The sequence below is a fragment of the Streptomyces sp. NPDC037100 genome (genome assembly GCF_055606225.1).
On the sequence record NZ_JBVJSX010000002.1, the window covers coordinates 173,017 to 228,244 of the forward strand.

At 70.2% G+C, this 55,228-nt stretch carries 53 protein-coding genes, 2 tRNA genes and 1 riboswitch (1 of these 56 cut by a window edge); of the genes, 21 read left to right on the plus strand and 34 right to left on the minus strand.

Features of this window, described 5'->3' with window-relative positions:
• Positions 1-175: 175 nt before the first annotated feature.
• The gene (locus ACZ7EG_RS05920; RefSeq protein ID WP_016639615.1) at positions 176-433 is read left to right on the plus strand and encodes a WhiB family transcriptional regulator; all 258 of its coding nucleotides are present in this window, start codon (positions 176-178) and stop codon (positions 431-433) included.
• 187 nt (positions 434-620) lie between these two features.
• Here the strand turns inward: ACZ7EG_RS05920 and ACZ7EG_RS05925 are convergent, their stop codons facing one another.
• Both ACZ7EG_RS05925 and ACZ7EG_RS05930 read right to left on the minus strand, forming a co-directional pair.
• Positions 621-2,087: a sensor histidine kinase gene (locus ACZ7EG_RS05925; protein ID WP_471074820.1), complete on the minus strand. Its 1,467-nt coding sequence runs from the start codon at positions 2,085-2,087 to the stop codon at positions 621-623.
• A gap of 350 nt (positions 2,088-2,437) precedes the next feature.
• The gene (locus tag ACZ7EG_RS05930; RefSeq protein ID WP_471072910.1) at positions 2,438-3,127 is read right to left on the minus strand and encodes a TetR/AcrR family transcriptional regulator; all 690 of its coding nucleotides are present in this window, start codon (positions 3,125-3,127) and stop codon (positions 2,438-2,440) included.
• Between the two features lie 97 nt (positions 3,128-3,224).
• Here ACZ7EG_RS05930 and ACZ7EG_RS05935 point away from each other — a divergent pair, with 97 nt between their 5' ends.
• Positions 3,225-3,977, plus strand: coding sequence for an SDR family oxidoreductase (locus tag ACZ7EG_RS05935; protein ID WP_471072912.1), 753 nt, complete (start codon positions 3,225-3,227; stop codon positions 3,975-3,977).
• Between the two features lie 49 nt (positions 3,978-4,026).
• Here the strand turns inward: ACZ7EG_RS05935 and ACZ7EG_RS05940 are convergent, their stop codons facing one another.
• A complete protein-coding gene (locus ACZ7EG_RS05940) occupies positions 4,027-5,100 on the minus strand; it encodes an SIS domain-containing protein (protein WP_471072915.1) in 1,074 nt (357 codons plus the stop codon).
• Between the two features lie 278 nt (positions 5,101-5,378).
• Here ACZ7EG_RS05940 and nagB point away from each other — a divergent pair, with 278 nt between their 5' ends.
• Positions 5,379-6,164, plus strand: a complete 786-nt coding sequence (nagB, locus tag ACZ7EG_RS05945) for a glucosamine-6-phosphate deaminase (RefSeq protein WP_471072918.1) — start codon at positions 5,379-5,381, stop codon at positions 6,162-6,164.
• A 315-nt stretch (positions 6,165-6,479) separates the two neighbouring features.
• On the opposite strand, the gene ACZ7EG_RS05950 is transcribed toward nagB, so the two are convergent.
• From ACZ7EG_RS05950 to ACZ7EG_RS05965, 4 genes are all read right to left on the minus strand, one after another.
• The gene (locus ACZ7EG_RS05950) at positions 6,480-8,018 is read right to left on the minus strand and encodes a glycoside hydrolase family 3 protein (RefSeq protein ID WP_471072921.1); all 1,539 of its coding nucleotides are present in this window, start codon (positions 8,016-8,018) and stop codon (positions 6,480-6,482) included.
• Between the two features lie 9 nt (positions 8,019-8,027).
• Positions 8,028-8,870: a carbohydrate ABC transporter permease gene (locus ACZ7EG_RS05955; RefSeq protein WP_471072924.1), complete on the minus strand. Its 843-nt coding sequence runs from the start codon at positions 8,868-8,870 to the stop codon at positions 8,028-8,030.
• A complete protein-coding gene (locus ACZ7EG_RS05960) occupies positions 8,867-9,856 on the minus strand; it encodes a carbohydrate ABC transporter permease (RefSeq protein WP_471072927.1) in 990 nt (329 codons plus the stop codon). Before ACZ7EG_RS05960 ends, ACZ7EG_RS05955 begins: the two co-directional genes overlap by 4 nt.
• A gap of 87 nt (positions 9,857-9,943) precedes the next feature.
• Positions 9,944-11,224, minus strand: a complete 1,281-nt coding sequence (locus ACZ7EG_RS05965; protein ID WP_471072930.1) for an extracellular solute-binding protein — start codon at positions 11,222-11,224, stop codon at positions 9,944-9,946.
• 314 nt (positions 11,225-11,538) lie between these two features.
• On the opposite strand from ACZ7EG_RS05965, the gene ACZ7EG_RS05970 reads away from it, so the two are divergent.
• The 6 genes from ACZ7EG_RS05970 (at position 11,539) to ACZ7EG_RS05995 (ending at position 18,712) form a co-directional block, all read left to right on the plus strand.
• On the plus strand, positions 11,539-12,303 hold the full coding sequence (locus ACZ7EG_RS05970) for a GntR family transcriptional regulator (protein ID WP_053672402.1): 765 nt from the start codon (positions 11,539-11,541) through the stop codon (positions 12,301-12,303).
• Positions 12,304-12,442: 139 nt separating this feature from the next.
• Entirely contained in the window at positions 12,443-12,709 is a 267-nt protein-coding gene (locus tag ACZ7EG_RS05975) for a DUF3311 domain-containing protein (RefSeq protein WP_170320969.1), read from the plus strand.
• Positions 12,706-14,334, plus strand: a complete 1,629-nt coding sequence (mctP, locus tag ACZ7EG_RS05980) for a monocarboxylate uptake permease MctP (protein ID WP_471072933.1) — start codon at positions 12,706-12,708, stop codon at positions 14,332-14,334. The genes ACZ7EG_RS05975 and mctP overlap by 4 nt, the downstream gene beginning before the upstream one ends.
• 125 nt (positions 14,335-14,459) lie before the next feature.
• Positions 14,460-14,966 (plus strand): GNAT family N-acetyltransferase, encoded by a 507-nt coding sequence (locus tag ACZ7EG_RS05985; protein ID WP_471072936.1) that lies wholly within the window; start codon positions 14,460-14,462, stop codon positions 14,964-14,966.
• A 52-nt stretch (positions 14,967-15,018) separates the two neighbouring features.
• Positions 15,019-15,175, plus strand: a riboswitch (cobalamin riboswitch).
• A gap of 124 nt (positions 15,176-15,299) precedes the next feature.
• Complete coding sequence (locus ACZ7EG_RS05990) at positions 15,300-17,651, plus strand: ribonucleoside-diphosphate reductase subunit alpha (protein ID WP_471072940.1); 2,352 nt, start codon at positions 15,300-15,302, stop codon at positions 17,649-17,651.
• Between the two features lie 56 nt (positions 17,652-17,707).
• Positions 17,708-18,712, plus strand: coding sequence for a ribonucleotide-diphosphate reductase subunit beta (locus tag ACZ7EG_RS05995; RefSeq protein WP_471072943.1), 1,005 nt, complete (start codon positions 17,708-17,710; stop codon positions 18,710-18,712).
• Here the strand turns inward: ACZ7EG_RS05995 and ACZ7EG_RS06000 are convergent.
• Entirely contained in the window at positions 18,625-18,867 is a 243-nt protein-coding gene (locus ACZ7EG_RS06000) for a hypothetical protein (protein ID WP_471072946.1), read from the minus strand. The two genes, ACZ7EG_RS05995 and ACZ7EG_RS06000, sit on opposite strands and share 88 nt — an antisense overlap.
• A 93-nt stretch (positions 18,868-18,960) precedes the next feature.
• Here ACZ7EG_RS06000 and ACZ7EG_RS06005 point away from each other — a divergent pair, with 93 nt between their 5' ends.
• Positions 18,961-19,923 carry a GlxA family transcriptional regulator gene (locus ACZ7EG_RS06005; protein ID WP_471072949.1) on the plus strand — a complete coding sequence of 321 codons (963 nt, stop codon included), beginning with the start codon at positions 18,961-18,963 and terminating at the stop codon, positions 19,921-19,923.
• A 12-nt stretch (positions 19,924-19,935) separates the two neighbouring features.
• On the opposite strand, the gene ACZ7EG_RS06010 is transcribed toward ACZ7EG_RS06005, so the two are convergent.
• From ACZ7EG_RS06010 to ACZ7EG_RS06055, 10 genes are all read right to left on the minus strand, one after another.
• A complete protein-coding gene (locus ACZ7EG_RS06010; RefSeq protein ID WP_471072952.1) occupies positions 19,936-21,306 on the minus strand; it encodes a bifunctional albaflavenone monooxygenase/terpene synthase in 1,371 nt (456 codons plus the stop codon).
• The gene (gene cyc1 / locus ACZ7EG_RS06015; protein ID WP_471072955.1) at positions 21,303-22,388 is read right to left on the minus strand and encodes an epi-isozizaene synthase; all 1,086 of its coding nucleotides are present in this window, start codon (positions 22,386-22,388) and stop codon (positions 21,303-21,305) included. Before cyc1 ends, ACZ7EG_RS06010 begins: the two co-directional genes overlap by 4 nt.
• Before the next feature lie 294 nt (positions 22,389-22,682).
• Entirely contained in the window at positions 22,683-23,333 is a 651-nt protein-coding gene (gene def / locus ACZ7EG_RS06020; protein WP_471072958.1) for a peptide deformylase, read from the minus strand.
• Between the two features lie 137 nt (positions 23,334-23,470).
• Positions 23,471-24,451 carry a tetratricopeptide repeat protein gene (locus ACZ7EG_RS06025; RefSeq protein WP_053672437.1) on the minus strand — a complete coding sequence of 327 codons (981 nt, stop codon included), beginning with the start codon at positions 24,449-24,451 and terminating at the stop codon, positions 23,471-23,473.
• A 117-nt stretch (positions 24,452-24,568) separates the two neighbouring features.
• Entirely contained in the window at positions 24,569-25,816 is a 1,248-nt protein-coding gene (locus tag ACZ7EG_RS06030) for an HD domain-containing protein (RefSeq protein ID WP_471072961.1), read from the minus strand.
• On the minus strand, positions 25,813-27,150 hold the full coding sequence (locus ACZ7EG_RS06035) for an HD-GYP domain-containing protein (protein WP_471072964.1): 1,338 nt from the start codon (positions 27,148-27,150) through the stop codon (positions 25,813-25,815). Before ACZ7EG_RS06035 ends, ACZ7EG_RS06030 begins: the two co-directional genes overlap by 4 nt.
• A 153-nt stretch (positions 27,151-27,303) precedes the next feature.
• Positions 27,304-27,615, minus strand: coding sequence for a mycothiol system anti-sigma-R factor (gene rsrA, locus ACZ7EG_RS06040; RefSeq protein WP_234849268.1), 312 nt, complete (start codon positions 27,613-27,615; stop codon positions 27,304-27,306).
• Positions 27,612-28,298, minus strand: a complete 687-nt coding sequence (gene sigR / locus ACZ7EG_RS06045) for an RNA polymerase sigma factor SigR (RefSeq protein WP_142166727.1) — start codon at positions 28,296-28,298, stop codon at positions 27,612-27,614. Before sigR ends, rsrA begins: the two co-directional genes overlap by 4 nt.
• A gap of 256 nt (positions 28,299-28,554) precedes the next feature.
• Positions 28,555-29,184, minus strand: a complete 630-nt coding sequence (locus tag ACZ7EG_RS06050; RefSeq protein ID WP_471072969.1) for an alpha/beta hydrolase family protein — start codon at positions 29,182-29,184, stop codon at positions 28,555-28,557.
• Positions 29,185-29,265: 81 nt separating this feature from the next.
• A complete protein-coding gene (locus ACZ7EG_RS06055; protein WP_471072972.1) occupies positions 29,266-30,081 on the minus strand; it encodes an SOS response-associated peptidase in 816 nt (271 codons plus the stop codon).
• A 50-nt stretch (positions 30,082-30,131) separates the two neighbouring features.
• Here ACZ7EG_RS06055 and ACZ7EG_RS06060 point away from each other — a divergent pair, with 50 nt between their 5' ends.
• The 4 genes from ACZ7EG_RS06060 (at position 30,132) to ACZ7EG_RS06075 (ending at position 33,770) form a co-directional block, all read left to right on the plus strand.
• Complete coding sequence (locus ACZ7EG_RS06060) at positions 30,132-30,854, plus strand: M50 family metallopeptidase (protein ID WP_471072975.1); 723 nt, start codon at positions 30,132-30,134, stop codon at positions 30,852-30,854.
• A 109-nt stretch (positions 30,855-30,963) separates the two neighbouring features.
• On the plus strand, positions 30,964-32,280 hold the full coding sequence (aroA, locus tag ACZ7EG_RS06065) for a 3-phosphoshikimate 1-carboxyvinyltransferase (protein ID WP_471072978.1): 1,317 nt from the start codon (positions 30,964-30,966) through the stop codon (positions 32,278-32,280).
• Between the two features lie 17 nt (positions 32,281-32,297).
• A complete protein-coding gene (rsgA, locus tag ACZ7EG_RS06070; RefSeq protein ID WP_471072981.1) occupies positions 32,298-33,308 on the plus strand; it encodes a ribosome small subunit-dependent GTPase A in 1,011 nt (336 codons plus the stop codon).
• A 138-nt stretch (positions 33,309-33,446) separates the two neighbouring features.
• Positions 33,447-33,770 (plus strand): DMT family transporter, encoded by a 324-nt coding sequence (locus ACZ7EG_RS06075; protein ID WP_471072984.1) that lies wholly within the window; start codon positions 33,447-33,449, stop codon positions 33,768-33,770.
• Between the two features lie 7 nt (positions 33,771-33,777).
• On the opposite strand, the gene ACZ7EG_RS06080 is transcribed toward ACZ7EG_RS06075, so the two are convergent.
• The 4 genes from ACZ7EG_RS06080 to ACZ7EG_RS06095 all read right to left on the minus strand — a co-directional run bounded on the left by ACZ7EG_RS06080 (position 33,778) and on the right by ACZ7EG_RS06095 (position 37,071).
• Entirely contained in the window at positions 33,778-34,383 is a 606-nt protein-coding gene (locus ACZ7EG_RS06080; protein WP_471072986.1) for a TetR/AcrR family transcriptional regulator, read from the minus strand.
• Positions 34,384-34,619: 236 nt separating this feature from the next.
• Positions 34,620-35,411, minus strand: a complete 792-nt coding sequence (locus tag ACZ7EG_RS06085; protein ID WP_471072989.1) for an ABC transporter permease — start codon at positions 35,409-35,411, stop codon at positions 34,620-34,622.
• Positions 35,408-36,370, minus strand: coding sequence for an ATP-binding cassette domain-containing protein (locus ACZ7EG_RS06090; protein ID WP_471072992.1), 963 nt, complete (start codon positions 36,368-36,370; stop codon positions 35,408-35,410). Before ACZ7EG_RS06090 ends, ACZ7EG_RS06085 begins: the two co-directional genes overlap by 4 nt.
• A gap of 32 nt (positions 36,371-36,402) precedes the next feature.
• Positions 36,403-37,071 carry a DUF4097 family beta strand repeat-containing protein gene (locus tag ACZ7EG_RS06095; RefSeq protein WP_471072995.1) on the minus strand — a complete coding sequence of 223 codons (669 nt, stop codon included), beginning with the start codon at positions 37,069-37,071 and terminating at the stop codon, positions 36,403-36,405.
• 232 nt (positions 37,072-37,303) lie between these two features.
• Between ACZ7EG_RS06095 and ACZ7EG_RS06100 the strand changes: the two genes are divergently transcribed.
• The 3 genes from ACZ7EG_RS06100 to ACZ7EG_RS06110 all read left to right on the plus strand — a co-directional run bounded on the left by ACZ7EG_RS06100 (position 37,304) and on the right by ACZ7EG_RS06110 (position 39,468).
• Positions 37,304-38,053: a GbsR/MarR family transcriptional regulator gene (locus tag ACZ7EG_RS06100; protein ID WP_471072998.1), complete on the plus strand. Its 750-nt coding sequence runs from the start codon at positions 37,304-37,306 to the stop codon at positions 38,051-38,053.
• Between the two features lie 94 nt (positions 38,054-38,147).
• Positions 38,148-38,948, plus strand: a complete 801-nt coding sequence (gene hisN / locus ACZ7EG_RS06105; RefSeq protein WP_471073001.1) for a histidinol-phosphatase — start codon at positions 38,148-38,150, stop codon at positions 38,946-38,948.
• Between the two features lie 127 nt (positions 38,949-39,075).
• Entirely contained in the window at positions 39,076-39,468 is a 393-nt protein-coding gene (locus ACZ7EG_RS06110) for a CBS domain-containing protein (protein WP_471073003.1), read from the plus strand.
• A gap of 70 nt (positions 39,469-39,538) precedes the next feature.
• Here the strand turns inward: ACZ7EG_RS06110 and ACZ7EG_RS06115 are convergent, their stop codons facing one another.
• The gene (locus ACZ7EG_RS06115; protein WP_471073006.1) at positions 39,539-40,990 is read right to left on the minus strand and encodes a catalase; all 1,452 of its coding nucleotides are present in this window, start codon (positions 40,988-40,990) and stop codon (positions 39,539-39,541) included.
• Between the two features lie 145 nt (positions 40,991-41,135).
• Between ACZ7EG_RS06115 and ACZ7EG_RS06120 the strand changes: the two genes are divergently transcribed.
• Positions 41,136-41,552 (plus strand): Fur family transcriptional regulator, encoded by a 417-nt coding sequence (locus ACZ7EG_RS06120; RefSeq protein WP_062928973.1) that lies wholly within the window; start codon positions 41,136-41,138, stop codon positions 41,550-41,552.
• A 195-nt stretch (positions 41,553-41,747) separates the two neighbouring features.
• On the opposite strand, the gene ACZ7EG_RS06125 is transcribed toward ACZ7EG_RS06120, so the two are convergent.
• The 4 genes from ACZ7EG_RS06125 to ACZ7EG_RS06140 form a co-directional block, all read right to left on the minus strand.
• Positions 41,748-41,821, minus strand: a tRNA-Met gene (locus ACZ7EG_RS06125).
• Positions 41,822-41,907: 86 nt separating this feature from the next.
• The gene (locus ACZ7EG_RS06130; RefSeq protein WP_471073010.1) at positions 41,908-43,731 is read right to left on the minus strand and encodes a tetratricopeptide repeat protein; all 1,824 of its coding nucleotides are present in this window, start codon (positions 43,729-43,731) and stop codon (positions 41,908-41,910) included.
• A gap of 234 nt (positions 43,732-43,965) precedes the next feature.
• Positions 43,966-44,039: transfer RNA gene (locus ACZ7EG_RS06135), tRNA-Met, on the minus strand.
• 57 nt (positions 44,040-44,096) lie between these two features.
• On the minus strand, positions 44,097-47,048 hold the full coding sequence (locus ACZ7EG_RS06140; RefSeq protein ID WP_471074823.1) for a UPF0182 family membrane protein: 2,952 nt from the start codon (positions 47,046-47,048) through the stop codon (positions 44,097-44,099).
• A gap of 163 nt (positions 47,049-47,211) precedes the next feature.
• Between ACZ7EG_RS06140 and ACZ7EG_RS06145 the strand changes: the two genes are divergently transcribed.
• Entirely contained in the window at positions 47,212-47,754 is a 543-nt protein-coding gene (locus tag ACZ7EG_RS06145; protein WP_471073013.1) for a PPA1309 family protein, read from the plus strand.
• A gap of 81 nt (positions 47,755-47,835) precedes the next feature.
• Here the strand turns inward: ACZ7EG_RS06145 and ACZ7EG_RS06150 are convergent, their stop codons facing one another.
• The 4 genes from ACZ7EG_RS06150 to ACZ7EG_RS06165 form a co-directional block, all read right to left on the minus strand.
• Positions 47,836-48,927: a YlbL family protein gene (locus ACZ7EG_RS06150; protein ID WP_471073015.1), complete on the minus strand. Its 1,092-nt coding sequence runs from the start codon at positions 48,925-48,927 to the stop codon at positions 47,836-47,838.
• A gap of 102 nt (positions 48,928-49,029) precedes the next feature.
• Positions 49,030-49,161, minus strand: a complete 132-nt coding sequence (locus ACZ7EG_RS06155) for a hypothetical protein (protein WP_471074917.1) — start codon at positions 49,159-49,161, stop codon at positions 49,030-49,032.
• Between the two features lie 327 nt (positions 49,162-49,488).
• A complete protein-coding gene (locus ACZ7EG_RS06160; RefSeq protein ID WP_471073018.1) occupies positions 49,489-49,947 on the minus strand; it encodes a molybdenum cofactor biosynthesis protein MoaE in 459 nt (152 codons plus the stop codon).
• Between the two features lie 120 nt (positions 49,948-50,067).
• Positions 50,068-51,192 (minus strand): SDR family oxidoreductase, encoded by a 1,125-nt coding sequence (locus ACZ7EG_RS06165; protein WP_344458682.1) that lies wholly within the window; start codon positions 51,190-51,192, stop codon positions 50,068-50,070.
• 192 nt (positions 51,193-51,384) lie between these two features.
• Between ACZ7EG_RS06165 and ACZ7EG_RS06170 the strand changes: the two genes are divergently transcribed.
• Positions 51,385-52,842 (plus strand): zinc-dependent metalloprotease, encoded by a 1,458-nt coding sequence (locus tag ACZ7EG_RS06170; protein ID WP_471073022.1) that lies wholly within the window; start codon positions 51,385-51,387, stop codon positions 52,840-52,842.
• The gene (locus tag ACZ7EG_RS06175) at positions 52,839-53,366 is read left to right on the plus strand and encodes an NUDIX hydrolase (protein WP_471073025.1); all 528 of its coding nucleotides are present in this window, start codon (positions 52,839-52,841) and stop codon (positions 53,364-53,366) included. The genes ACZ7EG_RS06170 and ACZ7EG_RS06175 overlap by 4 nt, the downstream gene beginning before the upstream one ends.
• Before the next feature lie 166 nt (positions 53,367-53,532).
• Here the strand turns inward: ACZ7EG_RS06175 and ACZ7EG_RS06180 are convergent, their stop codons facing one another.
• The 3 genes in view from ACZ7EG_RS06180 to ACZ7EG_RS06190 are tightly spaced (at most 16 nt apart) and all read right to left on the minus strand, a layout consistent with a single transcriptional unit that may run on beyond the window.
• A complete protein-coding gene (locus ACZ7EG_RS06180; RefSeq protein ID WP_471073028.1) occupies positions 53,533-54,288 on the minus strand; it encodes an AIM24 family protein in 756 nt (251 codons plus the stop codon).
• A 16-nt stretch (positions 54,289-54,304) separates the two neighbouring features.
• The gene (locus ACZ7EG_RS06185; protein ID WP_031112077.1) at positions 54,305-54,985 is read right to left on the minus strand and encodes an AIM24 family protein; all 681 of its coding nucleotides are present in this window, start codon (positions 54,983-54,985) and stop codon (positions 54,305-54,307) included.
• 11 nt (positions 54,986-54,996) lie between these two features.
• Positions 54,997-55,228 carry the 3' portion of a TerD family protein gene (locus tag ACZ7EG_RS06190; protein WP_471073031.1) on the minus strand. It continues 1,505 nt past the right edge of the window, so the window shows 232 of its 1,737 coding nt (coding positions 1,506-1,737); the start codon falls outside the window, past its right edge; it ends in the stop codon at positions 54,997-54,999.

Consider the following 55,228-nt stretch of genomic DNA (forward strand, 5'->3'; position numbering starts at 1 on the left):
TGGCGATCGAGACGGCCCGCAACACCGGCCTCCACTGATCACCAGAACCCCTCTTCAACTCACAGGACCTTCGCCGGGGAACCTGGCAGTCGGCCCTTCACTTGTTGAGGGATTCGTGAAAGCGTTCACATTCACAAGCAAGCCCTGCACGTAATACCAAGGAGAGGTAGCAGCCATGGACTGGCGTCACAACGCCGTTTGCCGCGAGGAAGACCCCGAGCTCTTCTTCCCCATCGGCAACACCGGTCCTGCGCTGCTGCAGATCGAGGAAGCCAAGGCCGTCTGCCGTCGCTGCCCGGTTATGGAGCAGTGCCTGCAGTGGGCGCTCGAGTCCGGCCAGGACTCCGGCGTCTGGGGTGGTCTCAGCGAGGACGAGCGTCGCGCCATGAAGCGCCGCGCCGCCCGCAACCGGGCCCGTCAGGCCTCCGCCTGACAACCCACCCCTGCTGACAGCCTGAGCTTGGCGGCGCGTACAGCGAGTACGCATCTCCCGCCCCCGAGCCGCAGCGCGCAGTTCCCCCGATGCGCTTAGTTAAGCAGCAACGAGCTTTAGCCCCGGGCCACTTGGTGGCCCGGGGCTCATTGCTTTTCCGGGCCCTTTCCAAGGTTGTCGGATGGCGCTACTTCTGGGACCGCACCGGGATGTCGAGGATCACGCGGGTGCCGCGCTGCGGGGCCGGGACCATGTCGAACGTGCCGCCCAACTCGCCCTCCACCAGAGTCCGCACGATCTGCAGGCCGAGATTGCCGGCGGTCTGCGGATCGAAGCCCTGCGGCAGGCCGACCCCGTCGTCCTGGACCGTGACCAGCAGTCGGGCCTCCTTGGCGGTGCCCCCTCGGACCGCCGACACCTCGACCGTGCCGGTGTCGCCCTCGCGGAAACCGTGCTCCAGCGCGTTCTGCAACACCTCGGTCAGCACCATCGACAGCGGCGTGGCGACCTCGGCGTCGAGAATGCCGAAGCGGCCGGTGCGCCGGCCCGCCACCTTGCCCGGGGAGATCTCCGCGACCATCGCCAGGACGCGGTCGGCGATGTCGTCGAACTCCACGCGCTCGTCCAGGTTCTGGGAAAGCGTCTCGTGCACGATCGCAATCGATCCGACGCGCCGCACCGCTTCTTCGAGGGCCTCGCGCCCGCGGTCGGACTCGATGCGCCGGGCCTGGAGGCGCAGCAGCGCCGCCACCGTCTGGAGGTTGTTCTTGACGCGGTGGTGGATCTCCCGGATCGTCGCGTCCTTGGTGATCAACTCGCGCTCGCGCCGACGCAGTTCGGTGACGTCCCGGAGCAGGACGAGGGAACCGATGCGGGTGCCCTTCGGCTTGAGCGGGATCGCACGGAACTGGATGACCCCGTCACTGGCCTCGATCTCGAACTCGCGCGGCGCCCAGCCGCTGGCGACCTTGGCGAGCGCCTCGTCCACCGGCCCCCTCGTCGGGGCGAGTTCGGCGGTGGTCCTGCCCAGGTGCTGGCCGACGAGGTCGGAGGCGAGGCCGAGCCGGTGGTAGGCGGACAGGGCGTTCGGGGAGGCGTACTGGACGATGGCGTCGGCGTCGAGCCGGATCAGGCCGTCGCCCACGCGGGGCGAGGCGTCCATGTCGAGCTGCTGGTTGGCGAACGGGAAGGATCCGGCCGCGATCATCTGCGCCAGGTCGGAGGCGCTCTGCAGGTAGGTGAGTTCCAGGCGGCTGGGGGTGCGCACGGTGAGGAGGTTGGTGTTGCGCGCGATGACTCCGAGGACACGCCCCTCCCGCCGTACAGGGATCGACTCGACCCGGACGGGCACCTCCTCGCGCCACTCGGGGTCGCCCTCGCGGACGATGCGGCCCTCGTCGAGGGCGGCGTCCAGCATCGGGCGGCGGCCGCGCGGGACGAGGTGGCCCACCATGTCGTCCTGGTACGAGGTCGGACCGGTGTTGGGCCGCATCTGGGCGACCGAGACGTATCGGGTGCCGTCGCTGGTGGGGACCCACAGGACCAGGTCGGCGAAGGAGAGGTCGGAGAGCAGCTGCCACTCCGACACCAGCAGGTGCAGCCACTCGAGATCGGTGTCGTCGAGGGCGGTGTGCTGGCGTACGAGTTCGTTCATGGAGGGCACGTGTGCGAGCGTACCCGGGGGCTTGTACGGCCCTGAAACACCCGCGGGCCGCGGCGCCTGAGAGGGACCCTCAACCCTCCCGGCACCGCAGCCCGGAGCAGCATCGGCCGTGGGGTGTGCGGTCCCGGTCGGCCGAAGGATGAGGAGCCGTGGCAGTCAGGGCAGAGAGCCTCGGTTCCTCGGTCCGCCTTCCTGTGCGGGGAAGACGGAGGCTGGTGCGCGTTGCACACGCGCTCGTTACGCATTGTGGACTAGACCACTTACGGGTGTCCATGCGTTGGAGGCTGTTCGTTGTTGTCATTTCCGCGACGTGTCGGACGCACCGGCGTCCAGCAGGCAGCCTAACCCGTGTGGGTTCCTGTGCGGGGCCAGATGGACAGGGCAATTTCCGCGACCGCCTCCAGTTCCTCCCGACTCGCCCCGTCGCGCGCCTGTTGTGACATGCCCTGGATCATCGCCCCGGTATGACGGGCCAGGGCGGCGGCGTCCGTGGCTGGCGGCAGCACGCCGGCGGCGACATCGGCCCTGATGCGGCTTTCGAACGCGGCGATGTTGGCGTTGCGGCGGTCCCGCAGCGACTGCTCCACCTCCGGGTTCGAGCAGTTCGCGGCTGCGTGGACGACTAGGCAGCCGTGCGGGTGGCCCGGTTCGGTGTAGGCGATGGCGGCTTCGCGCAGGGTGCGCTCCACGGCGGCCCGCGCGGTGGGCTCCTCGGTGAGGGCGCGCTCGGTGAAGGATCCGTATCGCGTGCCGTACACGCGGACGACCTCTTCGAAGAGCGACCGCTTGTCCCCGAAGGCGGAGTAGAGGCTGGGGGCTCCGATGTCCATGACGCGGGTGAGGTCGGAGACGGACGTGGCTTCGTAACCGTGCTCCCAGAACGCCAGGAGTGCCTTCTCCAGTGCGGTCTCGCGATCGAAGGAGCGGGGGCGGCCGCGGGGCCTGGTCCTGACCTTGCCCGCCCCGGCGGCCGTCGCACTTGTGGCATCAGGCCCGTTCGGAGTCTTCGGTGTTCCGCCCTCGTTCACCATGGAGTGCATTTTATAGCGGGCACTAGAGAAATGGGGGCGGGCTGCTGTACGGTCATTTCTGTAGCGACCACTAAAAAAATATGAAGGGGGCGCCGCCATGAGCGTGCTCAAGGGCAGGACGGCACTCGTCACGGGGGCGAGCAGGGGCATCGGGCGAGGCATCGCCGAGCGGCTGGGGCGCGACGGCGCTCGGGTCGCGGTGCACTACGGCAGGAACGAGACGGCGGCGAAGGAAACGGTCGCGGCGATCGAGAGGGCCGGCGGCTCGGCGTTCGCGGTGGGCGTGGAACTGGGGACACCCGGGGACGCGGAGGCACTGTGGGAGGAGTTCGACCGGCACGCGGACGGGCTGGACATCCTGGTGAACAACGCGGCGATCGGCAACACGCGGCCGATCGGGCAGCTGGAGGAGCAGGAGTACGACGAGGTCTTCGCGGTGAACGTGAAGGCACCGTTCTTCATCCTCAAGCACGGCATGGCGCGGCTGCGGGACGGCGGCCGGGTCGTCAACATCTCGTCGGGGCTGGCCCGGACGGCGGCGATGCCCGACAACATGGCGTACGCGATGACGAAGGGCGCGCTGGACGTCCTCTCGAGGGACCTGTCCAAAGTGCTGGGGCACCGCGGCATCACGGTGAACTCGGTGGCCCCGGGGATCATAGACACGGACAACACTGCGGCACTGCTGTACGGCAGTCCCGACGGCTGGGCGAAGGCCGCGGCACTGTCGGCGCTGGGCGGGGTGGGGCGGCCTGCCGAGGTCGCAGACGTGGTGGCGTTCCTGGTGTCGGACGGCGGACGGTGGGTGACGGGCAGCTGGGTGGATGTGACGGGGGGTTCGCTCACCTAGCCGGAGAGAGCGGGGCGCGTGCGAGCCCCCCACCGGCCCTCCCCCGCCCTCAGCGGGTCTCCGTCACCTTCGCCAGTGCCCGCGGTGCGTCCGGGTCCTGGCCCCGGGCGATGGTGACCTCGTAGGCCAGGAGCTGGAGAGGGATGATCTCCAGCACGGGCTGGACCTCCTCCGCCACGTCGTCCGTGGGCAGTACGAAGCCGGCCGAGGCCTGCTCCACCTGGTGCCCGGGTCCGATGACGACGAGATCGGCGCCGCGGCCGCGCAGCCGGTCCAGGACGGGCTGGAGGGCTTGGCCGCCCTTGCCGTCGGTCACCACGGCGATGACCGGGGAGACGTTGTCGACCATGGCGAGCGGCCCGTGCAGCAGGTCCGCGCCGGAATAGGAGAGGGCCGGGATGTAACTGGTCTCCATCAGCTTGAGGGCGGCCTCCTTGGCCGTGGGGTAGCCGTAACCGCGGGAGGTGATCACCATGCGCTCGGCGAAGCGGTAGCGGGCGGCGAGCGTGCGCACCTCCCCTTGGCGGGCGAGCAGTTGCTCGGCGAGGTCCGGCAGCACCCGCGCCGGCGCGCCGTCGCCGCCCCGGAGGCCCTCGACGAAGAGGTAGAGCGCGAGCAGGGAGGCGGTGTACGTCTTGGTCGCGGGGAGGGCCTTCTCGGGCCCGGCCATGATGTCGATGTGGTACTCGGAGACACCGGCGAGCGGTGAGTCCGGGTTGTTGGTGACGGCCAGCGTGATGGCGCCTGCCTCACGGGCGGCCCGGGTCGAGGCGACCAGATCGGGGGAGCCGCCGGACTGACTGACGGTGACGACCAGGACGTCGGTGAGGTCGGGCCGGGCGCCGTAGGCCGTGGTGGTGGACATCGAGGTGAGTCCGCAGGGCAGGCCGAGCCGGATCTCCAGGAGGTACTTGGCGTACAGGGCGGCGTTGTCGGAGGTGCCGCGGGCGGTCAGCAGGACGAAGCGGGGCGTGCGGGCGGCGATCCGCCGGGCCACGTCCTGGATGGCGGGGGCGCCCTCGGACAGGATCCGGCGCAGGACGGCGGGCTGCTCCGCCATCTCACGGGCCATGGTCCGGCCCGGGAGTTCGCCGAGGGGGTCCGGTGTGGCTGCGGCGTTCATGGCGGGTTCCTTCCGGGGGCGAGGCGGATGCAGACCCCATTCCACTCCCCCGGGCCGGACACCGCCCACCCGGGAGGCCTTCCCCGCACTTCCGCCCCCCTGTGCAGCCGCGCTGTTCATCCCCTGCCGACTTGGTCGGCACAGCAGCGCCACCCGGCCAGGGAGCGTCGGTAAGCACCCTGGGAGCGGCAGGACTGCTCTGTTAGATTGGTCTAAACCACACGACCCCTCCCGGGTGCGGTCCCAGTTGAGCAGTCCTCTCAGATCGGCAGGCCAGCGTGGAAGTTGTCATCGTTCCGGACGCCAAGGCAGGCGGCGAGCTCATCGCCGAGGCCATGGCCCAGCTGCTCCGGCGCAAGCCCGCCGCCCTGCTCGGCGTGGCCACGGGCTCGACGCCGCTGCCTGTCTACGAAGCGCTGGCGGCGAAGGTGCGCTCCGGCACGGTGGACGTCGGGCGGGCGCGGATCGCGCAGCTCGACGAGTACGTGGGGCTGCCCGCCGACCATCCGGAGTCGTACCGGTCGGTGCTGCGACGTGAGGTCCTGGAGCCGCTCGGGATCGGGATGGACCAGTTCACGGGCCCGGACGGCACGGCGGCGGATGTGCAGGGGGCGTGCGAGGCCTACGACAAAGCGCTGTCGGACGCGGGGGGTGTGGACCTTCAGCTGCTCGGCATCGGGACCGACGGACACATAGGTTTCAACGAGCCGTGCTCGTCGCTGGCGTCGCGGACGCGGATCAAGACGCTGACCGAGCAGACCAGGATCGACAACGCGCGCTTCTTCGACGGCGACATCGGCCAGGTGCCGCACCACGTGATCACGCAGGGCATCGGCACCATCCTGGAGGCCCGGCATCTGGTGCTGCTCGCCACCGGCGAGGGCAAGGCGGACGCGGTCGCGGCGACGGTGGAAGGGCCGATCGCCGCGGTGTGTCCCGCGTCCGCGCTCCAGCTCCACCCGCACGCGACCGTCGTCGTCGACGAGGCCGCCGCGTCGAAGCTGAAGCTCGCGGACTACTTCCGCCACACCTACGCCAACAAGCCGGACTGGCAGGGGATCTAGGTGTATTGACCCGCAGGGTTGCTGCTGGGCCTCCTCAATGGTGATGACCGTGCCTGCCGAGGGTCTCCACAGGGGTCGCACCGGGGCGGCTCCACTGCGGTGCGGGGCGGCCGGTCGGGCCCCAGGTGGCGTTGCCGCCGGCGTCCGAGCGCCATGGTGTCCTCCGTGGAGTCACGGGCCGGGCGGCGTCATGGACGCCGCCCGGCGGTCACCAGGACAGACTCGTGCCCGGCCGGACCTCATCGCTGGGGCGAAAGGTCCCCCGATCGGTGCCGGCACGGCTCGGGCCGGTCCGGCCGGTTCACCCCCGCGCCCTCACAGCCCCGTGATCCCGGCGATCACTTCGGCCGCCGCCCGGCCGCAGACGCGGGCCGCGCCGTGGGTGGCGATGTGCAGGGCGCCGCGCGGAGTGGCCTGGGGGACGCCCATCTCCACGACGACGGTGTCGGGGCGGGCCGCCAGCAGGGTGTCGAGGGCCGAGGCCATCCAGGGGTGGCGGTGTTCGTCGCGGACGACCGCGACGATGCGGCGCGGGCCGGCCGCCTCCAGTGCCGCCCGTCCGGCGCTCTCACCGGCCGCGCTCTCCGGGCCGTCCCCGGCGGAGAAGCTGCCCGTCACCGTGCCCGGCAGGAGGTGGGCGAGCTCCGCGGCGACGCCCCACGGGGTCTCGTCGCCCACGGCGATGTTGGCGACGGGGGTGAGGGCGGCGACGTAGGGCGGTTCGGTGAGGGGCTTGAAGGTGCCGGGGCTGCCGAGGCCGGGCGCGGCGGTCACGGTGAGGGCGCGGCGGGCGGCGTGCAGGCCGATCTCGGTGCCGTGGGCGCTCTCCGCAGGGTGGCCCGCCGTGCCCGCCCAGCGGGCCAGTGCGCGTACCCGGTCGGCGGCCTCGGCCAGGCGTTCCTCCGGGAGTTCACCCGCCCGCACGGCCGCGACCAGGGCGTCCCGCAGGCGCGACACGGTCGCGTCGTCGGCCAGGCCGCCGCCCACGCAGATCGCGTCGGCGCCCGCGGCGATGGCAAGGACGCTGCCGCGTTCGATGCCGTAGGTGCCGGCGATGGCGCGCATCTCCATGCCGTCGGTGACGATGAGGCCGTCGTAGCCGAGCTCGGCGCGGAGCAGGCCGGTGAGGATGCGCCGGGAGAGGGTGGCCGGGCGGTCGGGGTCGAGGGCGGGGACCAGGATGTGGGCGCTCATGACGGCCCGGGTGCCGGCGGCGATGGCGGCGCGGAACGGGGTCAGTTCGCGCTCGGCCAGCACGTCGGCGGAGATGTCGATGCGTGGCAGAGCGTGGTGGGAGTCGACGGCCGTGTCGCCGTGGCCCGGGAAGTGCTTGGTGCAGGCGGCGACCCCGGCGGACTGCAGGCCGGTGACGTAGGCGGCGGTGTGCCGGGCGGCCAGGCCGGTGTCGGCGCCGAAGGAGCGGACGCCGATGACCGGGTTGCGCGGGTCGGAGTTCACGTCGGCGGACGGGGCCCAGTTGAGGTTGACGCCGCAGGCGGCGAGGCGGCTGCCCAGTTCGTGGGCGACCTGGTGCGTGAGCTCGACGTCGTCGACCGCGCCGAGCGCGTGGTTGCCCGGGAAGGAGGAGCCGGACCGCACCTCCAGGCGGGTCACGTCACCGCCCTCCTCGTCGATCGCGACGAGGACGTCGTCGCGCTCGGCCCGCAGTTGGGCGGTCAGGGCGGCCAGTTGGTCCGGCGAGGCGATGTTGCGGCCGAACAGTCCGACGGAGGCGAGGCCCTCACCGAGCCGGCGCAGCAGCCAGTCGGGGGCGGTGGTGCCGGTGAAGCCGGGCTGGAGGACCGTCAGGGCGTCGCGGGTGAGCGTGTCGGTGCCGCCGGCGAGTGTCGTCATGGGGTGAGGTCATCCCTTCACGGCGCCCGCGGTCAGGCCCGCGGCCATCTTGCGCTGGACGAGGAGGAAGAGGGCGACGATCGGCACGGCCATCATCGTGGCGCCGGCCATCATCGGGGCGTATTCGGTGCCGTGTTTGGTGGTGAAGTTGCCGAGCCAGACGGTCGCGGTCTGGTTCTTCTGGCTGAGGAGCATCAGGGCGTACAGGTACTCGTTCCAGGCCTGGATGAAACCGTAGACCGAGGTGGCGACCATGCCGGGGGCCAGGAGCGGGAAGACGACCCGGAGGAAGGCGCCGGTGCGCGAGCAGCCGTCGACCATGGCCGCCTCCTCCAGTTCCTTAGGGATGTTGACGATGAAGCCCCGCAGCGTCCACACCGTGAACGGGAGGATGAAGGTCAGGTACGTGATGATGAGGCCGGCGAGCCGGTCGTACTGGCCCAGGTCGTTGAGCAGCAGGAACACCGGAATGATCATGGCGACCAGCGGGACCATCTGCACGGCGAGGATGCCCACGATCACGATCTTGCGGCCGCGGAAGGCGAACCGGGAGATGGCGAGCGCGGCCAGCAGTCCGACGACCATGCCGATGACCACCACGGCCAGCGACACCACCAGGCTGCGGCCCACCGGGCCCCAGAAGTCGGCGATGTCCAGCGCCCGGCCGAAGTTGTCGAGGGTGAGGCCGGTCGGCAGCAGGCTCGGGTCCGGGTCGATGGCGTCCTTGGCGGGCTTGAAGGCGGTGTTGAGCATCCAGTAGAGCGGGAAGCCCACGACGACGAAGACGAGGAGGCCGAGGAGGTTCCAGCCCCGCCGCGACTTGTGGCGGCCGGCTCCGGCGAGCGTGCTCATTCGACCTCTCCGATCTTCAGCATCTGCCGCATGTAGACGGCGACCACACCGAGCAGCAGCAGGACGGTGATCAGCGCGATGGCCGAGCCCTGGGCGTAGTCGTTGACCACGAACGCCCGGTCGTAGGAGTAGGTGTTGAGGACCTGGAACTCCGGTTCGGGGTGGCCGCCCCGCATGACGAACACCTGGGGGAAGACGCCCATGTCCCAGATGACCGACAGGGTCGTGAGCATCACGATGATCGGCTTGAGAACGGGCAGGGTGACATGGCGGAAGACGCCCCAGGAACCGGCGCCGTCCAGGCGGGCGGCCTCCTCGAGCTCCTTCGGGACCTGGGTGAGCCCGGCGCTGAGGGTGATGACCACGAACGGCACGGCTCCCCAGATCACCAGCAGCATGATCACGGCCAGGCCCTCTGGGCCGCTCGCGAACCAGTTGTGGCCGATCATCTCGACGCCGGGCAGCTTGCTGAGAAGGGCGTTGAAGACGCCGTAGTCCGAGTCGAAGAGCCACTTGAAGACCGTGGTCGCGACGATCACCGGCATGCCCCAGCCGGCCACCAGCACGATGTTGATGAGCATCCTCAGCCAGCCGGAGACCCGCTGGAGCAGCAGGGCGAGCGCCATGCCGATCACCATGGTGAAGACGACGGCGCCGGCCGCGAAGACGATCGTGCGCACGACGACGGCCCAGAACGCGCCGTCGCCCAGCACCTTGGCGAAGTTGTCGAACCCGACCGTCTCGGCCGGCTGGAAGCCCCACAGCTGCGACTGCCCGAACTTCTGGAAGGACAGGGTGACCAGGCGGGCCAGCGGATAGCCCATGACCAGGGCGAGGATCAGCAGGCAGGGCGCGAGCAGCAGCCAGGGGACGGCGGCCCCGCCCGACGTGCGCTGCCCGCGGGGCCGCCGGTTTATCGGGGGCGGCGGCGGTGCCTGCCGCGGTGGCGGCACCTTGGCAGTGGTGGTGGTCTCTGCGGCACTCATCGCGCGCTCCTTGACGGGCCCTCAGGTCGTACGAGATTCAGGGCCCCGTCGAGGACTGCGGGGAGGCGACGGGGCCCTGTGCTCGGGTCACTTGGTGTTGATGACCTTGTCGATCGCGGCGTCCGCCTCCTTGGCGGCGGCCTCGACGGACTTCTTGCCGGTGCCGATGCTCTGCAGCATGGTCTGCAGGATCTGGGCCTTCTCGACCTGGCCCCAGCCGGGCGCCATCGGGACGAACCAGCTGGACTCGGCCGCGGTGGCGGGGACCGCCGTCTTCGGGTCGTTCTTGAGCGTCGCGAGGTCGGTCTTGTTGTTGGGCAGGTTGCCCTTGGCCATCAGGCCCTTCTGCCCGGAGGAGCCGGTGAAGGCGTTGATCCACTCGGCGGCCAGGGCCTGCGCGTCGGACTTCACCGGGACGGCGAGGTCGGAGCCGCCGAGGAAGACGGGCATGTTCTTGCCGGACGGGCCGGGCATCACGAAGTTCTCGAGGTTGCCCTTGAGCTTGCCGGTCTTGTCGTTCTTAGGGTCCTCGGAGGTGGCACCCTCCCAGGCTGCCGCGAAGATCATGGCGGACTTGCCCTGGCCGTAGACGATGTAGCGGTCGGACTCGTCCTTGGTCTTGTCGCCGTGCATGTACGTGCCGACGACGTTCTTGAACTCCTTCAGGCCCTTGAGGGACTCGGGCGAGGAGAGGGAGGCCTTCCACCGTCCGCCCGACTCGGTGGCGATGGCGCCGCCCGCGTCGTAGACGAAGGACATGGCCGCGTACCAGTCGCGGGTGGGCTGGTACCAGGCGCTGAACTTGTCGCCCTGCTTCTTCTGGATCTTGTCCAGGGCCGCGGTCAGCTCCTTGTACGTCTTCGGGGCCGACTTCACCCCGACGGATGCCGCCACGTCCTTGCGCCAGTTGGCGACGCGGCCGCCGGCGTAGTACGGGACGCCGTAGGTCTTGCCGTCGTAGGTGACCGAGGCCTTGAGGCCGTCCAGCCAGGCGTCGGAGTTGTCGAACGCGGACCGGTCGAGGGGGGCGAAGGCGCCCTTGACCATGTAGCCGAGCATCTCGGTGTTGCCCATCTCGACCACGTCGGGAGCTTTGTCCGTGGCGAGGACGGCGTCGAGCTTGGCGTTCTTGTCGGGCCAGCCGTAGTACTCGTGGTTGATCTCGAGCCCGGGGTGCTTCTTCTTCACCGCGGCGTCGGCGGCCTTCACCAGTGCGGGCCAGTTGTTCTGGGCGTCGACGGTGAGCCAGACGGTCAGCTCCTTGGCGTCCGCACCCTTGTCGGAGCCCCCGCCACCCTCGCCCCCGCATGCCGCGATGGAGACCATCATGCCCGCGATTCCGATCGCGGCTGTCAGCTTGCGCTTCACGCCACCCTCCTCAGGGATCCCACAACCCCCCTGGCTCCCCGCAGTGAACGTGGGGCCGGGCCTGGACCAATGGTGTAGACCAGTACCGGGGAGCTTGGACCAGACCAGAAGGCCTGTCAAGGGCCCCGATACCGCTCTGACCAGCCGTTATGCGACCTACATATGCAGGGACCTTTAAGTAAGAAGCCAGCGAAATCCCGAGCGAGACACGGCATACTGCGGGTAGACCACAGGGAATGGTGGACTAGACCAAAACAGGCGCCGACGGTATACAAGTGGGATCGTGTCGGCAGACCGGGCCGGGAAGGCGGAGCATGAGCACCGACGTCAGCAGTGCTGAGAACGAGAACGGGGTGCCCGTCCGTACCGCGCGCGTGCCCAAGTACTACCGCCTGAAGAAGCACCTGCTCGACATGACGGAGACCCAGGCGCCGGGGACGCCGGTCCCGCCCGAGCGCACGCTGGCGGCGGAGTTCGACACCTCGCGCACGACCGTGCGCCAGGCGCTGCAGGAGCTGGTCGTCGAGGGCCGGCTGGAGCGCATCCAGGGCAAGGGCACCTTCGTCGCCAAGCCGAAGGTCTCGCAGGCGCTGCAACTGACCTCGTACACCGAGGACATGCGCGCCCAGGGCCTCGAACCCACCTCGCAACTGCTGGACATCGGCTACATCACCGCCGACGACCGCCTGGCCGGGCTGCTCGACATCACACCCGGCGGGCGCGTGCTGCGCATCGAGCGGCTGCGCATGGCCAACGGCGAACCGATGGCCATCGAGACCACCCACCTGAGCGCCAAGCGCTTCCCCGCCCTGCGCCGCTCTCTGGTGAAGTACACGTCCCTGTACACCGCGCTGGCCGAGGTCTACGACGTCCGTCTCGCGGAGGCCGAGGAGACCATCGAGACGTCGCTGGCGACCCCGCGCGAGGCCGGTCTGCTGGGCACCGACGTCGGGCTGCCGATGCTGATGCTCTCCCGGCACTCACTGGACCGGGACGGCCGGCCGGTGGAGTGGGTGCGGTCGGTCTACCGGGGGGACCGGTACAAGTTCGTGGCCCGGCTGAAGCGGCCTGCCGAGTAACCCCACCGCAGGGCTTCCGTCGCTTCTGACGCCTGGTTTCGGTTGGGTACCGCATTGCGGACGAGGGGTTCCGTTCCCGCCTCACCCTGACCTAGGGTGCCTGCGCCACAGGTGATCACCAAGGGGACGGAGCCGCCTGATGTCGCAAGCCCCGGAAGCCAGCAGAGGGCCGGTGGTGACGCCTGTGCGCGTCGTCATCGCCGTCTGCCTCATAGCGCCCTTCGTGGCCATGCTGTGGGTCGGCTCGTACGCGAAGACCGACCCGGCCTTCATCGGCATCCCGTTCTTCTACTGGTACCAGATGGCCTGGGTGCTGATCTCCACCGCTCTGACGATGATCGCCTACAAGCTGTGGCAGCGTGACCAGCGCGCCCGCTCGGCCGCGAAGGGCGGTGCGTCGCAGTGAAGGACGGCGTGAACGGCGTCGCGCTCGGCGTCTTCATCTTCTTCTTCCTGGCCGTGACGGTCATGGGCTTCCTGGCCGCGCGCTGGCGCAAGGCCGAGAACGAGCACAGTCTGGACGAATGGGGCCTGGGCGGCCGCTCGTTCGGCACCTGGATCACCTGGTTCCTGCTGGGCGGCGACCTGTACACGGCGTACACCTTCGTCGCCGTGCCGGCGGCGATCTACGCCGCGGGCGCGGCCGGCTTCTTCGCCGTGCCCTACACGATCCTGGTGTACCCGCTGATCTTCACCTTCCTCCCCCGCCTGTGGTCGGTCTCCCACAAGCACGGGTACGTCACCACGTCCGACTTCGTGCGCGGCCGCTTCGGCTCGAAGGGGCTGTCGCTGGCGGTGGCGTTGACGGGCATCCTGGCGACGATGCCGTACATCGCGCTCCAACTGGTCGGCATCCAGGCCGTGCTGGACGTGATGGGCGTCGGCGGCGGCGAGAACACCAACTGGTTCATCAAGGACCTGCCGCTGCTGATCGCGTTCGGCGTGCTGGCGGCGTACACGTACTCCTCGGGCCTGCGGGCCCCCGCGCTCATCGCGTTCGTGAAGGACACGCTGATCTACATCGTCATCGCGGTGGCGATCATCTACATCCCGATCAAGCTGGGCGGCTTCGACGAGATCTTCGCCAAGGCCGGCGAGGCGTACAGCCAGACCAACCCGGCGACGGGTGCGCCGCGCGGTGCGCTGACGCCGGCCGAGCCGGGCCAGTGGACGTACGCCACGCTGGCGCTGGGCTCCGCCCTCGCGCTCTTCATGTACCCGCACTCCATCACGGCGACGCTGTCCTCGAAGAGCCGTGAGGTGATCCGCCGCAACACCACGATCCTGCCGCTGTACTCGCTGATGCTGGGTCTGCTGGCGTTGCTCGGGTTCATGGCGATCGCGGCCGGCATCAAGGTGCAGAACGGGCAGCTGGCGATCCCGCAGCTGTTCGAGACGATGTTCCCCGACTGGTTCGCGGGCGTGGCGTTCGCGGCGATCGGCATCGGCGCGCTGGTGCCGGCGGCCATCATGTCCATCGCGGCCGCGAACCTCTTCACCCGCAACATCTACAAGGACTTCATCAAGCCGGACGCCACACCGGCACAGGAGACCAAGGTCTCCAAGCTGGTCTCCCTGCTGGTGAAGGTCGGCGCCCTGGCCTTCGTCCTCACCATGGACAAGACGGTCGCCATCAACTTCCAGCTGCTGGGCGGCATCTGGATCCTGCAGACCTTCCCGGCCCTGGTCGGCGGCCTGTTCACCCGCTGGTTCCACCGCTGGGCCCTGCTCGCGGGCTGGGCGGTCGGCATGATCTACGGCACGGTCGCCGCGTACGGCGTCGCCTCCCCGACCCAGAAGCACTTCGGCGGCTCCGCGAAGGAGATCCCGGGCATCGGGGAGATCGGCTACATCGGCCTCACGGCGTTCGTCCTGAACGTGGTGGTGACGGTGGTCCTGACCTTCGTCCTGAAGGCCCTGAAGGCCCCCGACGGCATCGACGAGACCAAGCCGGAGGACTACACGGCGGACGCGGGCGACCCCGGTGTCCAGGTGGAGCTCCCGCCTGCCACCGCCGGTTCCGCGCACTGACCTCAGGGGCGCGGGGCTGTATCACCATGCGGCTCCGCCGCGTGGGCGCGAACAACCACACGACGCCCGCAGCGGGCCGCCGAGATCACTCACAACGGCGGCCCGCTGTCGTACACACTCACCGCATGGACATCCTGATCCGCCGTGCGGGGCCCACCGAGTACGGAGCCCTCGGCGACCTCACGGCCCGGGCCTACCTCGACGACGGCCTGCTCGACTTCGGCGAGAGCGACCAGTACCTGCACGTGCTGCGGGACGTCGCCGCACGGGCGGCCTGTGCGGAGGTCCTGGCCGCACTCAGGGACGGCCGCGTGCTCGGCGGCGTCACCTTCGTCCCGTCCGGCGGCCCCATGGCCGACATAGCGGGCCCCGGAGAGGCCGAGATCCGTATGCTGGCCGTCGCGCACGCAGCCCGCGGACAGGGCGTCGGCGAGGCCCTCGTGCGCTCCTGCGTCGACCGGGCGCGGGCCACCCCGGGCTGCCGGAGCGTCGTGCTGTCGACACAACCCACCATGCACGCGGCCCACCGCATCTACGAACGGCTGGGCTTCGCCCGCACACCCGAGCGCGACTGGAACCCCCTCCCGGAGCTGACGGACATCACTCTTCTCACCTATGAGTTGACGCTCTGAAACCAGCACGACACAACATCTGGGGGTGCCGCCCGAACCCGGCACAAGATGTATGCTCATGCTCGCTGTCGCCGCAGGGGAATCCGGTGCGAATCCGGAACTGTCCCGCAACGGTGTACTTGTGCATGTCTGTTCCCGGAACCACTCCGTTCCGGGAACCGCCCCGCACAGGAGTCAGTCCGAGGACCTGCCGACAGCGCGCCCGGCCACCCGGCCGGTGTGCCCTGACGTCCGGGCCTCGTGGAATGGGCCGGTGGACGCGACGCCCCGTGCGCTCGCGTGCTGCTGCCTGCCCTCGACGAGGCCCCCGTGCCGAGCGAGGGAGAGCCCCACGTGACCATCGCGCCAGCCGAACCGGTCTCAGCCGCCGAAGAAGAGCACGACGCCCCCGGTGCCGCGCTGCTGCGGACCCTGACCGAGCTGACCGCCGACCTCCCCGACGCCGATCCCGGCCGGGTCGCCGCCGCCGCGATGCGCGGCCGCTCCGCGCAGGCGGACGAGCGGGAGTTGCGGGAGCTGGCGACGGAGGCCGCGGCCGGTCTGATCTCCGAGGACCCCGCCTACTCCCGGCTGGCCGCCCGGCTGCTGACCATCGGCATCCGCGAAGAGGCCGCCTCGCAGGGCGTCACGTCCTTCACCGAGTCCGTAGCGGTCGGCCACCGCGAGGGCCTCATCGCCGACCGGACCGCCGAGTTCGTGCGCGTCCACGCCGCCCGTCTCGACGCGCTGATCGACCGGGCGGCCGACGACCGCTTCGGCTACTTCGGCCTGCGCACGCTGCACAGCCGCTACCTGCTGCGGCACCCGTACACCCGCAAGGTCGTCGAGACGCCCCAGCACTTCATGCTGCGGGTCGCGAGCGGCCTCGCCGAGGACGACACCACGCGCGCCCTGGACGAGGTCGCGGCGCTCTACGGGCTCATGAGCCGCCTCGACTACCTCCCCTCCTCCCCCACCCTGTTCAACTCCGGCACCCGGCACCCCCAGATGTCGTCCTGCTACCTCCTCGACTCCCCCAAGGACGAGCTGGACTCGATCTACGACCGGTACCACCAGGTGGCCCGGCTGTCGAAGCACGCCGGCGGCATCGGACTGGCGTACTCCCGCATCCGGGCCCGCGGTTCGCTGATCCGCGGCACGAACGGCCACTCCAACGGCATCGTCCCGTTCCTGAAGACCCTGGACGCCTCGGTCGCCGCCGTGAACCAGGGCGGCCGGCGCAAGGGCGCGGCCGCGGTCTACCTGGAGACCTGGCACTCCGACATCGAGGAGTTCCTGGAGCTGCGCGACAACACCGGCGAGGACGCCCGCCGTACGCACAACCTGAACCTCGCGCACTGGGTGCCGGACGAGTTCATGCGGCGCGTGAACGCCGACGCCGACTGGTCGCTGTTCTCCCCCTCGGACGTGCCCGAACTGGTCGACCTGTGGGGCGAGGAGTTCGACACCGCGTACCGGGCGGCCGAGGCACAGGGCCTGGCGAAGAAGACCCTGCCCGCCCGCGAGCTGTACGGCCGCATGATGCGCACCCTGGCGCAGACCGGCAACGGCTGGATGACCTTCAAGGACGCCGCCAACCGCACCGCCAACCAGACGGCCGAGCCGGGCCACGTCGTGCACTCCTCCAACCTCTGCACGGAGATCCTGGAGGTCACCAGCGACGGGGAGACGGCGGTCTGCAACCTCGGTTCGGTGAACCTCGGCGCGTTCGTGGCCGGCGGCGACATCGACTGGGAGCGGCTGGACGAGACCGTCCGCACGGCCGTCACGTTCCTCGACCGGGTCGTGGACATCAACTTCTACCCGACCGAGCAGGCGGGCCGCTCCAACGCCCGCTGGCGTCCGGTCGGCCTCGGCGCGATGGGCCTGCAGGACGTCTTCTTCCAGCTGCGCCTGCCCTTCGACTCGCCCGAGGCCAAGGCCCTGTCCACCCGCATCGCCGAGCGCATCATGCTCGCCGCCTACGAGGCCTCAGCCGACCTCGCCGAGCGCAACGGACCGCTGCCGGCCTGGGAGAAGACCCGTACGGCCCGGGGTGTGCTGCACCCCGACCACTACGACGTCCAGCTCACCTGGCCGGAGCGCTGGGCGGCCCTGCGCGAGCGGGTCGCCACGACCGGCATGCGCAACTCGCTGCTCCTCGCCATCGCGCCCACGGCGACCATCGCCTCCATCGCGGGCGTGTACGAGTGCATCGAGCCGCAGGTGTCCAACCTGTTCAAGCGCGAGACGCTGTCGGGTGAGTTCCTCCAGGTCAACTCCTACCTGGTGGACGAGCTGAAGCGGCTCGGCGTGTGGGACGCCCGCAGCCGTGAGGCCCTGCGCGAGGCGAACGGCTCGGTGCAGGACTTCACCTGGATTCCCGAGGACGTCCGGGCCCTCTACCGCACGGCGTGGGAGATCCCCCAGCGCGGCCTGATCGACATGGCGGCGGCCAGGACCCCGTTCCTGGACCAGTCCCAGTCTCTGAACCTCTTCCTGGAGACGCCTACCATCGGCAAGCTCTCCTCGATGTACGCCTATGCCTGGAAGTCCGGGCTGAAGACGACGTACTACCTGCGCTCGCGCCCGGCGACCCGCATCGCCCGCGCCGCACAGGCCACTGTTCCCGCGCAGGCCACCCCGGACCCCGACGCGGTCGCGTGCTCCCTGGAAAACCCCGAGTCCTGCGAGGCCTGCCAGTAATTCCCACCCGCCACCCGACCGCCACCCCTGGAGGACGGCGCTTCGCGCCGACTGCTATGACTCAGAACCTTCTCGACCCCGGCTTCGAGCTCACCCTTCGTCCCATGCGCTACCCGGACTTCTACGAGCGCTACCGGGACGCCATCAAGAACACCTGGACCGTGGAGGAGGTCGACCTCCACTCGGACGTCGCCGACCTGGCCAAGCTGTCACCGGCGGAGCAGCACCTGATCGGCCGGCTGGTCGCCTTCTTCGCGACGGGGGACTCGATCGTCGCGAACAACCTGGTGCTGACGCTGTACAAGCACATCAACTCCCCCGAGGCGCGGCTGTACCTGAGCCGTCAGCTCTTCGAGGAGGCCGTGCACGTCCAGTTCTATCTGACGCTGCTGGACACCTATCTGCCCGACCCGGAGGACCGCGCCGCGGCCTTCGCGGCGGTGGAGAACATCCCGTCCATCCGCGAGAAGGCCTCGTTCTGCTTCAAGTGGATGGACTCGGTCGACAAGCTCGACCGGCTGGAGAGCCAGGCCGACCGCCGTCGCTTCCTGCTCAACCTGATCTGCTTCGCCGCGTGCATCGAGGGCCTGTTCTTCTACGGCGCCTTCGCGTACGTCTACTGGTTCCGCAGCCGGGGCCTGCTGCACGGCCTCGCCACCGGCACCAACTGGGTGTTCCGAGACGAGACGATGCACATGTCCTTCGCCTTCGACGTGGTCGACACCGTCCGCAAGGAGGAGCCGGAGCTGTTCGACGACCGGCTTCAGCAGGAGGTGACGGACATGCTCCGGGAGGCCGTGGAGGCCGAGCTGCAGTTCGCGCGCGACCTGTGCGGTGACGGTCTCCCGGGCATGAACACCGAGTCGATGCGGCAGTACCTGGAGTGCGTGGCGGACCAGCGGCTGACCCGCCTCGGCTTCGCTCCGGTGTACGGCTCCGAGAACCCCTTCTCCTTCATGGAGCTCCAGGGGGTTCAGGAGTTGACCAACTTCTTCGAGCGGCGGCCCTCGGCGTACCAGGTGGCGGTGGAGGGCACCGTCGACCTGGACGAGGACTTCTGAGCCGGCACCTCTTCGCGGGCCTCCTGCGCCTCCCTGATCTGACGGTCGATGCGCCTCTCGCGCACCAGGCCGATCACGGACGGGAGGATCAGGAGGACCAGGATCCCGAAGGTGGCGGTCAGTCCGATCAGTGCTTCTGTCTGGTTCGTGTTCATGGACACCACTGTCGCGCTGATGACTCCTTACCGTCAGTGGCAGTACTGCCGTAGACCCTCGAATTACTGCCAACGGCGAGGCACACTGGATCCATGCTGCAGAACGTGGCCGTCGCCCTCCTCGACGGCGTGAACCCCTTCGAACTCGGTGTGGTGTGCGAGGTCTTCGGCACCGACCGAAGCGACGAAGGCCTGCCGGTGTACGACTTCGCCGTCGCCTCGGCCGAGGGCCCGGTGCTGCGGATGAACTCGGGCTTCTCGCTCCAGGTCGAGCACGGCCTGGAGCGGCTGGAGACGGCCGACCTGATCGCCGTACCGGCCGGGCAGAGCTACGCGCACCGGGACTTCCCGCCGGAACTGCTGGACGCCCTGCGCCGTGCGGTCGACCGCGGCGCCCGGGTGCTGAGCGTCTGTTCCGGTGTCTTCGTGCTGGCCGCGGCCGGGCTGCTGGACGGCCGCCGCTGTGCCACGCACTGGAAGCACGCCCAGGACCTCGCCCGGCAGTACCCGCGGGTGGTCGTGGAGCAGGACGTGCTCTACGTCGACGAGGACCCCGTGATCACCTCCGCCGGCACGGCCGCCGGGATCGACGCCTGCCTCCACCTGGTACGCAAGGAGCAGGGCACCGAGGTCGCCAACAAGATCGCCCGCCGCATGGTGGTCCCGCCGCACCGCGACGGCGGCCAGGCCCAGTACATCGAGCGCCCGCTGCCGCTCCCCGAGGCCGACACGATCGGTGAGGTGCTGGCGTGGATGGAGCGGCACCTGGACGAGGAGGTCACCGTCGAGCAGCTGGCCGCCCGCGCCCACATGTCCCCGCGGACCTTCGCCCGCCGCTTCCAGCAGGAGACGGGTACGACTCCCTACCGCTGGATCCTGCGCCAGCGCGTGCTGCTGGCCCAGCGGCTGCTGGAGGCGACGGACGAGACCATGGACGCGATCGCCGGCCGAACAGGGTTCGGGAACGCGGCCACACTGCGCCACCACTTCGTCCGGTCGATCGGGACCACCCCGAACGCATACCGGCGCACGTTCAGAGGCCCCGAAGCGGCCTGAGGCGCGGCTCGGTCACCGTGCGACCGGCCGCACCAGCAGGTCGTGCGGCCGGAGCGTGATGCCCACCCGCGTGGCGTCCTTCGACCCCGCCACCTGCTCGAAGCGGTACCTGGTGGCCAGCGCCGCCGTGATCAACGTCAGCATGGCCATCGAGAAGTGGTCGCTCGGGCACTTGCGGTTGCCCACGCTGAAGGGGCTCATGGCGTGCTTCGGGATGTCCTTGACCCGGTCCGGAAGCCAGCGGTCCGGGTCGAACTCCAGGTTTCGCTCGTACGACCTCGGGTCGCGCTGGATCGCGTAGGGGCTGTAGATGATGTCCGCCCCGGACGGAATACGGTATCCACCGAGTTCCGTGTCCCGCACCGCCCGGCGCGTCAGAATCCACACGGCAGGCCTCAAACGCAGGCACTCGATCACGACATTGTTGGTGTGTCTGAGTCCTCGGACGTCTGCGAATGCCACCGGGCTCCCACCGGTGACGGCTTGCACTTCGTCGCGCACCCGATCGGCGTGTTCGGGGTGCTCCGCGAGCATATGCAACAGCCACATGATCGTGGAGGCGATGGTTTCGCTGCCGGGAGTGAGGATCGCGACGACCTGATCGTGGATCTCCTGTTCCCCGATCGGGTCGCCATTGTCGTCCTTCGCCTCCAGCAATGCCGTCAGCAAATCGTCCGGCTTTCGACCGGATGCCCGGCGCTCGGCGACGATCTCATCGACCAGGAGATGCAAATCGGCCAATGCCCGGTTGAATTCGCGGTTGGCCGGGAGCGGCAGTTTGTAGAGCGGCCCGAGCGGGACCACCATCCGTCGGTACATCCCCCGGAAGACGGTGGCGAGGGCGACGCACAGCCGCTCGGCCCGCTCGTCCATGTACTCGCCGCGCAGCAGGCAGCGGGCCGCGACGCGCACGGCCACCCGGAAGGACTCGGAGGTGCAGTCGATCGTCTCGCCGGGCTTCCAGCGCTCGGTGAGCGCGTGGGCCTCCTCTTCCATGATCGGGCCGTAGGCGGGGATGGCGTCGAGCCGGAAGGCGGGCTGGATGGTGCGCCGCTGACGCCGGTGCCGCGGGCCGTTCGCCGTGGCCACGCCCTCCTCGCCGAGCAGGCCCTCCAGGGACTCCCACAGCGGCCCGGCGATGATGAAGTCGTTGCTCAGCGCCAGGGCGCCGGTCAGGGCCGGGGTGGTGACCGCGTACACCGTCTTCGGCCCGAGCTTCAGCCGCACGACGTCGCCGTGGTCGCGCAGCCGGGACATGAAGGCCAGCGGGTCCCGCGCCAGCTTCCAGCCGTGCCCGAGGGCCGGGACACCACCGCCCGCCCGGGGCGGCTCCCGCAGCTCCACGGCCGGCGGGGTTTCGGGCTTCACGGACTCGACGGTCATTTCTCACCTGCCGCTTCGTTGTTGACGTACGGGGGCGTGGACCGGTCGTCCCAGCTGTCGACCATGTACCGGCCGGATTCGTGGTGGAACCAGTAGACGGAACTGAACCAGTTCCGCATATTGCTCAGACAGGCCCGTGCGGCGGCGCTCAGTTCCTTTCCCCGCACGGTGCCGTCGGCGAGGTCGTCGGCGAACGACAAGGCTTCCTGCTCGGCATCGAGGAAATCGGTGATGCTTTTCTCGACCCGGCGCCGGACTTCCACGACCGCCTGTTCCAGAGTCAGACCCTCATGGGTGATGAGACTGATTCCGAGATTGTGCACCTCGTCACCCGCTATCTCTTTCGGGAGCGAGCACAGATCGTTGTACCAGGCGGCGAATTCCTGGCTCAGCAGCGCCGCCCTCCGAAACGCCGGGTGTTTCCGTACGGCGTCGGGGAGTTCACAGCCTGCTGCCGACTCCAACAGGTCCGTCCATATCCAGTGCGCGAAGGTGAGCCGGCGCAGCCGAAGGTACTCCTCGACCGTCGGGACGATTCCCTGCGTGCGATTGTGGAACTCCTGGTCGTAGGCGTCGATCACCGCGTGGAAGTGCCGGGCGAACCGGAGGTTCCACGTCTGGGGCAGGAACGCGTACAGCCGCAGCACGCTGTCCGCGAACCCGGCGACCAGTGGGTCCTCGTGGTGCAGGTGGTCCCCGGGGGAGTCGAGAGCCGAGTGCAGCCGGTCCCGCAGCAGCCGCCAGGCGACGGGACGGCCGTGCACGATGTCGCGGTCGTGACGGTCGTCCCAGACGAAGAACCACGCGCTGTAATCGGCGATCGCCTGCATGACCTCGTCCGAGGAGCCGATGTAGTACCCGGCCATGAGGTCGGTGTAGCAAAGGCCGTCGGCATATTCCTCCACCTTGTCCGCCGGCATGAGCCGCTTTTCGAGCAGCCAGGCCCGGGTCTTCTCCTGGCACTTCGGCCAATACGGGTGGAGTTGCCGGGGAAACTCCGCCTCGATCACCCGGAGAGAGAGCGACGGTGGAACTGCGATCGTGGCCGGTGTCGATGTGGTGCCGTGTGACAATGCATGCACGAACTAACCCCTCTCAGCCGCCAGTTGGCGCGGGCGCCCCTCCCTTCGCGCCGGGCGTGCGCCGTTGCATACCCCGCTCATCCCATTCAGCACTACAACTGACCGTTCTGGGAACGTATTTGCTTCATTCACCACCCCACGGCGCCGGGAATCTCCCGTTGTGTGACTTCCCGCGGATCACCGGGAGAGCAACAGCGGTCGAACGTGCGACGGACAGGCGAGCGGCACAGAGGAACGGCGCCTGTTCCGGGTGGGAAACCCGAACAGACGCCGTGCGGCGGTGAGGCCGAGGTCTCAGTCGTTGGCCACCACGGGGTAGCGGGGCTCGTTCTCGGCCATCTGCCGCAGGGCGTCCTTGCGCTCGCGCTTGGAGAGCCGGTCGATGTACAGGTAGCCGTACAGGTGATCCGTCTCGTGCTGCAAACACCGAGCGAAGTACCCGGTGCCGCGTACCCGGATCGGGTTGCCCTTCTCGTCCTGCCCGGTCACCTCGGCGTAGTCGGGACGCGGGAGCGGGGCGTACGCCGTGGGCACCGACAGACAGCCCTCGTTGCTGTCGTCCAGGCGGCGCTTCTCGGCGGGCAGTTCGACGAGCTCGGGGTTGCAGACGACGCCGGTGTGCCGGACGCCCTCGTCGTCCGGGCAGTCGTAGACGAAGACCTTCGCGTCGACACCGATCTGGTTGGCGGCGAGGCCCACGCCCTCTGCGGTGCGCTGGCTGGCGAACATGTCCGCGACGAGTTGCTGGAACTCCTCGCCGAAGTCGGTGACGTCCTTGCACTCCTTGTGCAGCACCGGGTTCCCCACCACAGTGATCGGCCGCGAGGTCCCCCGCTCCCGCCAGGCCGCCTCGCGCTCCTCGCAGTCCTCCGTGTCGATCACGTACCCCTCGTCATCGACGGGGAGCACGCCCGCACGCTGCTGATCGGTGTCCTGCTGAGCCATGACGTTACGTACGCCTTCCTAAACTGACCGGCCTGAGATGCGGATACAGACTACGCCGGTGGCCCACGCCCTTCTTTGTCTTGGGGGCCCGGGGAACTGCGCGAACAACCGAGGCGGTGCCGCGCCCGACAACGGTGCTAGCAGACCTCTTCCAGATCCCGCCAGTCCCGGGAATCCGGGCTGTCCGCCACCCACCCGTCCAAAAGCCCCCTGACCAGCGAAGCCGGCGCAGCCAACCCGCACTCCCGCTCCGGCACCCACAGCTGCCCGTCCGTCCGGTGCCCCAGCGGCCCGGGATGCCCCGGCTCACTGTGATCGTGCGGGTCGAGATGCTCCCCGTCGCCCTCGTCCGACGGCATACGGGACTCGGAACACATCCGGCACAGCAACCGCACGGAAGAAGACCAGTCCTCCGCGGCGAACCCGGCGTCCGCCGCGAGCTGCTCCAGCGCGTCCCGGTCCGACTCGGTCGCCGCCTCCAGCAGCACCACCCAGGTCGGCACCGGCGAGGGCGCCCACAGCTCGATCTCGTCGAACACCGGGTACGTGTGCCCGGCAGCGGTCGTCCGCTCCCCGTGCGGCACACCGTCGTGCAGGACGACCTCGCCCCAGCGCCGTCCCGAGGACGGCAGCGGAATGGACAGCACCTCGATCCGCGCGGGATCCAGGCGCCGCCCCCACACGACCTCGGCCTCCCCCTCCGGGGACAGCCGTACGGCCGCGCTGCCGAGGTCCATGCCGAGGGGCTCACCGGAGTCGTTGGCCGCCCCCGGCACCCGCAGCCCGTAGGCCTGCCAGGCACGCCGGGCCAGCGGCCAGTCCTGCAGCGCGGTCGCTGCGATGCCGACGTTCCACCAGTCGGGCGCGCCGGTGTCCCGGTCGAGCAGTGCCACGGCCCGCAGTCCGGCCGCCCGCGCCTGCTCCCAGTCGTGCCGGAACTTGTGCAGCAGCGCGAGATTGAACCAGGACTCGGAAAGCCAGGGCTCCAGATCGGCGGCACGTGTCAACAGTGCGCCTGCGTCCTCGTACCGGCCGTCGCCGATGAGGGTGAACGCCCGGTCCGTGGCCTGCCGCCAGGAGGCGGAGGGCCGGTGCCGTCCCTTGCCGAAGATCCTCACGATTCCCGCCTGCCAGTTCCGTGCTGTGGGCTGGCCGTAGCTGTGTTTCGAGCCCCCGGACACCTTCTCCTTCGCATCCAACCACGTACGGCCTCAAGGGCGCTCATTACCCATGGGTTACCCAGCCACGGGCAGGGTCAGACTGCTCCTTGCCAATACCCGGGCCAGTGATTCCACCACCTCCGGGGCGTACGTCCCGGCGGTGGCGAGCCGGAGTTCCTCCAGCGCCTTCAGCGGCCCGCCCGGCCCTCCTTCCCGGGACTTCTCCTCGTAAGCGTTCACAGTCCGGACGATTCGCGCGGCGAGCGGCTGCTCGGCGTAGGGGTCGGCCTGCCGCTCCACGACCACGGCCACCGCCTCGTCGACGCCCGTCTGCCGTACGACGGCCCCGCCGAGCAGGGCGATCCGCCGTTGTTCCGCGGCGGGCAGCGCGGCGGTGGCGCCCGCCGGCACCGGGTCGACGAGGCTCAGCTGGCCGATGTCGTGCATGAGCGCGGCGTACTCCAGCACGGCCAGCTCCGGCTCGGTCAGCCCCAGGTCCCGCCCCACCGCCCGGCTGACGGCCGCGACCCGCCGGGCGTGGCCGCAGGGGGTGTACCCGGCGACCTCGGTGGCCCGGGCGAGGGAGGCGATGGTCTGCCGGTAGGTCGCCCGGACGGCGGCGTAGCGGCGGAACGACATCTGGGCGAGCAGCAGCGGCACCGAGAAGACGGGCAGCGCCCACAGCCCCACGACGGCGACCGCCAGAGCCATCACCGCCCCGGTGGCGATGACGGCGGACCCGATGCCGCACACGGCCCGCAGCTCGTCCCGCAGCACCGGCCCGAACGGCCAGCCGGTGCGGGTGTGGGCCAGAGCGGCGGCGAGTACCGCGTCGCACAGCGCGGTCAGGGAGAGCAGGGCGAGCAGCAGCAGGGCGTAGGCAGGACCGCCCCAGTAGTCGAACATGCCCCGGTTGTACGGGGGCTGGAAGCACACGGCGACGAAGCCGACGGTGAGCACGCGGCGCGCCAGGTGGTCGAGGGTGGGCCCCTGTCCGCGTGCGACGTGCGGGACGCTGCCGAGCAGCGATGCGGCGAGCACCACGGCGACGACCTGGGTGGGCCCGTGGTGGGTGGCCCGTCCGCCGGCCTCGCCGAGCAGGGCGTAGGACAGGGCCGCGGCGGCTCCGAGCGGTGCCGGCTCCCGGACCCGCGCGCCGTTGCGCCGGGTGAGCTCGCCGACGGTGACGAGGACGCCGAAGGCGAGGGCGACCCGGCGTTCCTCGATGCCGTCGTAGAGGGTGACGGCGAGGGAGCCGGCGGCGAAGAGGGCGGCACAGGCGTGGACGAGGGTGAGGAGCGGGGGCGGCCGGTACGCGCTCATCGGTGTGCTCCCGGGCGGCTGGACAGGGGTGCGCCGGGCGGGGGCACACGTGGTGGGCGGGTCTCCTCGTCGTCGGCGGTCACCGCGGGGTGCCACCCCGTCCGCCCGACGGCTTCGACGAGGGCGGCGACCATCACCGGGTCGAAGTGGCTGCCCGCGCACCGCTCCAGCTCGGCCAGGGCCACGGCGACGGGCCGGGCCCTGCTGTAGCTGCGGGTGGAGGTCATGGCGTCGAAGGCGTCCGCGACCGCCACGACCCGTGCGGACTCGGGGATCTGACGGCCCACCAGGCCGTAGGGGTAGCCGCTGCCGTCCAGCCGCTCGTGGTGGTGCAGCACGGCGGCGCGGGCCTCGCCGAGGAAGCCGATGCCGCGCACCATCTCGTGCCCGTACTCGGGGTGCAGCTCGATCACCCGCCGCTCCTCGGGCGTCAGCGGCCCGTCCTTCCTGAGCAGCCGGGTGGGCACGCCCAGCTTGCCGACGTCGTGCAGGATCCCGGCGAAGCGGAGCACCTCGACGCGCTCGTCGGCCATGCCCAGCTCCCGCGCGATCATCATGGAGGCCTGCCCGACCCGCTCGCTGTGCCCGCGGGTGTACCCGTCCTTGATGTCGACGGCCTGCACGAGTGCCCGGATGGTCGCCTGATGGGCGGCGCGTTCCCGGTGGTACTGCGCGAACGCCCACCACGAGACGCACATGGGCAGCAGCACGAGCAGCGCGGCCACGGGCCCGTAGGGGCTGCGCCACAGGACGGCCATCATCAGTCCGGCGAGGCCGTGCACGGCGATCGGAGCGAGCGAGCGTGCCACCAACCCCCGCCAGGCCCGCCGCACCGGCACCCGTTCCGCCACCGCCAGGATCCCGCCGTCGAGCAGCGCGAGCACCAGGCAGAACGCCAGCACGGCCGCCCCGGCCGGCCCGAGGGCGTACGGGACGTCGCCCGCGGCGACCGCGTCCGGCCCGCCGAGCAGCCGGTGCGTCCTGGCCGCGGCCCACACCCCGAGGACGAGCTGGGCGGCCCGCCAGACGCGTCGCAGCGCCACGGGCCGCTGACCGACCTGCGAGAGCAGCGCGCCGGGCACGGCCACCAGCGCAGCGGCGGGCGCCGGCAACAGGAAGGCACCGGCGAGCAGTACGGGGTAGAAGGTCCCGGCCGGATGGGAGATCCCCACGAACCGGGACCGGGCGACGCGCTCGCATCCGGCGTACAGCACGGCGAGCAGGACCACTGCCCACCAGGCGGTGTGAGTGCCCGGCTGCGGCAGCAGGCAGAGCAAGGCGGTCATGACGACACAGGCGATGTAGACCCGTGCCCGTGCCGGTACCGCTTCCATGAGCCCCTCCCCCCGGCCAGGTCCGTCCGGGCCGGAGCCTAGGACGGCGGCAGGGGGTCCACGAGCCGATAACCCGCGGTTTAGCACGTTCGAGTGACGTGTTCGAGGGTGACTACCCGTGCAGAGGTGGGGTAGTTGAAAAGCGCAGGAGTGTCAGGACTCCCGCGGCGTGGCGGGGGAGGCCGTGACGTCCTGCTCGGGGACGGCCTGGCCGGAGCGGATCAGCTCGATCCGCCCCATGACCTTGTCCCGCAGGTCGCCCGGCACGTCGTCGTGCCCGCAGCAGCGCTTGACGAGCTTCTTCACGGCCTGCTCGAGCCCGTACTTCTCGAGGCAGGGCGAGCACTCCTCGAAGTGGTGCTCGAACTTCACGCAGTCCGAGTCCGGCATCTCACGGTCGAGGAACTCGTAGAGATGATCGAGGATTTCGCTGCAATCCGTCTCGTGCGGCTCTCCGCAGCTCATGACCCCGAGCCTTTCGCTTCGTTCGACTCTCCGGCACCGGCCGGGACCATCCCGCGGTCACGGGCGTAGTCCTCCAGCATGCCGCGCAGCTGACGGCGGCCCCGGTGCAGCCGGGACATCACCGTTCCGATGGGTGTCCCCATGATGTCGGCGATCTCCTTGTAGGCAAACCCCTCGACGTCCGCGAGATAGACGGCGATGCGGAACTCCTCGGGGATCGCCTGGAGCGCCTGCTTCACGTCCGAGTCGGGCAGGTGGTCGAGCGCCTGCGACTCCGCGGAGCGCAAGCCCGTCGACATGTGCGACTCGGCGCGGGCGAGCTGCCAGTCCTCGATCTCCTCGGCCGCGGAGCGCTGAGGTTCGCGCTGCTTCTTGCGGTACGAGTTGATGAAGGTGTTGGTGAGGATCCGGTACAGCCACGCCTTGAGGTTGGTGCCCTCGCGGAACTGGTGGAAGGACGCGTACGCCTTGGCGTACGTCTCCTGCACCAGGTCCTCGGCGTCGGCCGGGTTGCGCGTCATGCGCAGCGCGGCCGAGTACATCTGGTCGAGGAACTCGAGCGCGTCCCGCTCGAAGCGCGCACTGCGCTCCGCGGCCGTCTCCGCGCCCGTGCCGCCCTGGCCCTCGGGCTGCTCCGCCTGGCCGTTTTCGGTCCCTGCGTCGGTCCCAGTGACCGGACCCACCTCCTCGAGTGTTCTCGTGAGACCGAGACCGGTCTCACCCGAATCGGAGGATAGACGACGATCCGGTCCGCCCGCCGCCCGAACAGGGGCGGTCCTGGCCGCGTGCAGCACCGTCCAGTCCAGGTCGGCGCGGCTGCTACGGCTCGGGCAGATGGTCGAACCCATGCGGCGGACTCCCTCTCCTACGACGTCGGTGCTGGTCTCCAGCACGTACGTCCCGCACAACAGCGACCACCGCCCCGGCATTCCCGAAGCTTTACCCGAGTGACCCGGCCCACCTCACGACCGCGTCCGTGATGACCGCCACGGCCTCCTCCTGCGAGACATCCGCACGCTTCGGCACAGCGAAGCCGTGATCCCCGTACGGGACCTCCACGAGCTCGTACTCCCCGTCGGGGAACTCCTCCGGCTTGCCGAACGGGTCGTTCCCGCCCTGCACGACCAGGGTGGGCACACCGGAGCCCAGCAGCTCCTCGGCCCGGGACTTCTCCGGCTTGCCCGGCGGGTGGAGCGGGAAGCTGAGCGCGAGCACGGCGTGGGCGCCCAGCTCGGCGGAGGTACGGCAGGCCACCCGGGCCCCGGCACTGCGCCCGCCGGAGACGACCGGCAGTCCGGACTTCGCCAGCGCGGGCCAGATGCCCCGCCAGCCGGTGTCCAGCGTCTTCGGCGCGGGCGCCAGCTTCTTCCCCGCCACCCGCCAGGGCTGCTCCACGCGGGCCACGGTCACGCCGTGGGCGGGCAGGACCTCGGCCAGGGCCGTCAGATCACGGGCCTCGATGCCCCCGCCCGCGCCATGGCTGACGGCGAGGACCAACCGGGCCTTCTTCGCCTGGTGCCAGGTGATGCGGGCGGTTCCCGCGTCGGTCTCGACGGTCTCGGTGGTCACGCCGGCCACCTCGTCACGTTGGTCACGTTCATCACGTCGGCCACATCGGTCACGTCGGTCACATCGGTCACATCGGTCACGTCAGAAGAGTGTGCCCTCTTCGGGCCCTTCCAGCTCCTTCAGCAGCTCCGGGCCGTTGTTGCGGACGTTGCTGACGGCGGTGGCGACCGGGTAGGCGCGCATCAGCCCGGCGGGCGGCGGGGCGAGCAGCTCGCGCAGGTCGTCGGCGTCCGTGCGGGAGGGGTCCAGCCAGGCGTCCCAGCGGTCGGGCGTCAGCATCAGCGGCATCCGGGGGTGGATCTCGGCCAGCGCCCGGGGCCCGTCGGCCGGGGACACCGCGAGCGGGCTCTGCTCGGCCTCCGTGGTGATGACCGAGCACGTCACCCACCAGGCCTGCGGGTGGTCGTCCGGCAGCGTCTTGTCACGCCAGAACTCGTACAGCCCGGCCATCGCGAAGACCGACCCGTCCGCCGGTGTCACGAAGTACGGCTGCTTGCGCGGCCGCTTCTTCTTGCCCTCGACCTCCAGCTCCCGCTCCTGGGTGCCGGTGACCCACTCGTAATAGCCGTCGGCGGGCAGGATGCAGCGCCGGGAGGTGAAGGCACGGCGGTAGGACGGCTTCTCGTGGACGGTCTCCGCGCGGGCGTTGATCATCCGGGCGCCGCCCTCGGGGGTCTTCGACCAGGACGGCACGAGCCCCCACTTCAGCGTGCGCAGCTGCCGAACCGGCCGCGGGTCGTCCGCGTCCTTCAGAGGGCGGTCCAGGACGGCGTAGACCTCTTTGGTGGGCGCCACGTTGTAGTCCGGCTCGAGGGTCTCCTCGGGCTCCCACTTCTCGACCTCAAAGATTCCTGCGAGATCCTCTGGCCTACGACTCGCCGCATACCGTCCGCACATACGTGCCAGACTGCCAGATTCCATCCGCCCCAAGGGAGCCAACGCCACACATGGACGTCACCGCAACCGCCTCGCTCGCCTCCCTCTGGGACGAGGTCTCCGGTACGCAGCCCGACCCCGATCTGTGGGTGGTGATCGCGACCCTGGGTGCCGCGCTCGCCGTGGTGATCCCGCACGGCCTGTGGCGCATCTCCCGCAACGCCATCACCATCGCCCACGAGGGCGGTCACGGACTGGTGGCCCTGCTCACCGGCCGCACCCTCACCGGCATACGCCTGCACTCGGACACCAGCGGCCTGACCGTCAGCCGCGGCAAGCCGCACGGCATCGGCATGATCCTCACCGCGGCCGCCGGCTACACCGCCCCGCCCCTGCTGGGTCTCGGCGGCGCGGCCCTGCTCGGCTCCGGCCGCATCACGCTTCTGCTGTGGCTGGCGACGGCCCTGCTGCTCGCCATGCTCGTGATGATCCGCAACGCCTACGGCGCCCTGACCATGCTCGTCACCGGCGGCCTGTTCGTGCTGGTGTCGTGGCTGGCCGGCCCCCAGGTCCAGGCGGCGTTCGCGTACGCGGTGGTGTGGTTCCTGCTGATCGGCGGGGTCCGCCCGGCCTTCGAACTCCAGGCGAAACGGGCCCGGGGCGGTGCCGGGGACTCGGACGCGGACCAGCTGTCGCGACTGACGCACGTACCGGCAGGACTGTGGTTCTTCCTGTTCCACGCGGTGTCGCTGTGCTCGCTGATCGGCGGGGGCCGCTGGCTGCTGGAGCTGTGACGGCCGACCCGGGGGGCACCGGGCCACCGCGACGTGCGACTGCACCCCGCGGGCGCGACCGGCCCCACGGCGCCGCACTCGGAGGACGGCCTGCTTATAAAGTAAAGGCATGGCCCCGAACACCGCAGACACCGCCCTCTGGCCCGCCCCGCACGCGAGCGGAGCCGTCGACGCGACGGTCCACGTGCCCGGGTCCAAGTCGGTCACCAACCGCGCCCTGGTCCTCGCCTCCCTCGCCTCCGAGCCCGGCTGGCTGCGCCGCCCCCTGCGCTCCCGCGACACCCTGCTGATGGCCGGCGCGTTGCGTGCGATGGGCATCGAGATCGAGGAGGGCGTGGGCCCCGACGGCACGGGTGAGGCCTGGCGGGTGCTCCCCACGGGCCTGCGCGGCCCGGCCACGGTCGACGTCGGCAACGCCGGCACCGTGATGCGGTTCCTGCCGCCGGTGGCCGCGCTCGCCGACGGCCCCGTCCGCTTCGACGGCGATCCCCGTTCCTACGAGCGTCCCCTGACCGGCGTCATCGACGCGCTGCGTCAGCTCGGCGCCCGGATCGACGACGACGGCCGCGGCGCCCTGCCGATGACCGTGCACGGCAGTGGTGCCCTGGACGGCGGCACGGTCACCATCGACGCCTCTTCCTCGTCGCAGTTCGTCAGCGCCCTGCTGCTGTCCGGCCCTCGCTTCAACCAGGGCGTCGAGGTCCGCCACACCGGCGCCACGCTGCCCTCCATGCCGCACATCCGCATGACGGTCGACATGCTGCGCGCGGTCGGCGCACAGGTGGACACGCCCGAGTCGGGCGGCGAGCCGAACGTCTGGCGGGTCTCACCGGGTGCCCTGCTCGGCCGGGACCTGGTCATCGAGCCGGACCTGTCGAACGCCCAGCCGTTCCTGGCGGCGGCGCTGGTGACCGGCGGCAAGGTCGTCGTCCCGGACTGGCCCTCCCGCACCACGCAGCCCGGCGACCGGCTGCGCGAGATCTTCACCGAGATGGGCGGCTCCTGCGAACTGAGCGAGTACGGGCTGGTGTTCACCGGTTCCGGCTCGATCCACGGCATCGACGTCGACCTCGGCGAGGTCGGTGAGCTGACGCCGGGCATCGCGGCGGTCGCGGCCCTCGCCGACTCCCCGTCGACCCTGCGTGGCGTGGCCCATCTGCGGCTGCACGAGACGGACCGGCTGGCCGCCCTGACCAAGGAGATCAACGAACTCGGCGGCGACGTCACGGAGACCGCGGACGGTCTGCACATCCGCCCGCGCAGGCTGCACGGCGGGATCTTCCACACCTACGACGACCACCGCATGGCCACGGCCGGCGCGATCATCGGGCTGGCGGTGGAGGGTGTGCAGATCGAGAACGTGGCGACGACGGCCAAGACCCTGCCCGACTTCCCCGATCTGTGGACCGGGATGCTCGGGGCGTAGGACGCAGGGATCACGTCATGCGCCGCTATGGCAAGCACACCGACGAGGACGACATCCGCACCCGTCCGGGCCGCCGCAACACCCGGCCCCGGACGAACATCCGCCCCAAGCACGAGGACGCCGCCGAGGGTCTCGTCCTCACCGTCGACCGGGGCCGCCTGACCTGCCTCGTCGAGGACCGTGTGGTCATGGCGATGAAGGCCCGCGAGCTGGGCCGCAAGGCGGCGGTGGTCGGCGACCGCGTGGCCCTGGTGGGCGACCTGACCGGCAGGAAGGACACTCTCGCGCGGATCGTGCGCATCGAGGAACGCACCTCGGTCCTGCGGCGCACCGCGGACGACGACGATCCGTTCGAGCGGGTGGTCGTCGCCAACGCCGACCAGCTGGCCGTCGTCACCGCCCTGGCCGATCCGGAGCCCCGCCCCCGGCTGATCGACCGCTGCCTGGTCGCGGCCTACGCCGGCGGCCTGGATCCGCTGCTCGTGCTGACCAAGTCGGACCTCGCCCCGCCCGACAAGCTGCTGGAACTGTACGGCGACCTCGACATCCCGTACGTCGTGACCAGCCGAGCGGAACTGGAGAGCGGGGTCGCCGTCGCCCGGGTGCGCGAGCAGCTCGACGGCAAGATCACCGCGTTCGTCGGCCACTCCGGTGTCGGCAAGACGACGCTGGTGAACGCGCTCGTGCCGCAGGAGCAGCGGCGCTCGACCGGGCATGTGAACGCGGTGACGGGCCGCGGCCGGCACACCACCACCTCGGCGCTGGCGCTGCCGCTGTCCGGCAGCGACGGCTGGGTCGTGGACACCCCGGGTGTGCGGTCCTTCGGCCTCAACCACGTGGACCCGTCCCGGGTCATCCACGCCTTCCCCGACCTGGAGCCGGGCACCGAAGGCTGCCCGCGCGCGTGCAGCCACGACGAGCCGGACTGCGCGCTGGACGCGTGGGTGGCCGAGGGCCACGCGGATCCGGCGCGGCTGTACTCGCTGCGGCGGCTGCTGGCCACGCGTGAGCGCACGGAAGGCGACTGACCTCCGCGTTGTTTGTGATGGCGTGCGGGCGGCAAGTGCATAATCGCACCCAAGCCGGATGCAAGCCTGGCCAAGGCCTGACGAGCGCGCTGAGATGGATGAAGCGGTCACTGAACGTGGGATACGGGAGGACGACTCATGGCGTGGCTGCTGGTCATCGTGGCCGGGTTGCTCGAGACCGGATTCGCGGTGTGTCTGAAGCTGTCGCACGGCTTCACCAGGCTTTGGCCGACCATCGCGTTCTGCGTTTTCGCCCTCGGCAGCTTCGGACTGCTGACCCTCGCGCTGAGAAGACTCGACGTGGGTCCGGCGTACGCGGTGTGGACCGGCATCGGGGCGGCGGGGACGGCGATCTACGGCATGGTGTTCCTGGGTGACCTGGTGTCGGTACTGAAGATCGTGTCGATCAGTCTCGTCATCGCCGGTGTGATCGGGCTGCAGTTGTCGGGGTCCGCGCACTGACGCCTTGTCAGCCGACCTGCCGGGGAAGGGCGCTGCGGACCAGGCCGGCGACGCCTCCCTCGCCGGGTGGTGCGGCCACACAGGACAGGGCGAGCCGGACGGCGAGTTCGCAGGAGCGGGCCAGCTCGGCGGTGTCGGACTTGGGCGTGGCGGGGCCGGCCAGGACGGTGACGGCCCGGTCGCGGACGAGCGTGACGAAGTCGCCGGGTGAGGGCAGCGGTCCGTCGGCGCGGCGTTGGGCCGGTACGACGGAGCTGGACGGTGCCGCCGCCAGGGCCGGGGCGGGCAGCCGCTCGCTCCAGCAACCGGTGAGCATGGCGCGGACGAGGACGTTGTCACGGGCCGCCGAGGCGGTCCACTCGGCGGTGGCGGTGAGCCGGTCGCACGGGTCGCTGTGCCCGGCGAGGGCACGGTCGACCCCCGCGAGGTATCCGTCGGCCTCTCTCCTGACGAGCGCCCGGGCGAGACCGTCCTTGCTGCCGAACTCGTTGTAGAGCGTCTGCCGGGACACTCCGGCCGCCGCGGCCACGTCCACCATCCGAACGGTGGACCACGGCCGGCGCACCAGCGCCGTGTAAGCGGCGTCCAGTAGGGATTCCCGCGCTGCAGGCATCTTCGCCTCCCCTTGGGGCGAGCGGCTCTGCGCCCAGATTTGACGCGCGTGGAACCACTGTCAAGGGTTCGCGGGCGCGCACGGGGGCGCGTTTCGGCCTTGTAGCGCGGGGCCTTGACCTGTGTTCCGGGTCCTCGCCGCGTGCATACGGACGGACGGCGCACCCCGACCGGATGTCGGTGTGCGCCGCCCTGGGGTGGGACGTTCGCGGGAGCCGGCCCGCGAGGTCACCGCGGTCACCTCGGGTCGTCGTCGAACTTCGAGGTCGACCAGAAGTAGCCGAGCACAGCGAGGCCCAGGCACCAGGCGAGGGCGAGCCATCCGTTGTGGCCGATCCCGGTGCCGAGGAGCAGGCCGCGCAGGGTCTCGATGGCCGGGGTGAACGGCTGGTACTCGGCGATCGGCTGGAACCAGCCCGGCATCGCGTCGAGCGGGACGAAGGTGCTGGACAGCAGCGGCAGCAGGATCAGGGGCATCGCGTTGTTGCTCGCCGCCTCGGCGTTCGGGCTGACCAGGCCCATGCCGACGGCGATCCAGGTGAGCGCCGTGGCGAAGAGCACGAGCAGGCCGAAGGCCGCCAGCCACTCCAGGACGGTGGCGTCGGTGGAGCGGAAACCGATGGCCACACCGACGGCCCCGACCAGGACCACGCTGACGACCGCCTGCAGCACGCTGCCGAGGACGTGCCCGATGAGCACCGACCCGCGATGGATCGCCATGGTGCGGAAGCGGGCGATGATGCCCTCGGTCATGTCGTTGGAGACGGAGACCGCGGTGCCGATCGTGGTGCTGCCGATGGTCATCAGCAGCAGGCCGGGGACGACGAAGGCGATGTACGCGGAACGGTCCGGACCGCCGCCGCCGATGCCGGCGCTCATGGTGTCGCCGAAGATGTACACGAAGAGCAGCAACAGCATGATCGGGGTGAGCAGGAGGTTCAGGGTGAGGGAGGGGTAGCGCCGGGCGTGGAGCAGGTTGCGGCGCAGCATGGTGGAGGAGTCGCGCAGAGCGAGGCCGAGGGAACTCATCGGGCGTTCTCCTTGGGCTGGTCGGGGATGCCGGCGGCGGTGCCGCCGGTCAGGGCGAAGAAGACGTCGTCGAGGTCGGGGGTGTGGACGGTGAGTTCGTCCGCTTCGATGCCGGCTGCGTCGAGCCGGTCGAGGATGGCGCGCAGGTGGCGCTGGCTGCCGTCGCTGGGGAGCCGCAGGGCGAGGGAGTCGTCGTCGCGGGTGGTGTCGGCGAGAGTGGCGGCGGCGTTGCGGTAGGCGGCCGGTTCGGTGAAGCGGAGCCGGATGTGTCCGCCGGGGATGAGGCGCTTGAGCTGGTCGGGGGTGCCTTCGGCGGCGAGGGTGCCGTTGTGGAGGACGGCGATGCGGTCGGCGAGCTGGTCGGCTTCCTCCAGGTACTGGGTGGTGAGGAAGACGGTGACGCCGCCGGTGACGAGCCGGCGGATGATCTGCCACAGGTTGTGGCGGGCGCGGGGGTCGAGGCCGGTGGTGGGTTCGTCGAGGAAGATGATCCTCGGGTCGCCGACCAGGGTCATGGCGATGTCGAGGCGGCGTTTCATGCCGCCGGAGTAAGTGGAGGCGGGCTTTCCGGCGGCGTCGGTGAGGTCGAAGCGTTCCAGCAGTTCGGCGGCGACGCGGCGTCCCTCGCGTTTGGGCAGGTGGTGCAGGTCGGCCATGAGGAGCATGTTCTCCTCGCCGGTGATCAGGCCGTCGACCGCCGAGAACTGGCCGGTGACTCCGATCGCGGCGCGTACGGCCTGCGGGGCGGTGGCGAGGTCGTGGCCGGCGACCCGGGCCCGCCCGCCGTCGGCGGTGATGAGGGTGGAGAGGATCCTGACGGCGGTGGTCTTGCCGGCGCCGTTCGGCCCGAGCAGGGAGAAGACCGTTCCTTCCGGGACGGCCAGGTCGACGCCGTCCAGGACGGTCCTGTCGCCGTAGGACTTCCGCAGCCCGTTCGCCGCGATGGCCAGGTCGGTCATGAGGAGTGCTCCTTCGGACAAGCTGCGGGCGGTCAGAGGCTGCGGGCGGTGATGTCGCCGTGGGCGGTGGTCGCGTGGATGGTCAGGCCGGCGGCGCCGTCGGTGTTCTTGAGGGTGTTGTGGATGCGGCCGTAGCCGGTTCCGGCGTCCAGGCCGGCGGAGACGCCGTGGGCGGCGCCGACCGAGATGTCGCCCTGCTCGGTGCGCAGCGCGACGGTGCCGCCCACGGCCTCGGCGATGCGGAGGTCGCCCTGCTGGGTGCTGATCTGCGCGGGGCCGCCCAGGCGGCCGACCTCGATGTCACCGGCGAGGAGGGTGAGGCGGGCGCTGTGCGTCTCGTCGAGCTTGACCGAGCCCTGCGCGGCCTCGAAGACGACGTCGCCGAGCCGTCCGACGCCACGCAGTTCAGCGGCTGCGGCCTTCGCCTCGACCTGGGAGCCGGCGGGCAGCTGCACGGTGATCTCGACGGATCCGAAGTGGCCGAGGATGCGGTTCTTGGCCGCGGGTGCTGTGACGCGCAGGACGCCGTCGTCGTAGGTGGTCTCGATCCGCTCGGCCGCCTGCACGTCGCGGCTCTTGGACGCGTCCGCGGGCAGGACCTCGACGGTGGTGTCGGCTCGGTCGGCGGCGATGAAGCGGATGCGCCCGGCGGGGACGTCGAGGACGGCCGAGACGGTGGCGGGGGTGTCGAACGTCTGCATCGTGCTCTCCTTGGATTCGTGCGGTGCGTTGTTTCCAACGATGGAAAAGCTACGTTGCCTTCACGAAACTGACAACGACTTCGTTGCACGTAATGCTCATAACTGCAGCTCATAGCCAGGAAATCATTGCAACGAGCTTGGAGACGAACGCAACAGAACCACTCACTCCGTTGCATTAGAGTGCTGGTGAAAGCTATGGTGCGGACATCACGCACCCACGAAGGAGGCCACGATGCCGGGAGGCAGACTCACCCAGCAGGAGCGCCAGCAGATCGCGCTGGGGCTGGCCGACGGCCTCGCCTACGCGGAGATCGCCCGGCGCCTCGACCGCCCGACCTCGACGGTCACCCGCGAGGTCATGCGCAACGGCGGCCCCACGGCCTACCGCGCCGACCTGGCCCACCGCGCCACGGAACGGCGCACGCGCCGCAGGCAGGCCGCACCCCGGAACCCGATGTCACCCCCGCAGCCCGACGGGCGGGACCCCGAGGCCGTGCGCGAGTACGAGGAGACGTTCACCACCGTCCTCATGGGGTCGGGCATGCCCAAGATGATGTCCCGGGTGATGGCGTGCCTCTGCATGACCGATTCGGGCAGCCTCACCGCGTCCGAACTCGCCCAGCGGCTCCAGGTCAGCCCGGCGTCCGTCTCCAAGGCGATCGCGTTCCTCGACAGCCAGGGCCTGGTCCGCCGTGAGGCGGGCGAAGGCCGCCGCGAGCGCTACGTCGTCGACGACGACGTGTGGTACCAGTCGATGATGGCCAGCGCCCGGTCCATCGCCCAGGTCGTCGACATCGCCCGGCAGGGCGTCGGCGTCCTCGGCCCCGGCACCCTGGCCGCCACCCGCCTCGAGAATGTCGCCCGCTTCCTCGACTTCGTCTCCGAGAGCACCGCCCGGGCCGCGGAGCAGGCACGCGACATCCTCCACGCCAAGCCCGGGCCGGCTCCGGGCGGCGCCGAAGAGCCGAGTCCGGATCACTGACCCCGCACCTCGCGCCCGGCCTCGTCCAAACCCCTCCCCCACCGTCACAAACCCCCGGTAGCCCCACCCCCACCTCGGCAGATAGGTTCGTTGCATGCCCGACTACCTCGACGACCTGCGTCTCGCCCACGTCCTCGCCGACGCCGCCGACGCCGCGACGATGGACCGCTTCAAGGCCCTCGACCTCAAGGTCGAGACCAAACCGGACATGACCCCGGTGAGCGAGGCGGACAAGGCCGCAGAGGAGCTCATTCGCGGCCAGCTCCAGCGCGCCCGCCCCAGAGACGCGATCCTCGGCGAGGAGTACGGCGTCGAGGGCACCGGCCCCCGCCGCTGGGTGATCGATCCGATCGACGGCACCAAGAACTACGTGCGCGGCGTGCCCGTGTGGGCCACTCTCATCTCGCTGATGGAGGCCGGCGAGGGCGGCTTCCAGCCCGTCGTCGGTGTCGTCTCGGCTCCCGCCCTCGGCCGCCGCTGGTGGGCCGCGAAGGGTCACGGCGCGTTCTCCGGCCGCAGCCTCACCAAGGCCTCCCGGCTGCAGGTCTCCCGCGTCTCCAAGCTCTCCGACGCGTCGTTCGCGTACTCCTCACTGAGCGGCTGGGAGGAGCAGGGCCGCCTGGACGGCTTCCTCGACCTCACCCGCGAGGTGTGGCGCACGCGCGCGTACGGCGACTTCTGGCCGTACATGATGGTGGCCGAAGGCGCCGTCGACATGTGCGCCGAGCCGGAGCTGTCCCTCTGGGACATGGCCGCCACAGCCATCGTCGTCACGGAGGCCGGCGGCACCTTCACCGGCCTCGACGCCCGCCCGGGCCCCCACAGCGGCAACGCGGCCGCGTCGAACGGCCTGCTGCACGACGAGCTGCTGGGATATCTCAACCAGCGCTACTGAGCCCCCCGTTGTTACCGAGCGCCCCCTTGTTGACCCTCCCTTTACCTGCCACCCTGAGAGCCCCCACTTGTGAATTTGTGAAATTCTGAACGAACGGTGGGGAGACTCCCAGGAGGTGGCTCCATCCATGCTCGTCCGTGACGCCATGAGCACTGTCGTCCTCACGATCGGCCCGACCCACACCCTGCGCCAGGCCGCATCGCTGATGTCCGCGCGCAAGGTGGGGGCGGCGGTGGTCCACGACCCCGACGCCGGCGGCATCGGCATCCTCACCGAACGCGACATCCTCAACTCCGTGGGCCTGGGCCAGGACCCGGACGCGGAACGCACCCACGCCCACACCACCAACGACGTCGTGTTCGCCGCTCCGGCCTGGACCCTGGAGGAGGCGGCGGGCGCCATGGCACACGGTGGCTTCCGGCACCTCATCGTGCTGGACGGCGGCGAACCCGTCGGCATCGTGTCGGTCCGCGACATCATCCGCTGCTGGGCACCGGCACGACAGCAGGTTCCGGCGTAACCACGCGGACGGGCCGGGCCCCGAAGAGGGCCCGGCCCGTCCGCCACCGCAAGCGGTCCAGCGCTGGAGTTCAGCCGCGCAGGGCCTGGACCGCGACCTCCAGCCGCTTGCCGTAGTCTCCGTCGGCCCGACGGAAGTTGTCGATCGCCCGCTCGACGATGTCGTCGCGCGAGACCTTGGCGATGAAGCCCGCCAGGTTGGCGATCAGGCGCTCCTTCTCGTCCTCGCCCATCAGCCGGTACAGGTTGCCCGCCTGCACGAAGTCGTCGTCCTCGGCATGCACCGGAGCCGGGTGGTTGCCCGTTGCGCCGCCCACGGCGGTGGCGGACCACAGCGGACGATCGGTCTGGAAGGGGCCGCCGAAGCTGTTCGGCTCGTAGTTCTTGGTACCCGCGTGACGGCCGTCGTAGAGGTATCCGTCACGGGAGTTGGTGCGCGCCACGGTGACGTGCGGCCGGTTCACCGGCAGGTGGTCGGCGTTGATGCCGACCCGGTAGCGGTGGGCGTCGCCGTAGGCGAAGAGCCGGCCCTGGAGCATCTTGTCCGGGGACGGGCCGATGCCCGGCACGAAGTGGGCAGGGCTGAAGATCGACTGCTCGACCTCGGCGAAGACGTTCTCCGGGTTGCGGTTGAGCTCCAGCCTGCCGATCTCGATCACCGGGTAGTCGGCGTGCGGCCAGACCTTGGTCAGATCGAACGGGTTGAAGCGGTACGTCGCCGCCTCGGCCACCGGCATGATCTGCACGCCGACGGTCCACGTCGGGTACTCGCCGCGCTCGATGGCCTGACGCAGGTCGCGCTGGTGGGAGTCGGGGTCCTCACCGGCGAGCCGGGCGGCCGCCTCGGCGCTCAGATTCTTGATGCCCTGGTCGGTCTTGAAGTGATACTTCACCCAGAAGGCCTCGCCGGCCTCGTTGCTCCACTGGAACGTGTGCGAGCCGAAGCCGTCCATGTGGCGGTACGAGGCGGGGATGCCACGGTCGCCGAACAGCCAGGTCACCTGGTGCGTGGACTCGGGCGACAGACTCCAGAAGTCCCAGACGTTGTCCGCCTCCGTCGAGCCCGTGTACGGGTCGCGCTTCTGGGTGTGGATGAAGTCCGGGAACTTGATCGCGTCCTTGATGAAGAACACCGGGGTGTTGTTGCCGACGAGGTCGTAGTTGCCCTCCTCGGTGTAGAACTTCAGCGCGAAGCCGCGCGGGTCCCGGACGGCGTCCGCCGCGCCCAGATTGCCGGCCACCGTCGAGAAGCGCAGGAACACCTCGGTCTGCTTGCCGATCTCGGAGAGGAACGCGGCACGCGTGTACGGGGTGACGTCGGCGGACACCGTGAAGGTGCCGTACGCCCCCGCGCCGCGGGCGTGCACCACGCGCTCCGGGATGCGCTCACGGTTGAAGTGCGCCAGCTTCTCCAGCAGGAGCTGGTCCTGGACCAGAACCGGGCCGCCGACGCCCGCGGTCTCGCTGTTCTGGTTGTCGGCGACCGGAGCCCCGGCCTCCGTCGTAAGCGGTCCCTGCGTCACGTGCGCCTCCTGCACCATTTTCGACCAGCCCTGTCGGCCGGCCAAAGCCGTTCTCGATCCCACAATAGACAATGTCTAAAGCAAGTAAGGATCTAAACTCACACCTGTTCGGGACCTGGTCTCTTTTGCTGTTAGGCTGGTAGCCATGAGTGACCTTCTGGAACGGCTGCGCGGACGCGGATGGCGGATGACCGCGCAGCGGCGTGTCGTGGCTGAGGTCCTCGACGGCGAACACGTCCATCTGACGGCCGACGAGGTCCATGCGCGGGCCGTCGCCAAGCTCCCCGAGATCTCCAGGGCGACCGTCTACAACACGCTGGGCGAACTGGTGACCCTCGGCGAGGTGCTCGAGGTCTCCACGGACCAGCGTGCCAAGCGGTACGACCCGAACGCCCACCAGCCGCACCACCACCTGGTCTGCGCCCAGTGCGGCGCGATCCGCGACGTCCACCCCACCGGCAACCCGCTGGCGGACCTCCCCGACACCGAACGCTTCGGCTTCACGGTCTCGGACGTCGAGGTGACGTACCGCGGCGTCTGTCCAAACTGCGCTGCCGCCTAGCCCTCCCGCACGGAACACGAAAGCCCCGGCACTCATGGGTGCCGGGGCTCACTGCTGCCGTTGTCGCACGATGCCGAGAACGATGAGACCGGAAACCGGAAACACCGAGGGCCGGAAACGCCGGGGATCAGAAACACCGGAGATCAGAAACACCGAGGGCCGGAACCCTTTCGGATTCCGGCCCTCGGCCTTCAGTAGCGGGGACAGGATTTGAACCTGCGACCTCTGGGTTATGAGCCCAGCGAGCTACCGAGCTGCTCCACCCCGCGTCGTTGAATGCAACGTTACGTCACCGCGGAGGACGGATGCAAATCCATTGCCCGGGCCGTACCCACCCGGCCCGGGCGGGGCCGTGTCACGCGGACAGTTCCTGCCGCAGCGCGTCCCTCAGCCGCTCCGCCCTCTCCGCGACGGACGCAGGCCCCAGCGACACGGCCCGGTCAGCCCAGCGCTGCCCTTCCGCCAGCTCACCCCGACGCGCGTAGACCAGGGCCAGCCGCAACGCCGCCCGCCCGTGCCCGGCGTCGGCGGCCCGGGTCCACCAGACCGCCGCCTCGGGCTCGCTCCCCTCCCGGGCCAGCAGCAGCCCGAGGTTGAACGCGCCGTTGCGGGACCCGGCCTCGGCCGCCTCCCGGTACCACCGAGCCGCCTCGACGACATCGCCCCGGGCCGCCGCCAGCATGCCGACCCGCACCTGCGCCCGCCGATGCCCCTGGGACGCCGCCCGCTCGTACCACTCCTCGCACTCGCTGCGCCGGTGCACCGGCTCCCCGAGCTCGTGCGCGGGCTCCGGCGGCCGCCGCGCGTCGAGCACGGTCGCCAGCCGGTACGCGGCCTCGGAGCTCCCGCCCCCGGCCGCACACCGCAGGTGCCGCTCGGCCTCCTGCTCGTCACCTTCCCGCAGCCTCGCCATGCCGACCTGGAGCGCCGCCTCGGTGTGGCCGGCGGCTGCGGCACGCTCGTACCAGCGCAACGCGGCCTGCTCCTCGCCCCGCCCGGCGTGCAGGATGCCGAGGTTGAAGGCGGCGTCGACGCTCCCGGCCTCGGCGGCCTTGGAGAACCACGGCTCCGCGCCCGTCTCGTCGCCGCCCCGCAGCAGCAGGATCGCCAGCGCGTTCGCCGCCTCCCGGTGCCCGGCGTAGGCCGCGCGCCGGTACCACTGCTCGGCCTGCGGGGTGCGCCCCTGCTCGGCGCAGAGCAGACCGAGGTTGTACGCGCCGTTCACGTCACCCGCGTCCATCGCCGCCCGGTACCACCGCTCGGCGGTCTGGGTCTCGCCCCGCTCGGCGTGCAGCGCCCCCAGCGCGTTCGCCGCGTTGCCGTCGCCGTCCTGGGCAGCCCGCAGCCACCACACGGCGGCGTTCTCGGTGTCGCCCGCGTCGCGCAGCAGGAAGCCGAGCGCACAGGCGGCACGCGCCTCCCCGTCCTTGGCGGAGGTCAGGTACCAGCGGCCGGCCTCCTTGAGCTCGCCACGCCTCTCCAGGATCGTCCCGAGCTGCAGCGCGGCCCGCCGGTGGCCACGCGCGGCCGCCTGCCGGTACCACTGCTCGGCCTCCTCGGGCGCCTGGACGCCGTCGTCGCCGTCGGCTTCCCGCGCCGCCTGCCGGTCCAGCGCCCGCGCCAGCCGGTACGCCGCCTCCCGGTGCCCGCGTTCGGCCGCGACCCGCATCCACTGCACGGCCCCGGCGTCACCGCGGTGCTCCAGCAGATCGGCGAGCGCGTACGCACCCAGCGTGTGGCCCTGTTCGGCGGACTGGCGCAGCCAGTACTCGGCGGCGGGCTCGTCGCCGCGCTCGCGGTGGTGCCGCCCGAGGGCGTGCGCGGCCGCCGTGGATCCGGCGACCGCCGCGATCCGCCACCATCCGGCGGCCTCGTCCGCGTACCCCCGCTGATGCAGGAGGACTCCCAGGTTGTTGGCGGCCGCCCGGTCGCCCGCGGCGGTGGCGGCACGCAGATGAGGCTCGGCACCGTCGAGATCGCCACGGCGCAGCAGCATGGCCCCGAGAACACTCATCGCCTCGACGTCGCCGGCCTCGGCGGCCAGCCGCTGACGCAGCTCCTCGGCCGCCTCGTCGGCGATCTCCCCGGTCTCGTCCGGGGTCTCGGTGTCCTCCCGGCTGGGAGGCTGCACAAAGCGCCCTGTCTCGAACAGAGTTCCCTTGTCCCCCATAACGTCCATCGTCGCACCACCTGCAACCTGGGTACACCTGGTATACCGCAGCCAGTGAGGTCACTTCAGCGTTTTGTCGACATGCCCACAGAGAGACAAGTCAAACACAGATTGCCCAACTCCCCCCGGCGGCGCGGCCACAACCTGCGCCAGCACATGCGTTCACACATCACGAAGGCCCGGATTCCTTTGTGGAATCCGGGCCTTCGGTGCCGCTCCGTCACTCGGACATCGCGACTTCAGTAGCGGGGACAGGATTTGAACCTGCGACCTCTGGGTTATGAGCCCAGCGAGCTACCGAGCTGCTCCACCCCGCGCCGTTGTGTTCACAACCGTATCACGGCGCGGGATGGGCATTTGACCAGGCCAGGGCGCTAGCTGCTCGGCTTCGGACTCGGACTGCCGCTCGGGTTGCCGCTCGGCTTGCCGCTGGGCTTGCTCTCGCCGCCCCCGGAACCGCCTGTCCGGCTCGCCTCGGACTGTGCGTCCTCGGCCCGCTGCAGGGCGTCCTCAAGGTCCTTCTGCGCCTTGCCGTACGCCTCCCAGTCGTTCTCCTTCAGGGCCTCCTGACCCTCGTCGAACGCCTTCTGAGCGTCTTCCAGGGCCTGTTGGACCGTCGGGTTGTCGGACGTCGGCGGTGGTTGCGTCGTATCGCCCTCGTCCGGTGGCTCGGTGGTCGGGCCGTCGGCTCCGAAGACCTTGTTGAGGGCCTCGTCGAGGGTGTTCTCGAAGGCGGTCTGGCCTCCGTAGGTGACCAGCACCTTGCGCAGCAGCGGGTACTTCAGTCCACCACCGCGTACGTAGACCGGCTCCACGTACAGCAGTCCTCCGTCGAGCGGCACCGTCAGCAGGTTGCCGTACTCGACCTCGGAGTCGCCGCCTCTCAGGAGCCTGATGGACTCGGCGATGTCCTCTTGGGAGTTGAACTGGCTCTGGACCTGTTTGGGTCCGTTGACCGTGGTGTTGGTCGGCAGTTTCAGGATTCTGATCTTGCCGTAGTCACCGGTGCCCGCCTCGGCGTCGACCGCCATGAACGCGCTGAGGTTGTCCCGGCCGTTGGGCGTGAAGGTCGTCGTCAGCGAGAACGCCTGCGCCTTCTGGTCGGGCATCTTCATGCTCAGGTAGTACGGCGGCACCGCGCTGCCCGACCGGTTCGTCGGGTCGTCCGGCACCTGCCACACCTCGCTGCCGCTGAGGAACGTCGTCGCGTCCTTCACGTGGTAGCGGGTGAGCAGCTCCCGCTGGACCTTGAACAGGTCCTGGGGATAGCGCAGATGGTCCATGAGCGACTTGGAGATCTCGCTCTTGGGTTCCACCGTGTCCGGGAAGGCCTTCATCCAGGTCTTCAGGACGGGGTCCTTGGTGTCCCACTGGAAGAGCTTGACCTGGCCGGTGTACGCGTCGACGGTCGCCTTCACCGAGTTGCGGATGTAGTTGACCTGGTTCTGCTGGGCCACCACCGCGCGGTTGTCGTTGGTGGCGGTCAGCGAGTCGGCCGTGGTGTCGCCGAGGGTCGTACGCGAGGAGTACGGGTAGCCGTTCGTCGTCGTGTACGCGTCGACGATCCACTGGATCCGGCCGTCCACGACCGCCGGATAGGCGTCGCCGTCGATGGTCAGCCAGGGGGCGACGGCCTCGACGCGCTCCTTGGGCGTGCGGTTGTACAGGATCCGCGAACCGTCCCCGATCGCGCCGGAGTACAGGATCTGCGGCTCGCCGAACGCCACCGCGTACGCGGCCCGGTTGACCGAGTTGGAGAGGTTGACCCCGCTGTCGCCCTTGTAGCTGGTGGTCTTCTCGCCGTTGTCGTCGGAGTAGTCGATCTCCTTCTGGGGACCGCCGACGATCGAGTACGTGTCGGTCTTCTCGCCGTAGTAGATCCGCTGCTCGTACGTACCGAGGTCACCCTCGGAGGGCAGGTCGGACTCGGTGAAGTTCGGACGGCCCTGGGCGTCGGCGCTGGTGCCCTCGGCAGCGACCACTCCGAACCCGTGGGTGTACCGGAAGTGGTTGTTGATCCAGTTCTTCTTCGGGATGCCCGCGAGGTTCAGCTCACGCAGGCCGATGACCGTGTCCTGGTCCTTGCCGTCCTTGGCGTAGCGGTCGACGTCCAGGTTGGTCGGGAACGCGTAGTAGTTCCTGATCTGCTGGAGCTGCTGGAACGTCGGCGAGACGATGTTCGGATCCATGATCCGGATGCTCGCCGTGGACGGGACGTCGTCGCGCAGGGTGGTCTTGTCCTCGGTCTTGCTCGTGCCCGAGTAGTCGGTGACCTTGGTGCCGTCGATGCCGTACGCCTTGCGCGTGGCCTCGAGGTTCTTCTCGACGTACGGCGCTTCCTTGGCCTGCTCGTTCGGCTGGACCTGGAACTTCTGCACGATCGCCGGGTACAGGCCGCCGATGAGGATCGCGGAGAGCACCATCAGGCCGAAGCCGATCACGGGCAGCTGCCACGTGCGCCGCCAGATCGTGGCGAAGAACAGCAGGGCGCAGATGACGGCGATGCAGAACAGGATCGTCTTGGCCGGCAGGTAGGCGTTGGCGTCGACGTACCTCAGGCCCGTCCAGTTGTCGGTCGCCCGGAAGTCGCTGGACTTCACGGCGAGTCCGTACCGGTCGAGCCAGTACGCGACCGCCTTGAGGGCCACGAAGATGCCGATGAGCACCGACAGGTGCCCGGTGGCCGCGGCCGTGGCGCGGGCGCCGGGGCTGGTGACGCGCAGCCCGCCGTACAGGTAGTGCGTGAGCGCGGCGGCGATCACTGACAGGATCGCCGCGGCGAAGCCGAAGCCGAGCAGGAACCGGTACCAGGGCAGGTCGAAGGCGTAGAAGGAGACGTCCAGCTTGAACTGCGGGTCCTTCTGGCCGAAGGGCACGCCGTTGACCCACATCAGCCACGTCCGCCACTGGCCGGAGGCGGAGGCGCCGGCGATCAGGCCCACCAGGGCGGTGATCCCGAACAGCAGCCACTTCTTGTACGGCGCGATGCCCATCCGGTAGCGGTCGAGGTTCTGCTGCTCCATCGACATGGCGCTCAGCGGCGGCCGCAGCCGGTGCGCCAGCCAGATGTTGAAGCCGACGGCGAGGGCCATGAGCAGGCCGAAGACGAAGAAGAGCCCGATCTTGGTCCACAGCGTGGTGGTGAAGACCGAGGAGTAGTTCACCGAGCGGTACCAGAGCCAGTCCGTCCAAAAGCCCGCGAACATGGTGAACGCCATGCCGAGAACGGCCAGGACGCCCAACGTCATGAGCAGGGTCCGGACACGCCGGGACGGGCGGCCCACTCTGATCCGCGGCCCCGAAGGGCCTCCGCCGCGGTCCGGCATCTGGAAAGCCAAGGTGCGCACCTCGAAGTTCGCTGTTGATTCGTCAGGCCCGCGTCTTCACGGACCGTACGTGGCCCCCGTGATCGCGGGCCCCCACCTATGCAACTTACTCACCGTTTACTCGGTTCCCGATTCCGGCCGGGAACGAGGCAGGATTGTGACCATGTCCAACACTCCCATGGCTGCGAACCCGCTCACCCGGGCCGTTCTCGAGATCGACGAGTACGTCTCCGGCCTCGGCTGGGACCAGCCAGCCCGCCTTTTCGCCCTCGTCGACACCGCACGGCTGCGGGCCGAACAGCCCTCGCTCGCGGACCGGCTCGGTCTGGGGGACGAGTCGGAGAACTCCGGCCTCACCCCGATCGAGCAGGACGAAGTGCCAACGGGCAAGCCGCTCGACGAGTTCCTCGCCACCATCGCCTGGCCCGACGCGGTGGCCGGCTGCGCCCTCGCCGTGGAGCGCCTGATGCTGCCGCCGTCCGCGGAGGCGCAGGTTCCGCAGGGTCTGAGCGAGGCCGCCCTCACGAAGTGGGTGGCGGACCACCCGGACCGCCAGGAGGTCCGCATGACGGTCGCGGTCCTGCGCGACGGCACGCGTGAGTCGGCCCTGCGGCTGCGCGAGAAGGACTCCCCCACCGAGGTCCTGACCGGTTCCGACCTGGTCCCGGGGCTGGCGGAGGCGCTGGCGGCGACGTTCGAGGAGTAGCGACCGCCGAGGACCACGGACCGCGGGGCCCGGCTTTTCCGGGCCCTTGGTCCTCCGGCCGCTTACGCGCCGCGCTTCGGCCTACTTACCGCACTTCGGCAGATCCGCGGTGTCGCCGCCGCGGATGTCCTTCAGGGCTCCCAGGGCGTCCCTGATGGTGCCCACCTTGATCAGGGTGAGACCGTCGGGGGTGTTCTTGGCGGCGGCAACGCAGTTGTCGGCGGGCGTGAGGAAATACTTCGCGCCCTTGGCCCGCGCGCCCACGGTCTTCATCTCGATGCCGCCGATCGGCCCGACCTTGCCGGCATCGTCGATCGTGCCGGTGCCGGCCACGAACGTGCCCCCGGTCAGGCTGCCCGGGGTGAGCTTGTCGTAGATGCCGAGCGCGAACATCAGCCCGGCGCTCGGCCCGCCGACGTCCGCGAGCTTGATGTCGATGGTGAACGGGAACGTGTGGTCGGTCCCGGCGGAGATCCCCACGATGGCACGCTTCTCACCGGTGTCGTCGGACGTCGTGGTGGTCATGGTGATGTCCTGCGTCCTGGTCGGCGTCCGCTTCTCCTTCTCCGCGGCGGCCTGCTCCTTGGCCGGCACGATCGTGAAGCGGACCTGCTCGCCCGGCTTGTGCTTGGTGACCAGCTTCGCGACGTCGTCCGGCTCCTTCACCGCCGTACCGTCGACGGCCTTGATCACATCCCCCGCGTGCAGCTTGCCCTGGGCGGGAGACCCCTTGACGACCGTGGAGACGATCACCCAGGACCTCACCGGAACGTCCAGCTGCTTCAGGGCGGCGACCTTGGCGCTCTCCTGGGACTGGCTGAACTCCTCGGCGTTCTCCTGGGTGGACTGCTCCTCGGTCTTGCCGTCCGGGTAGAGCGTCTCGTGCGGCACGACCTTGTTGTCGTGCGCGAGCCAGCCGTAGACGGCTTCGACCAGGTTCATCCGGTAGTCGGCGCTCGTGACCCGGACCGTCGTCATGTTCAGATGGCCACTGGTCGCGTAGGTCTTCCTGCCCGCGATCTGCAGCACCGGCTCGCCGTCGTGATCGCCCAGCGTGTTCACCGTCGGCCCCGGGGACATCTCCGAATAAGGCACGGGGATGAACACTCCCGCGCACAGGAGCGCGATCAGCATCAGGGTGGAGGCGAGCATCGTCGCGGTGCGGCGTGGCATGAGTCGACAGTACGGGACGGTCCTGTCAGCGCACCGTCAGGGCCGCCCGTCCGGGGCGGCCCTGCCCTCCACAACGCTTGTGACCTGCTGCTTCCTCGGCCGTCAGGCCCCAGGGCGGGGCTTCTCCATGGCCTCGCGGAAGCGGGCGTAGCCGGTGAGCTCCGGGCCGTCGTTACGGACCTTGCGGGTCCTGTGGGCCCAACTGCCCCAGAGCCCCGCGCCGATGGCAGCCACAAGCGGAATCAGCAACCAGGCGAGCGCCGCCATGCCGACCTCCAACCCCGATGAGCATCCGCAACTGACTGATCAGCAGATTAACGATCCGCAGTGACAACGCTCACGCCAGGGGTGCGGTTACGCAACCGGAAACCGACTGCCGGGATCAGCAGGCACTCACCCGTCGCCGGAGGGCGCGCTCGACGCGGCGGGCGGACCACCACCCCCCAACGACAGCGCTACACGCCGACCCGCCCTCCCGACACCCGACCACCACCCCCCAACGACAGCGCTACGCGCCGACCCGCCCTCCCGTCACCCGACCACCACCCCCCAACGACAGCGCTACGCGCCGACCCATTCATTTGTGCCGTCGGAGAATTTCTGGTGTTTCCAGATGGGCACTTCGTGCTTGAGGTCGTCGATCAGCTTCCGGCAGGCCTCGAAGGCCTCTCCGCGATGCGGGCAGGAGACGGCGACGACCACGGCGAGGTCCCCGACCCGCAGGTCCCCCACACGGTGTACAGCCGCCAGGGCCCGCACCGGGAAATCGGCGGCGACCTTCTCCGCGATGCGCCGCATCTCGGCCTCGGCGCTGGGGTGGCAGGAATACCCCAGCTCGTCGACATCGGCGCCCCCGTCGTGGTTCCGCACGGTTCCCACGAAGAGCGCGGTACCTCCGGCCGCGTCGTCCCCGACGGCCCGGAACACCTCGTCCAGGGAGAGAGCCGAGTCCCGGATCCCGATCAGCTTGATCGGGTCCTGCGCGGCCTGCTCACCGGGGTGATCATTCGTGGTTGCCATGCCTCCATCGTGCCGCACGCGACCGACGGCACGGAATAGAGCTATCGACCGGCACGCGCGCGTACGCGTTGGAGCCTCCTCCAGGGGCGGCCTTCAGCGGCGCTCCCGCACAGGCGTCCCTCAGATCCGCCGCCGCGCCTTCCGCGCCCGCCGCACCACCGCCGCCGCACCCAGCAGCGCCACCGTCGCACCAGCCGCACCCGCGGCCGTCGCGTCCTTGCGGCCCAGCCGCCGCCCGGCGACCGTGTGCCGGCCGGAGACCTCCTCCAGGAGTTCCGCCAGCACCTCCTCGTTGGTGTACTGCGGCCGCCACCCGGCGTCGTGCAGCCGGCTGCCGCTCACCACCCAGGGGTACATCGTGTACGCCAGGTCCCCGGCCGGGGAGGGTGTGAGCCCGATGCGGTGCAGTCGCGCCGCCGCACCCAGCGCGACCGCCGACGGCAGCTCCATCCGCCGGATCCCGCTGAGCTCCTCGACCTCCTCCTGCTCCAGCCAGCCGTCACAGCCGACGGTCAGTTCCCCGTCGACCTTCTCCAGAACGGCGTACTCCAGCGCGCTGCACAGGTCCTCGACGTGGCAGAACTGCCACGCGGGCCGCGACCCGGCGACGACGAGGAGCCGGGGCGACTCGAAGTACCTGGTCAGTGCGGTGTCCGTGCCTCCGCCCACCAGCACGGCGGGCCGCACCACGGTGACGTTGAGCCCCGGGTGGGCCCGGGGCGCGCGCCTCGCCAGCCGTTCGATCTCCAGCAGGTCGCCGACGCCGGTCGCCTCGGCCGTGGCGCGCAGCTCGGCGTCCTCCGACAGCGGCAGCTCATTGTCGGGCAGCGCCCCGTAGACCATCGCCGAGGTGCACAGCACGACCCGGTGCACTCCGGCAGCCGCGGCGGCCGTCAGGACGGTCTGCGTCCCCCGTACGTTGTAGGCCGTTCGGGCGGCTGCGTCCGTCTCCAGATCGAGATCCAGCGCCAGGTGCACCACCACGTCGGCCCCGCGCAGCTTGTCCGCGATGGCCGGATCCCGCACGTCCAGGATGTGCCACTGGGCCGCCGCGCACTCGCCGCGCCGTTCGTCGATGGCGACGACCTGCTTGACCTCGTCGGATGCGGCCAGCTGCTCCGTGAGCAGGGCTCCGACGCCGTACGCGGCGCCGGTGACCGCGACGACGGGTCCGCGCGCGGCGGGACTCGCGGAACTGGTTGACTGGTTTCGCGCTGCGCGAACCTGCGGATCTGGGGAACTCACCGGGCGTCTCCAGCGGTTGTCTTCAGTACGAGCGCGTCCGACGCGTGCGTACCAGGTGGCATCCATCCTGCCGCAGGCCGTCAGTCGGCGAAGCACCGAGGCCCGATCCGCCCCGGATGTCTACGCTGGGTGGTGTTGTCGGGCAGCCGTGCCGCCGGAAAGAACCGGCGGCCCTACCAGCCGAGGAATCCCGTGAGTGACACCCCATTCGGATTCGGCCTTCCGCCGGAGGAGCCGGACGACGGCGACGAGGGCAAGAAGAAGGACCAGGAGAGCGGTGGTGGTCAGGGACCGGCCAACCCGTTCGGTTTCGGCGGCCTGCCCGGAGCCGGTGGCTTCGGCTCAGGCCCCGGTGGCCCTGGCCCCGGTGCGGACAATCCGTTCGCAGCCATGTTCGGGTCGCTGAACCCCACCGACCTGGGCGCCGCGTTCCAGCAGCTGGGCCAGATGCTCTCCTACGAGGGCGGCCCGGTGAACTGGGACATGGCCAAGCAGATCGCCCGCCAGACGGTCTCCCAGGGCAGTCCTGACGGCACCAAGGACGCCAGCGTCGGCCCCGCCGACCGCAAGTCCGTCGAGGAAGCCGTCCGTCTTGCCGACCTGTGGCTCGACGATGCCACGTCCCTGCCCTCCGGCGCCGCCTCCGCGGTGGCCTGGAGCCGCGCGGAGTGGGTCGAGGCCACCCTGCCCGCCTGGAAGGAGCTGGTCGACCCGGTCGCCGAGCGCGTCGGCACCGCCATGGGGGACGTCCTGCCGGAGGAGATGCAGGCCATGGCCGGCCCGCTGATCGGCATGATGCGCTCGATGGGCGGGGCCATGTTCGGCACGCAGATCGGGCAGGCCGTCGGCGTGCTCGCCGGCGAGGTCGTCGGCTCGTCCGACATCGGCCTGCCGCTCGGCCCGGCCGGCAAGGCCGCGCTGCTGCCGGTGAACATCGAGACCTTCGGCAAGGACCTGAGCGTCCCCCAGGAGGAGGTGCGGCTGTATCTCGCCCTGCGCGAGGCCGCCCACCAGCGCCTCTTCGCGCACGTGCCCTGGCTGCGCTCGCATCTGTTCGGCGCGGTCGACGGCTACGCCCGCGGGATCAAGGTCGACACGGCCAAGCTGGAGGACGTGGTCGGCCAGTTCGACCCGCAGAACCCGGAGCAGCTGCAGGAAGCCCTCCAGCAGGGCATGTTCCAGCCGGAGGACACGCCCGAGCAGAAGGCCGCCCTGGCCCGTCTGGAGACGGCTCTGGCACTCGTGGAGGGCTGGGTGGACGCGGTGGTGCACGCCGCCGCCAAGCCCCGTCTGGCGTCCGCCGACGCGCTGCGCGAGACACTGCGCCGCCGTCGCGCGTCGGGCGGTCCGGCCGAGCAGACGTTCGCCACGCTGATCGGCCTGGAGCTGCGCCCGCGTCGTCTGCGGGACGCCTCCCGTCTGTGGGCCTCGCTCACGGACGCGCGCGGTGTCGACGGCCGGGACGCCGTGTGGCACCACCCGGACATGCTGCCGACGGCGACCGACCTGGACGACCCGGACGGCTTCGTGCACCGCGAGCAGATCGACTTCTCCGAGCTGGACAAGATGCTCGGCGAGGCGGCGGACAAGCCCGACCTCAGGAAGAAGGACGACGGCGAGGACGAGAACAGGGGCGACGACGCCGGGTGAGCCTGTATGACGACGCGGTCCTCGTGCTGAAGGGGTACGAGGACCAGGCGGAGCTGCGCCAGGCCTATCTGGACCACCTGGCGGAGCACCCGGACGGTCTGTGGAAGGCCTGCCACGCGGGCCACATCACGGCGAGTGCCCTGGTGATCGACCCCGAGGGCGGCCGGGTGCTGCTGACCCTGCACAAGAAGCTGCGGATGTGGCTTCAGATGGGCGGCCACTGCGAGCCGGGCGACGCGTCTCTGGCGGACGCGGCCCTGCGTGAGGCGGCGGAGGAGTCCGGCGTCCCGGGCCTCTCCCTGCTGCCCGGCGGACCGGTGCGCCTGGACCGGCATCCGATCCCGCCGCCGTGCCACTGCCACTTCGACGTCCAGTACGCGGTCGTGGCCCCGCCGGACGCCGCGCACGCGATCAGCGACGAGTCGCTCGACGTGCGCTGGTTCGGCTACGACGAGGTGCCGGACGTGGCGGACGAGTCGGTCGTGCAGCTGCTGGCGGCGACTCGCGCGAGGCTCTCGGCGTGAACCTGGGTGAGGGGCGGCCGCACCGGCGGCCGCCCCTCACGTTCGATCACGGCAGGGGGCTGCGTCCCGAGGGGACGTGGGGAACTGCGCGAACGAGCACAGACGGCTCGCGGCCTGGGCGAGGCCGCACACCGCCCGAACCGAGTCGGCCGAACCCGCGGAGCGATCAGCTCCAGACGTTGCCCTGGTTCTGCCCGCGCGCCCCCTGCTGGCCCATGCCGTACTGCGCGGCGAGGCCCGAGCCGATCTGGGCGCCCTGCGGCGGCAGCAGCTCGCTGGGCTGGACGAGCGCGTAGCCGGTGCCCATGAAGCTCAGCTCCCAGCCCTCTCCGGTGCTGCCCCGGCGCCGCCACACCCCGGAGGAGTGCGTCTGGGCCTGCATCTGCACCCGCAGGCTCGTCGACCAGGCGACGATCGCGTCGGCGTCGCAGTTGACGTACTTGTCGGGCGTCACTTGGAGCAGCAGCGGCATTCCCGAGGTCATCAGGGCGACCTTGCCCCGGCCCGTGATGTTGAGCTGGTACTTCCCCGAGCCGGAGATGCCGTACAGGCTGTCCACGGCGATGACCTCGTGGTGCAGGGAGGAGTCCATCGCCAGCACGTAGCTGCTGTCGACGGTGAGGCCGTCCTGGTCCACCTCCATGACGTGCACGTGCTGCTTGAGGTTGGCGAGGTAGACCGTGCCCTGCCCGTGGCAGCGCATCAGGTCGAGGCCCTCACCGGTCTGCGCACGCGCGCGTGACTGCTGGTTGCTCTGGAACTCGGCGTCGAACTCGACGAGGCCCTGGTAGGCGACCATGGTGCCCTTGCGGGCCAGGACGTCGTCGTGGCCGTCCAGGTGGACGCGCAGCATCTGCTTGTTCTGCAGGCTCCAGCGTTCCTGGGTCTGCTGGTCGTTGTAGGCGAAAATCGGGCTCTGCATGACGTGTGGCTCCCCCTCAGCCCCGGACCCGGAGTCGGTCGGTGCTGTCCTCGCTGGGCTGGACGACGACGATGCCCTGACCGGAGAAGGCCATCTGGTAGGCCTCGCCGCTGCCGCGGCCGATCAGCGACTGGGCCCGGAAGCTGCGCTTGCCCTTCACCTTGAGGTTCGGGGACCAGGCGACGAGCGCGTCGGGGTCGACGTAGGTCTCGTCCTCGCCGCCTCCGCAGTCGACGACGATGGGCTTGCCCCGGGAGGTCAGCGCGACCCAGCCCTGTCCGGAGATCTTGGTGTTCCACAGGCCCTGCCCGGCGAACTTCGCCAGGCCCTTGACCCGCTCCACGCCCCACGTGAGGTGGGCGTCGAAGGCGAGCAGGTTGGTGGCGTTGACGGAGATGCCGTCGCCGTTGAGGTTGATCACGACGACGTTCGCCCCGTAGTCGGCGAGGTAGAGCAGGCCGTCGCCGGAGCACTTCATCAGGGGCGCGCCCTCACCGGTCATCCAGTCCTTGGCGATCTGACGCACGGCCGGCGGGTTCGGCTCGTACTGCACGAACCCTTCGTAGGCGACCATCGACCCCACGCGCGCGAGGAGGTCGTTCCCGGTCTGCATGGCGACCTTCAGCATGTGGTTGCCGTGGTTCTCCATGCGCGCGGTGACGGGTGCGGGGGCGTGGCCCGCGAGCTGCTGTGTCATGACGGGCTCCCTCAGACCTCGTACGGCTGGACGACGATGAAGTTGCCGGGCGCTCCCCGGAACTGGAGGTTGACGCTCTCCCCCGTGTCACCGGGGTAGGCGTTACGGCGCATCCGCACCTGGCTGGAGACGACGACCTGGGCGGCGGCCGACCAGGCGACCACGGCGTTGCAGTCGGCGAACGTGGTGGGTGTGACGGGCAGCACCACGGGCGTGCCGTGCGTCTTCACGACGACGGTGCCG

Bases quoted from the DNA above. Each gene is read 5' to 3' on its own strand.
- ACZ7EG_RS05920 (WP_016639615.1), top strand. From the start codon at position 176: ATGGACTGGCGTCACAACGCCGTTTGCCGCGAGGAAGACCCCGAGCTC.
- ACZ7EG_RS05925 (WP_471074820.1), bottom strand. From the start codon at position 2,087: ATGAACGAACTCGTACGCCAGCACACCGCCCTCGACGACACCGATCTC.
- ACZ7EG_RS05930 (WP_471072910.1), bottom strand. From the start codon at position 3,127: ATGGTGAACGAGGGCGGAACACCGAAGACTCCGAACGGGCCTGATGCC.
- ACZ7EG_RS05935 (WP_471072912.1), top strand. From the start codon at position 3,225: ATGAGCGTGCTCAAGGGCAGGACGGCACTCGTCACGGGGGCGAGCAGG.
- ACZ7EG_RS05940 (WP_471072915.1), bottom strand. From the start codon at position 5,100: ATGAACGCCGCAGCCACACCGGACCCCCTCGGCGAACTCCCGGGCCGG.
- ACZ7EG_RS05950 (WP_471072921.1), bottom strand. From the start codon at position 8,018: ATGACGACACTCGCCGGCGGCACCGACACGCTCACCCGCGACGCCCTG.
- ACZ7EG_RS05955 (WP_471072924.1), bottom strand. From the start codon at position 8,870: ATGAGCACGCTCGCCGGAGCCGGCCGCCACAAGTCGCGGCGGGGCTGG.
- ACZ7EG_RS05960 (WP_471072927.1), bottom strand. From the start codon at position 9,856: ATGAGTGCCGCAGAGACCACCACCACTGCCAAGGTGCCGCCACCGCGG.
- ACZ7EG_RS05970 (WP_053672402.1), top strand. From the start codon at position 11,539: ATGAGCACCGACGTCAGCAGTGCTGAGAACGAGAACGGGGTGCCCGTC.
- ACZ7EG_RS05975 (WP_170320969.1), top strand. From the start codon at position 12,443: ATGTCGCAAGCCCCGGAAGCCAGCAGAGGGCCGGTGGTGACGCCTGTG.
- ACZ7EG_RS05985 (WP_471072936.1), top strand. From the start codon at position 14,460: ATGGACATCCTGATCCGCCGTGCGGGGCCCACCGAGTACGGAGCCCTC.
- ACZ7EG_RS05995 (WP_471072943.1), top strand. From the start codon at position 17,708: ATGACTCAGAACCTTCTCGACCCCGGCTTCGAGCTCACCCTTCGTCCC.
- ACZ7EG_RS06000 (WP_471072946.1), bottom strand. From the start codon at position 18,867: ATGAACACGAACCAGACAGAAGCACTGATCGGACTGACCGCCACCTTC.
- ACZ7EG_RS06005 (WP_471072949.1), top strand. From the start codon at position 18,961: ATGCTGCAGAACGTGGCCGTCGCCCTCCTCGACGGCGTGAACCCCTTC.
- ACZ7EG_RS06010 (WP_471072952.1), bottom strand. From the start codon at position 21,306: ATGACCGTCGAGTCCGTGAAGCCCGAAACCCCGCCGGCCGTGGAGCTG.
- def (WP_471072958.1), bottom strand. From the start codon at position 23,333: ATGGCTCAGCAGGACACCGATCAGCAGCGTGCGGGCGTGCTCCCCGTC.
- ACZ7EG_RS06030 (WP_471072961.1), bottom strand. From the start codon at position 25,816: ATGAGCGCGTACCGGCCGCCCCCGCTCCTCACCCTCGTCCACGCCTGT.
- ACZ7EG_RS06035 (WP_471072964.1), bottom strand. From the start codon at position 27,150: ATGGAAGCGGTACCGGCACGGGCACGGGTCTACATCGCCTGTGTCGTC.
- rsrA (WP_234849268.1), bottom strand. From the start codon at position 27,615: ATGAGCTGCGGAGAGCCGCACGAGACGGATTGCAGCGAAATCCTCGAT.
- ACZ7EG_RS06055 (WP_471072972.1), bottom strand. From the start codon at position 30,081: ATGTGCGGACGGTATGCGGCGAGTCGTAGGCCAGAGGATCTCGCAGGA.
- ACZ7EG_RS06060 (WP_471072975.1), top strand. From the start codon at position 30,132: ATGGACGTCACCGCAACCGCCTCGCTCGCCTCCCTCTGGGACGAGGTC.
- aroA (WP_471072978.1), top strand. From the start codon at position 30,964: ATGGCCCCGAACACCGCAGACACCGCCCTCTGGCCCGCCCCGCACGCG.
- rsgA (WP_471072981.1), top strand. From the start codon at position 32,298: ATGCGCCGCTATGGCAAGCACACCGACGAGGACGACATCCGCACCCGT.
- ACZ7EG_RS06075 (WP_471072984.1), top strand. From the start codon at position 33,447: ATGGCGTGGCTGCTGGTCATCGTGGCCGGGTTGCTCGAGACCGGATTC.
- ACZ7EG_RS06080 (WP_471072986.1), bottom strand. From the start codon at position 34,383: ATGCCTGCAGCGCGGGAATCCCTACTGGACGCCGCTTACACGGCGCTG.
- ACZ7EG_RS06085 (WP_471072989.1), bottom strand. From the start codon at position 35,411: ATGAGTTCCCTCGGCCTCGCTCTGCGCGACTCCTCCACCATGCTGCGC.
- ACZ7EG_RS06090 (WP_471072992.1), bottom strand. From the start codon at position 36,370: ATGACCGACCTGGCCATCGCGGCGAACGGGCTGCGGAAGTCCTACGGC.
- ACZ7EG_RS06095 (WP_471072995.1), bottom strand. From the start codon at position 37,071: ATGCAGACGTTCGACACCCCCGCCACCGTCTCGGCCGTCCTCGACGTC.
- ACZ7EG_RS06100 (WP_471072998.1), top strand. From the start codon at position 37,304: ATGCCGGGAGGCAGACTCACCCAGCAGGAGCGCCAGCAGATCGCGCTG.
- hisN (WP_471073001.1), top strand. From the start codon at position 38,148: ATGCCCGACTACCTCGACGACCTGCGTCTCGCCCACGTCCTCGCCGAC.
- ACZ7EG_RS06110 (WP_471073003.1), top strand. From the start codon at position 39,076: ATGCTCGTCCGTGACGCCATGAGCACTGTCGTCCTCACGATCGGCCCG.
- ACZ7EG_RS06120 (WP_062928973.1), top strand. From the start codon at position 41,136: ATGAGTGACCTTCTGGAACGGCTGCGCGGACGCGGATGGCGGATGACC.
- ACZ7EG_RS06130 (WP_471073010.1), bottom strand. From the start codon at position 43,731: ATGGACGTTATGGGGGACAAGGGAACTCTGTTCGAGACAGGGCGCTTT.
- ACZ7EG_RS06140 (WP_471074823.1), bottom strand. From the start codon at position 47,048: ATGCCGGACCGCGGCGGAGGCCCTTCGGGGCCGCGGATCAGAGTGGGC.
- ACZ7EG_RS06145 (WP_471073013.1), top strand. From the start codon at position 47,212: ATGTCCAACACTCCCATGGCTGCGAACCCGCTCACCCGGGCCGTTCTC.
- ACZ7EG_RS06150 (WP_471073015.1), bottom strand. From the start codon at position 48,927: ATGCCACGCCGCACCGCGACGATGCTCGCCTCCACCCTGATGCTGATC.
- ACZ7EG_RS06160 (WP_471073018.1), bottom strand. From the start codon at position 49,947: ATGGCAACCACGAATGATCACCCCGGTGAGCAGGCCGCGCAGGACCCG.
- ACZ7EG_RS06180 (WP_471073028.1), bottom strand. From the start codon at position 54,288: ATGCAGAGCCCGATTTTCGCCTACAACGACCAGCAGACCCAGGAACGC.
- ACZ7EG_RS06185 (WP_031112077.1), bottom strand. From the start codon at position 54,985: ATGACACAGCAGCTCGCGGGCCACGCCCCCGCACCCGTCACCGCGCGC.